Source organism: Paenibacillus sp. RC67, from assembly GCF_030020805.1.
GTDB lineage: Bacteria > Bacillota > Bacilli > Paenibacillales > NBRC-103111 > Paenibacillus_S.
The window spans coordinates 6,340,119-6,397,789 of the sequence record NZ_CP125098.1 but is presented as its reverse complement, the minus strand read 5'-3'; the positions used below and the strand labels follow the sequence as shown (position 1 = coordinate 6,397,789).

At 48.0% G+C, this 57,671-nt stretch carries 51 protein-coding genes, 1 pseudogene and 1 riboswitch (1 of these 53 only partly in view); of the genes and pseudogenes, 47 read left to right on the top strand and 5 right to left on the bottom strand.

Features of this window, described 5'->3' with window-relative positions; translation table 11 throughout:
• Nucleotides 1-536 precede the first annotated feature (536 nt).
• The 6 genes from QMA13_RS28990 to QMA13_RS28965 all read left to right on the top strand — a co-directional run bounded on the left by QMA13_RS28990 (nt 537) and on the right by QMA13_RS28965 (nt 5,665).
• A complete protein-coding gene (locus QMA13_RS28990; RefSeq protein ID WP_282937133.1) occupies nt 537-2,630 on the top strand; it encodes a TerD family protein in 2,094 nt (697 codons plus the stop codon).
• 88 nt (nt 2,631-2,718) lie between these two features.
• Nucleotides 2,719-3,225 carry a hypothetical protein gene (locus tag QMA13_RS28985; RefSeq protein ID WP_282937132.1) on the top strand — a complete coding sequence of 169 codons (507 nt, stop codon included), beginning with the start codon at nt 2,719-2,721 and terminating at the stop codon, nt 3,223-3,225.
• 58 nt (nt 3,226-3,283) lie between these two features.
• Nucleotides 3,284-3,787 carry a hypothetical protein gene (locus QMA13_RS28980; protein WP_282937131.1) on the top strand — a complete coding sequence of 168 codons (504 nt, stop codon included), beginning with the start codon at nt 3,284-3,286 and terminating at the stop codon, nt 3,785-3,787.
• A 644-nt stretch (nt 3,788-4,431) separates the two neighbouring features.
• Nucleotides 4,432-4,611, top strand: a complete 180-nt coding sequence (locus QMA13_RS28975; RefSeq protein ID WP_282937130.1) for a hypothetical protein — start codon at nt 4,432-4,434, stop codon at nt 4,609-4,611.
• A gap of 46 nt (nt 4,612-4,657) precedes the next feature.
• Nucleotides 4,658-5,113: a signal peptidase II gene (lspA, locus tag QMA13_RS28970; protein ID WP_282937129.1), complete on the top strand. Its 456-nt coding sequence runs from the start codon at nt 4,658-4,660 to the stop codon at nt 5,111-5,113.
• Nucleotides 5,114-5,152: 39 nt separating this feature from the next.
• Complete coding sequence (locus QMA13_RS28965) at nt 5,153-5,665, top strand: hypothetical protein (protein ID WP_282937128.1); 513 nt, start codon at nt 5,153-5,155, stop codon at nt 5,663-5,665.
• Nucleotides 5,666-5,694: 29 nt separating this feature from the next.
• Here the strand turns inward: QMA13_RS28965 and QMA13_RS28960 are convergent, their stop codons facing one another.
• Nucleotides 5,695-6,378 carry a helix-turn-helix domain-containing protein gene (locus QMA13_RS28960; RefSeq protein ID WP_282937127.1) on the bottom strand — a complete coding sequence of 228 codons (684 nt, stop codon included), beginning with the start codon at nt 6,376-6,378 and terminating at the stop codon, nt 5,695-5,697.
• 187 nt (nt 6,379-6,565) lie between these two features.
• Nucleotides 6,566-8,266, bottom strand: coding sequence for a methyl-accepting chemotaxis protein (locus QMA13_RS28955; protein ID WP_282937126.1), 1,701 nt, complete (start codon nt 8,264-8,266; stop codon nt 6,566-6,568).
• A gap of 616 nt (nt 8,267-8,882) precedes the next feature.
• Here QMA13_RS28955 and pheS point away from each other — a divergent pair.
• The 4 genes from pheS (at nt 8,883) to QMA13_RS28935 (ending at nt 17,701) form a co-directional block, all read left to right on the top strand.
• The gene (gene pheS, locus QMA13_RS28950; RefSeq protein ID WP_282937125.1) at nt 8,883-9,917 is read left to right on the top strand and encodes a phenylalanine--tRNA ligase subunit alpha; all 1,035 of its coding nucleotides are present in this window, start codon (nt 8,883-8,885) and stop codon (nt 9,915-9,917) included.
• Nucleotides 9,918-9,939: 22 nt separating this feature from the next.
• Nucleotides 9,940-12,387, top strand: a complete 2,448-nt coding sequence (gene pheT / locus QMA13_RS28945) for a phenylalanine--tRNA ligase subunit beta (RefSeq protein WP_282937124.1) — start codon at nt 9,940-9,942, stop codon at nt 12,385-12,387.
• A 274-nt stretch (nt 12,388-12,661) separates the two neighbouring features.
• Nucleotides 12,662-17,134, top strand: coding sequence for a cell division protein ZapA (locus tag QMA13_RS28940; RefSeq protein ID WP_282937123.1), 4,473 nt, complete (start codon nt 12,662-12,664; stop codon nt 17,132-17,134).
• A gap of 21 nt (nt 17,135-17,155) precedes the next feature.
• Nucleotides 17,156-17,701 carry a CvpA family protein gene (locus QMA13_RS28935; protein ID WP_282937122.1) on the top strand — a complete coding sequence of 182 codons (546 nt, stop codon included), beginning with the start codon at nt 17,156-17,158 and terminating at the stop codon, nt 17,699-17,701.
• Between the two features lie 63 nt (nt 17,702-17,764).
• Here the strand turns inward: QMA13_RS28935 and QMA13_RS28930 are convergent, their stop codons facing one another.
• Nucleotides 17,765-18,163: a cupredoxin domain-containing protein gene (locus QMA13_RS28930; protein WP_282937121.1), complete on the bottom strand. Its 399-nt coding sequence runs from the start codon at nt 18,161-18,163 to the stop codon at nt 17,765-17,767.
• Between the two features lie 171 nt (nt 18,164-18,334).
• A complete protein-coding gene (locus QMA13_RS28925; protein ID WP_282937120.1) occupies nt 18,335-18,694 on the bottom strand; it encodes a phage holin family protein in 360 nt (119 codons plus the stop codon).
• Between the two features lie 209 nt (nt 18,695-18,903).
• On the opposite strand from QMA13_RS28925, the gene QMA13_RS28920 reads away from it, so the two are divergent.
• The 37 genes and pseudogenes from QMA13_RS28920 to QMA13_RS28735 all read left to right on the top strand — a co-directional run bounded on the left by QMA13_RS28920 (nt 18,904) and on the right by QMA13_RS28735 (nt 57,361).
• Nucleotides 18,904-21,267: an endonuclease MutS2 gene (locus tag QMA13_RS28920; RefSeq protein WP_282937119.1), complete on the top strand. Its 2,364-nt coding sequence runs from the start codon at nt 18,904-18,906 to the stop codon at nt 21,265-21,267.
• A gap of 133 nt (nt 21,268-21,400) precedes the next feature.
• Nucleotides 21,401-22,078 carry a PspA/IM30 family protein gene (locus tag QMA13_RS28915; protein WP_282937118.1) on the top strand — a complete coding sequence of 226 codons (678 nt, stop codon included), beginning with the start codon at nt 21,401-21,403 and terminating at the stop codon, nt 22,076-22,078.
• A gap of 198 nt (nt 22,079-22,276) precedes the next feature.
• The gene (locus tag QMA13_RS28910; protein ID WP_282937117.1) at nt 22,277-22,696 is read left to right on the top strand and encodes a DUF350 domain-containing protein; all 420 of its coding nucleotides are present in this window, start codon (nt 22,277-22,279) and stop codon (nt 22,694-22,696) included.
• Between the two features lie 142 nt (nt 22,697-22,838).
• Nucleotides 22,839-23,354: a hypothetical protein gene (locus QMA13_RS28905; RefSeq protein ID WP_282937116.1), complete on the top strand. Its 516-nt coding sequence runs from the start codon at nt 22,839-22,841 to the stop codon at nt 23,352-23,354.
• Nucleotides 23,355-23,478: 124 nt separating this feature from the next.
• Nucleotides 23,479-24,801 carry an MFS transporter gene (locus tag QMA13_RS28900; protein WP_282937115.1) on the top strand — a complete coding sequence of 441 codons (1,323 nt, stop codon included), beginning with the start codon at nt 23,479-23,481 and terminating at the stop codon, nt 24,799-24,801.
• 122 nt (nt 24,802-24,923) lie between these two features.
• A complete protein-coding gene (cysK, locus tag QMA13_RS28895; protein WP_282937114.1) occupies nt 24,924-25,853 on the top strand; it encodes a cysteine synthase A in 930 nt (309 codons plus the stop codon).
• A gap of 162 nt (nt 25,854-26,015) precedes the next feature.
• Entirely contained in the window at nt 26,016-26,294 is a 279-nt protein-coding gene (locus tag QMA13_RS28890) for a hypothetical protein (protein ID WP_282937113.1), read from the top strand.
• 272 nt (nt 26,295-26,566) lie between these two features.
• Nucleotides 26,567-27,058, top strand: coding sequence for an Lrp/AsnC family transcriptional regulator (locus tag QMA13_RS28885; RefSeq protein WP_028551104.1), 492 nt, complete (start codon nt 26,567-26,569; stop codon nt 27,056-27,058).
• 13 nt (nt 27,059-27,071) lie between these two features.
• The gene (locus QMA13_RS28880) at nt 27,072-28,262 is read left to right on the top strand and encodes an aminotransferase class I/II-fold pyridoxal phosphate-dependent enzyme (protein ID WP_282943622.1); all 1,191 of its coding nucleotides are present in this window, start codon (nt 27,072-27,074) and stop codon (nt 28,260-28,262) included.
• Nucleotides 28,263-28,387: 125 nt separating this feature from the next.
• The gene (locus QMA13_RS28875; protein ID WP_282937112.1) at nt 28,388-28,654 is read left to right on the top strand and encodes an aspartyl-phosphate phosphatase Spo0E family protein; all 267 of its coding nucleotides are present in this window, start codon (nt 28,388-28,390) and stop codon (nt 28,652-28,654) included.
• Nucleotides 28,655-28,780: 126 nt separating this feature from the next.
• Nucleotides 28,781-29,323, top strand: coding sequence for a hypothetical protein (locus QMA13_RS28870; RefSeq protein WP_282937111.1), 543 nt, complete (start codon nt 28,781-28,783; stop codon nt 29,321-29,323).
• A gap of 44 nt (nt 29,324-29,367) precedes the next feature.
• A riboswitch (cobalamin riboswitch) is annotated at nt 29,368-29,563 on the top strand.
• A gap of 155 nt (nt 29,564-29,718) precedes the next feature.
• A complete protein-coding gene (locus QMA13_RS28865) occupies nt 29,719-30,783 on the top strand; it encodes an ABC transporter substrate-binding protein (protein ID WP_282937110.1) in 1,065 nt (354 codons plus the stop codon).
• Nucleotide 30,784: 1 nt separating this feature from the next.
• Nucleotides 30,785-31,822: a FecCD family ABC transporter permease gene (locus QMA13_RS28860; RefSeq protein ID WP_282937109.1), complete on the top strand. Its 1,038-nt coding sequence runs from the start codon at nt 30,785-30,787 to the stop codon at nt 31,820-31,822.
• A gap of 75 nt (nt 31,823-31,897) precedes the next feature.
• Nucleotides 31,898-32,686, top strand: a complete 789-nt coding sequence (locus tag QMA13_RS28855) for an ABC transporter ATP-binding protein (RefSeq protein WP_481858254.1) — start codon at nt 31,898-31,900, stop codon at nt 32,684-32,686.
• A 46-nt stretch (nt 32,687-32,732) separates the two neighbouring features.
• The gene (cobT, locus tag QMA13_RS28850) at nt 32,733-33,797 is read left to right on the top strand and encodes a nicotinate-nucleotide--dimethylbenzimidazole phosphoribosyltransferase (RefSeq protein WP_282937108.1); all 1,065 of its coding nucleotides are present in this window, start codon (nt 32,733-32,735) and stop codon (nt 33,795-33,797) included.
• A 21-nt stretch (nt 33,798-33,818) separates the two neighbouring features.
• The gene (locus tag QMA13_RS28845; RefSeq protein WP_282937107.1) at nt 33,819-34,439 is read left to right on the top strand and encodes a bifunctional adenosylcobinamide kinase/adenosylcobinamide-phosphate guanylyltransferase; all 621 of its coding nucleotides are present in this window, start codon (nt 33,819-33,821) and stop codon (nt 34,437-34,439) included.
• Between the two features lie 50 nt (nt 34,440-34,489).
• The gene (gene cbiB / locus QMA13_RS28840) at nt 34,490-35,473 is read left to right on the top strand and encodes an adenosylcobinamide-phosphate synthase CbiB (RefSeq protein WP_282937106.1); all 984 of its coding nucleotides are present in this window, start codon (nt 34,490-34,492) and stop codon (nt 35,471-35,473) included.
• Nucleotides 35,446-36,282 (top strand): adenosylcobinamide-GDP ribazoletransferase, encoded by an 837-nt coding sequence (gene cobS, locus QMA13_RS28835; RefSeq protein WP_349254178.1) that lies wholly within the window; start codon nt 35,446-35,448, stop codon nt 36,280-36,282. Before cbiB ends, cobS begins: the two co-directional genes overlap by 28 nt.
• 47 nt (nt 36,283-36,329) lie before the next feature.
• A complete protein-coding gene (locus tag QMA13_RS36470; protein ID WP_349254239.1) occupies nt 36,330-39,113 on the top strand; it encodes a cobyric acid synthase in 2,784 nt (927 codons plus the stop codon).
• A 14-nt stretch (nt 39,114-39,127) separates the two neighbouring features.
• Complete coding sequence (locus QMA13_RS28820; protein ID WP_282937105.1) at nt 39,128-39,694, top strand: cob(I)yrinic acid a,c-diamide adenosyltransferase; 567 nt, start codon at nt 39,128-39,130, stop codon at nt 39,692-39,694.
• Nucleotides 39,691-40,644 carry an RluA family pseudouridine synthase gene (locus QMA13_RS28815; RefSeq protein ID WP_282937104.1) on the top strand — a complete coding sequence of 318 codons (954 nt, stop codon included), beginning with the start codon at nt 39,691-39,693 and terminating at the stop codon, nt 40,642-40,644. The genes QMA13_RS28820 and QMA13_RS28815 overlap by 4 nt, the downstream gene beginning before the upstream one ends.
• Before the next feature lie 164 nt (nt 40,645-40,808).
• Entirely contained in the window at nt 40,809-41,174 is a 366-nt protein-coding gene (locus QMA13_RS28810) for an arsenate reductase family protein (protein ID WP_282937103.1), read from the top strand.
• 27 nt (nt 41,175-41,201) lie between these two features.
• Complete coding sequence (locus QMA13_RS28805; RefSeq protein ID WP_282937102.1) at nt 41,202-42,263, top strand: site-2 protease family protein; 1,062 nt, start codon at nt 41,202-41,204, stop codon at nt 42,261-42,263.
• A gap of 25 nt (nt 42,264-42,288) precedes the next feature.
• Nucleotides 42,289-43,479 (top strand): annotated as a pseudogene (locus QMA13_RS28800) (aminotransferase class I/II-fold pyridoxal phosphate-dependent enzyme).
• A gap of 530 nt (nt 43,480-44,009) precedes the next feature.
• Nucleotides 44,010-44,573, top strand: a complete 564-nt coding sequence (locus QMA13_RS28795) for an RNA polymerase sigma factor (protein ID WP_282937101.1) — start codon at nt 44,010-44,012, stop codon at nt 44,571-44,573.
• Nucleotides 44,570-45,946 (top strand): DUF4179 domain-containing protein, encoded by a 1,377-nt coding sequence (locus QMA13_RS28790; RefSeq protein ID WP_282937100.1) that lies wholly within the window; start codon nt 44,570-44,572, stop codon nt 45,944-45,946. Before QMA13_RS28795 ends, QMA13_RS28790 begins: the two co-directional genes overlap by 4 nt.
• Before the next feature lie 167 nt (nt 45,947-46,113).
• Complete coding sequence (locus QMA13_RS28785; RefSeq protein ID WP_282937099.1) at nt 46,114-47,196, top strand: Gfo/Idh/MocA family protein; 1,083 nt, start codon at nt 46,114-46,116, stop codon at nt 47,194-47,196.
• A 60-nt stretch (nt 47,197-47,256) separates the two neighbouring features.
• Complete coding sequence (locus QMA13_RS28780; protein WP_282937098.1) at nt 47,257-48,270, top strand: Gfo/Idh/MocA family protein; 1,014 nt, start codon at nt 47,257-47,259, stop codon at nt 48,268-48,270.
• 155 nt (nt 48,271-48,425) lie between these two features.
• Nucleotides 48,426-49,364, top strand: a complete 939-nt coding sequence (locus QMA13_RS28775; RefSeq protein WP_282943617.1) for an AraC family transcriptional regulator — start codon at nt 48,426-48,428, stop codon at nt 49,362-49,364.
• A gap of 191 nt (nt 49,365-49,555) precedes the next feature.
• The gene (locus QMA13_RS28770; RefSeq protein ID WP_282937097.1) at nt 49,556-50,443 is read left to right on the top strand and encodes a 5'-3' exonuclease; all 888 of its coding nucleotides are present in this window, start codon (nt 49,556-49,558) and stop codon (nt 50,441-50,443) included.
• Between the two features lie 434 nt (nt 50,444-50,877).
• Nucleotides 50,878-51,639 carry a DeoR/GlpR family DNA-binding transcription regulator gene (locus QMA13_RS28765; RefSeq protein ID WP_282937096.1) on the top strand — a complete coding sequence of 254 codons (762 nt, stop codon included), beginning with the start codon at nt 50,878-50,880 and terminating at the stop codon, nt 51,637-51,639.
• Between the two features lie 85 nt (nt 51,640-51,724).
• Nucleotides 51,725-52,816 (top strand): alcohol dehydrogenase catalytic domain-containing protein, encoded by a 1,092-nt coding sequence (locus QMA13_RS28760; RefSeq protein WP_282937095.1) that lies wholly within the window; start codon nt 51,725-51,727, stop codon nt 52,814-52,816.
• A 209-nt stretch (nt 52,817-53,025) separates the two neighbouring features.
• The gene (locus QMA13_RS28755; protein ID WP_282937094.1) at nt 53,026-53,907 is read left to right on the top strand and encodes a carbohydrate ABC transporter permease; all 882 of its coding nucleotides are present in this window, start codon (nt 53,026-53,028) and stop codon (nt 53,905-53,907) included.
• A 152-nt stretch (nt 53,908-54,059) separates the two neighbouring features.
• Nucleotides 54,060-54,827, top strand: coding sequence for a carbohydrate ABC transporter permease (locus tag QMA13_RS28750; RefSeq protein ID WP_282943616.1), 768 nt, complete (start codon nt 54,060-54,062; stop codon nt 54,825-54,827).
• A gap of 28 nt (nt 54,828-54,855) precedes the next feature.
• Complete coding sequence (locus QMA13_RS28745; protein ID WP_282937093.1) at nt 54,856-56,151, top strand: ABC transporter substrate-binding protein; 1,296 nt, start codon at nt 54,856-54,858, stop codon at nt 56,149-56,151.
• A 32-nt stretch (nt 56,152-56,183) separates the two neighbouring features.
• Nucleotides 56,184-56,945, top strand: coding sequence for a glycerophosphodiester phosphodiesterase family protein (locus QMA13_RS28740; RefSeq protein WP_282937092.1), 762 nt, complete (start codon nt 56,184-56,186; stop codon nt 56,943-56,945).
• A gap of 98 nt (nt 56,946-57,043) precedes the next feature.
• Nucleotides 57,044-57,361 (top strand): cupin domain-containing protein, encoded by a 318-nt coding sequence (locus tag QMA13_RS28735; RefSeq protein ID WP_282937091.1) that lies wholly within the window; start codon nt 57,044-57,046, stop codon nt 57,359-57,361.
• A gap of 96 nt (nt 57,362-57,457) precedes the next feature.
• Here QMA13_RS28735 and QMA13_RS28730 read toward each other — a convergent pair whose 3' ends face one another.
• Nucleotides 57,458-57,671 carry the 3' portion of a DUF3055 domain-containing protein gene (locus tag QMA13_RS28730; protein ID WP_028551132.1) on the bottom strand. It continues 80 nt past the right edge of the window, so only the last 214 of its 294 coding nucleotides appear in the window; its start codon lies beyond the right edge, outside the window; the stop codon is at nt 57,458-57,460.

Sequence of the window (57,671 nt, the reverse complement as noted above, 5' to 3'; positions counted from 1 at the left end):
ATTAGAATTATCAAAGAGGCCGTGCGCTAACACGACCTCCGCACAATAGCCGCTTTTAAGGGCGGTGGCTGTGGTATATGGATCAGTAATAGGAATATGATACCATACAGCTCGTCCAAAAGGACGGCTTTTTATGTTGCCAAGGAGAGTGAAGACATGGCAATTACATATCCCATAATGTTAACACCCACGCAAGCGTCAATAATAGATTAACATCCTCATCGTAATACTTTCACCCTGTTCGCAAGCAATACGTTATGCGATGATAATACTCGAAAGGCCGACAACACGGACTTTCAATTACCTTCAGGCTATTGCGCTCCTTCCTTCTAAATTCTCTGGTGATCTAGGGGCGCAGCTCTCTTGAAGGCAGATCAGGCTATCGCATCTCTTCCTTCTAAAAACTCTGTTAAAGTATAGAGATGCGAATTTCCTGGTTTATTTTACAAAAGGAAAGGAGGCATCCAGGCTATTATATTCCTTCCTTCTACTCTAATTATTCCTGATAGGGATATTCGTTTCCTGGAGTCTTTTATATGAAAAATATCATTTATCTGCGTAGAGCAAGTAAGCTTATGGTAGAGCCGGGTTTTAGCACTAGTCCGCTTCCTGAGAGATACTTGGCCACAGCAATGAAAAATATCGAGTACCTCGGGTTTACTTTCTCAAAGCAGCTCATGGATACGGTACGCACATTATCCATTGAAGAATTCACGAATTTGTATGATCAGCTTGTTGCTGACTTGAAAACACTGATAGGGGCTCATGTTAACTACAGGCCTATGTACCCCGATTTTCCTCGACAAGTGATGCTGGCGAGCGAAGCCGAGCTCTACATCAACGCAATCCTTCATTATATAACCCTTAAATTACCTGAATACGAGGCCATTGACCGTTTCCCTCTATTGGATCAAGTAAATCTGAAAGTCATTGATTTGGGAAGTGAAGAGGATTTCGATCAAATGATTCGACAGCTCATTTCAGCGAAGGTGTCCATCTCAGCTGCAGACAAAGAGGACATCGATTGGGCTATTGCACAATATGAGGATTTGGAAATGATCTTGCCATCAGAAATCCCGCTGAAAGAAAATGTGGGTTTGGTTGTAGGCGCATTAATCAAGCACGATAGGGCGAATGTTAAACTCATTGGAAAATATATTAGAACTGCAACAGATGTACTTCGCTTAGCCGTAGCGCTGTCGGACGGAGATGTCAGCCTCGCTACCCCTACAAAATTCCGAAAGTTCAAACGGTCGGAGAGAAGGCTACTGTTAGGTCTGCTGGAGCAATGTTACCCTATATCGGAAGATATGCTGAGATATAAACATCGGTGGATTCGTCTTGGGGAAATTTTGCATCCTTCAGAATATAAAAACCAGTTCTTCCATTGTAAAGAAGCGTTCGATATTCTTCGAAACAATAAGCCTTTTGAAACTTTTAGAGGAAGACTTGAGTTGGCGCTCCTATATAACAATGTATGGACGGCGGTAGATTTATTGAAAACTCGTCCAGGCGAGTTTGCCAGAAGGCTGGACCATTTGCTTCGAATCTCGGACGATGCCTACCCCATAATTGAGGCTTTCGGTGAGGTAATCGATCAAGTATCCACTGTTGTATTGCTGCAAGTGCAAACCCATTTTAACCATAGAAATGAACCGCAGGAGCTGCGTACGTTTTTTCCAAAAGGTAACGTGGCTAAAGCAGTAGCCATTCAAAACAGACTCGTCAATTTGGCCGCCGATGCTTGTCAGGCTATTGTGGATTTGTGCAGCAGTGCGCTGATAAGACGATTCGCATCTCTGCCCTCATTAGGTAATATTTATATGGATGACCGTTTGCAATCATATAAAGTCCCTTTTTCCCAAAGATCGGCCAGCAAGTCGCTGCGTACGATTGTAAGGGGAAGTAAGCTGCAGATGCCTAAAGGAAATACGATTCGATTCTTCACTTGGTGGAAGGAAGGAGTTATCGACGAGAGGCCTACAGGTCCAGTGGACATTGATCTGTCTGCGGTAATGTACGATGAGAATTGGCGTTATGTCGAGCACATCTCGTACACGAATCTTCGTTCAGATAGATACAAGGCGACTCATAGCGGAGATATTAGGTCGGCTCCTAATGGGGCTTGCGAGTTCATCGACATCCATATTCCTTCTGTTGTAACCTATGGAGGAAGGTATATTGTGGCTTCGCTGAATTCCTTTACGGAGCAGTCTTATTGCGATCTGCCGGAATGCTTTGCCGGTTGGATGATGAGAGCCAATCCGGCTACGGGAGGCATATTCGAACCTTCGACGGTAGTAGATAAAATTGATATTACAGCTGACACGCAAATCGCGATACCTGTTATTATGGATTTGGTGGAGCGTACAGTCATTTGGACGGATCTGGCTCTTACGAAACATCCTAATTATTATAACAATGTGGAAGGTAACCAAAAAGGGATGGTTCTAATGGGAAAAGCGATGACAACCTTAACGAAGCCTAACCTATACGATTTATTCATGCTCCATGCCATAGCAAGAGGCCAGCTTGTAGATAATGCAGCTGAGGCGGATACGATATTTTCGGTAGATAGAGGCATTACACCCTTTGACACCAGTAAGATCATGTCGGAGTTCCTTGTTTAAAGGATAAAAATAGATTTGAATTGGAACAGCGTTTAAGTTGTTCCTTTTTTTCGCTATATTAGAATCTAGATTGGAAAGAGGTGAAGAGATGAATATTGTAAATTCAATAGAACTGGGGACTTTTGTGCAGCGGATTTTGCAAACGAAGGGGAGCGTTTATGAGCATTCTCTGGAATACTACCTAAGGTCTCTTTATAACAATGTATTGCTCCATGAAAACAAAGCTATGACCTACTCATTATTAGGAGAGTTGGTTGAGGAGAGCTTCCAAACCGCTCCTGTAGAGTATCTAGAGCAGTGGAGCAAGTATAACAGACCGCCGTCAGTTGAAGTAACAGCAGATGGTGTTGCTTATGCGAAGGAAGTATTGCTTTTTCAAATTTTTGATTTGAGGGATATGGAGCGGCAAGAGCAGGAGAACCAATACCGGTTCTTAGGCACAACCTCAAGGACCAATCATACTTGGTATAATTTTGACGTTTTTTCATATTTGGAATGCGGAGCTTCCGGGTTGGAAGATCATTTGGGCGATGCTCCACAATGTGATTGGTTCACTTTCGGGAAGTTTTTGGAGCTGGGTCGTTTGTATGAGTAGGAATGGATTGGATAGCCGTTAATGAAACAGGAAACTCCCTAGCAGTTTGTGTCAACATATGGTAAGATTTTATGGCGGAAATGAAGTACAATGGCAGTATCTTTTCTTTTATGAACAGATAGCGTATGATTCATTATCTCTACGAAATTACGGTGATCCCATGCAATCGATTATTACATCCAGCGTTATTGATGAAGCGTTGTTCCGAATCGAATCTTATAAGAAGCTTGCCGCACTGCTGCAATCGACGAAGAATAACGAGGGTATATGCAGCCTGTCCGTCAAAGTCTTAAGCAACTTTTTGGACACGTCGCCTGAAGAGGTTACCAGCTCGTTATTAAAGCTCACCGATTTCGGCATGATCAAAAGCAACCGATCTTTGAATGAATTCAAAGTGCTGCAAACGGATATCGAGCAGTCCCCCTTAGGTATAACGCAATCGCTTCTGCAGCTGTTGATCGATAAGCCGGAATGTTCCTTTCAGCAGCAGGCCAACGAGCTTCATGTATCATTAAAAGAGCTGGAAATCATATACGGTTATTTCGTCTTTATTTTACAATAACAGCCTTATGCGAGCCGAGCCCATAACGTTCAGTTGAAAGTAAGGTATCGACCTGTAACCCGCTGGCTCTGAAGCCGGAGGGTTCTTTACCGATTCTGAACGGTATGAAAAGCCACGGTTTACGCAGGGTCATGCTTGATTGAAAGGCCTCGATAGAGGTTTTCTCCTATAGTGGCTTTAAAGGTTTTTGCTGCAGGGGGTGGTGCCTCCTAAACAAGAAGAAGATTTAAGGATAATGAAACGGAATTTCTACACTATGCAGATACGTGTTTACTGGAGAAAATAGATAATTAGGAAGGATTAGGACAAACGCAGCAGGAGGCGACCCATTGATGCTAGTGGACTGTCTGTAAACTAGACTCCGGTGATCTGAGGATATATCAGGTTGTCTTGAAAAAACTTCCAATACGAGTGAATAGACCCACCACGGCTCCGCCAACAAAGAAATAACTGATTACGACGCTGAATGCAACAAGAAACAAGCTTTTTAACACTTTGGTAAAAATGATAACTCAACTCCAATTCGAATCTATTAAAATGATGTGCAAAAATAAGCACCTTGTCTAAGGTACATGATTATGAAGGAAAGCGCAAGTTTTACAATATATGTAAAATGTAGTTTTGACTAACTAGGAGGCAATGCAATGAAAAATAAATTTGAAATTGACTCGGCATGTTGTATACTCGGTTTGCAGCTGGAGCAAGCGCTGAACTTTTTGGCAGATCACCAAGTGGAAGTTCAAGCCATGGACGGAAAGCACTATACCGATGAAATCGGAATTGAGGAACTGGAGAAGCTGGCGAAAACCCGCCGCGATGAATAACAGCCGGCTTTAATATAAGGGTACGCCTTAAGAAAGAAGGTTGGTCATGCTATTTTATAGTATAGTCATTATTGTTGTCGCCATCGATCAGCTAGCGAAAATATGGATTCGTTCTTCGATAGAGGTAGGAGAGTCGGTTCCTTTTTGGAATTCAGTGCTGCATTTAACCCACTACGAGAACAGCGGTATGGCTCATAGTCTGTTTCAAGGCTATGGAAGGCTTTTCGCGGTTTTTGCGGTTTTATTTATTGCCGGGGTGCTATATTATCGGAAAAAAGGCGATATTAAGGGAAAGCCGATGGATATTAGCATGGGCTTCTTGGTAGGCGGGGCTGCCGGGAACGCGATTGACCGGATTTTATTTGGTAAAGTGACCGATTTTCTTGAATTTACTTCAGGTCATGGAATCCTCAATTTGGCGGATGTTGCTATCAATATCGGCGTTGTTCTATTATTAATAACTGCGGCGATATCCATCATACTGAGAAAAGAAATTTCTTGATTATAGAACCAAGCTAATCTTTGAATAGGAGTGGAAATAATGGATTCGAACGTGCAAGCGATGCTTTCGGAAAATCCCGATGTGGTCTTTGATGAGGTTGTCAAAATTACGATTGATGAGCAGGATATGGATTTTTGGCTGAAGTTCTCTTCGGAATGGGGGGGCGTGCTGTACTATCTGGACGAGAGGAATGCGAGACAGCATGAGCAAGGCCTTATCGGACAAGAGCAGTACGAATTTATTAGAAGAACGTACCGGCTAGGTTTGATCACAACAACCGGACTGTACGATAAGCTGAAGCAAAGCATGGAAGAAGCAGGTGAAGTAGATTACACATTCTCCATGGACTCATTGGAATGTTACTTTATTCCTGCCTATTTAAGAGAGTACTGCAGCTCGAATGAAGCTCTCAAGAGACTGGAAGAAAAGTATGTTCAATCTATGATGCGCGGATTGGAGAGTTACGGGAAACCGGAGGAGAAGCTTGCGTCCATACAGCAGCTGGTCGAGGAATACATTACGAATATGCATAGCTACGCCAAGCAGCAATAAGGAAGACGGGGCCATACAGCCCCTCTTCATCATGTGACCAAACTATTATGAGCGATGCCTAAGAAGTTGTAAGCTTCTGCAATAACCTCGTCATTATTTTCTCCATAAAAATGCTGGGAAATTTGACTCATTCCCGTGCGATTGCCCAAACGGTCGAGTTGATTTTTCATCAGCTTTGAATTGCATAGAACCGCAACCTTTTGACAATGAGGCAGCATCCACTTCTGAAGGTCTTCAAGCTTCTCATTGACATCCGGTGAAAACACAAACGGTTGACCGTTAGCTACCATCCCCCTATTATCTATAAGCAGCTTAATATGGCCCTTGGTCAAGTAAGTACAAGCGATCTTAAGATCAAACGCAGTTTTGTTAACATCCTCCACGCTAATGATTCCTTTGACCTGCCATGAAATAACCTGTTCGTCGAAGTCAATATGATAGACAAACCGTTCGCTTAAGGCTTTATTATCTTCGATTTTAACCAAAGAGGAATGAGTAGAGAAACGTTCGTTGTCAAAAAAATAGCTCATATCGACATCCAACGCATTCATAATAATCGATATGTTTTCCAAAGAAATGTTCCGCTCTCCGCGCTCCACGCCTCCAATGTAAGAACGGTCCATTCCGCAGCGGATCGCCAGCGCTTCTTGTGACATCCCTGTCTTATGTCTCAGCTCCCGCACTCTTTGTCCAAAGTTAGATAAGATTGTCAAACCAGATCCTCCTGACCTTATCAAAAATGGATAATATAAGTACCATTATGCAAGATAAAGGGGATAAAGTCACCAAATTTCGACAAGTTGCTCACATAAAACAAGTGAAGAGCTGTCCCTACGTGCTTGCGCAGATTCATTTGATCTACGCTGCAAGGGTGCTCTTCACTAGATTTGGTGGCAGTTCTTACAATTTAAATGAACGAATATTTTGCTGCAAATCATCCGCTAGCTTGGACAGATGAGAGGCAGAATGGAAGATTTCCTCCGTCGACGCCAACTGCTCCTCTGATGCCTTGGCGGCACTTTGCGTATTTTCGCTTGCGCTTCTTGCAATGTTCGCAGTAGACAGTATAGAAGCCGTAATTTCTTCGGTTGCTGCAGCCATTTGCTCGGATGTTGCGGATACTTCCTGAAGCTCATGGTTAATCGTTTGGATATTTTCAAGGATTTGTCCGAACATGTCACGGGTCGTCGTAGCCACGGAGATCCCATCTATTATTTCATGGTTAACGGATTTCATAGAATCAATAGCAAGCCGTGTCTCGGACTGAATTTCACCGATAAGAGCGGAAATTTCATCTGCGGATGAGCTGGATTGGGCTGCCAGTTTTTTAACTTCGTTAGCGACAACGGCGAACCCTTTTCCTTGCTCACCTGCACGAGCAGCTTCAATGGAAGCATTAAGGGCAAGCAAATTCGTCTGATTGGCGATTTGTGCAATGATCGTAATAATCTCGCCGATTTCTTCGGATCTTTGACCCAGCTTTTGGATAAAATCTGCCGTTGTGCTCGCTGAGCTTTGAATGGATCCCATTTGACGGACAACCTGCTCGACGGACTCGTTTCCTTTTACCGCATGATGGGAGGTCTCAACCGCTTTCTCAGAAACAACAGAAGACGTCTCTGCAATTTTTCCAATCCCTTGAGCCATCTCTTCCATCGCTTTAGCCGTTTCTTCCGTGCTGGCCAGCTGTTCGCCGGACCCGGCGGATACTTCCTGCATAGCGGCAGCAACTTGTCTGGACGTACCCGCAGATTGATCAGCGCTTGCTGCTAGCTCCTCCGACATGGCAGCGACCTGCGAAGAGGTGTTGGCGGTTTCCGTAACCGTAAGTCTCAGGTTGGTTACCATAGAGGTGGCTGCTCCCGCTAAGTCGCCCAGCTCGTCTTTAGTACGGACACTAACGGGTTGAACGGTCAGATCCCCTGCAGCGACCTGTATAATATGTCCAGTCACTTTTCGTAAAATGACAACGATGCGAAGATGGAGGATCCAGAGAACAATAATGCTGACCAGGATACTGGCGCCAACGATGCAGTAGATGAAGATGCTGCCGCCCTTATGCGTGTCTGCGACTTCTTGTGCAGCTGCAACAGCCCCATCATGGTATGTTTTCTTCAGATCATTGAAAATCAGCTGCATATCATCGAACCGTTTTTGTCCCACTCTCAACAGGTCTACGGATGTAGCGATTTGACCGCCGCGACTGGATTCCAGCGTCAGCTTGTTATTATCTTTAAACTCAGTCCAGGAAACCTTAAGCTGGTTAAGCTTTGTCCGTTCATCATCAGTAGTAATGGTTTTTTCATAGATTTCAAGATTGCTATCGAACTTATTGTACAGCTGAGAAATGCTGTTGCTTAGCATATCCATCGTTGGAACATCCTGCTCATCCTTGTGTCTGTAAGTCAAATTCAGGATATGCTCCGCTTCGAAATTCAACTCGTTAATGGCCTCTACACCCGGCATCCAGTTAACGGTAATCGTGTCAACGCGCTCTCGCATGTAATCCATAGTTGCAACCGCGAAATATCCAAGAACAAAAAGAAGCAATAAAACAACTCCGAACCCTACCATTAATTTCTTGCCGACTGTAAAGCGCATGGAATTCACCTCATGTATTAGTCAAAGTAGTAGAAACAGTACTAGATATTTATTCGACAAATAATGGACAAATGTTTATGACTTTTTTCACTTTTCTATATTGAATTTGGGTTACGTATCCGGGAAAATGTAAATATAGGCTTGCGGTGGGAGGCCGACACTTGCATTAGAGGCACAATTTTCATATAATACAGCTAAAGTTTCATACCTAAAATGCGTTGACGGAGAAAAGTAAGCAGTGCCTCTTTACAGGGAGGAGCCGCCGGAGATTGAGAGCGGTTCTACAGAAACAGGCTGCCGAAGTTCCCTCCTGAGCAGTCCTTTGAACCCCCAGCCGCTGCTGAGGCAAGTAGGAGGGAGCCGGCCAAGAACCTCATGTTCGGAACCGTTACATTCAATGAAGTGAGAAGGATACTCCTTATCCCTTCCTGTGCGCTGTACGCTCATGGGTTGGAGTCAAGAAGCCTTCTAACAAGGGTGGTACCACGGCTTATTCGTCCCTTTATCGGGATGAATGGGCCTTTTTTGCGTTGATGTCGGGGGTTATGTGAAGGTAGCGTTGAACACCAGCGCTATACGGTGGCTTTGAGGAAAAAAATATAAGGAGGATGAACACATGAAAGAGCGTTTGGAAGCTCTAAAAGTCGAAGCGCTGCAAGAGCTGGCGCAGGTGACGAACCAACAGCAGCTGGCTGAAATGAAAATTAAATATTTGGGCAAAAAAGGTCCATTGACCGAAATTTTGCGCGGTATGGGCGCTTTGAGCGCAGAGGAACGTCCGGTCATCGGGCAAGTGGCGAACGATGTACGCGGTGCTATTGAAGCTGTCATCGAGAGCAAGCAGGAGGAGTACCAAAAGGCTGAGACGGAAGAGCGTCTTCGTGCTGAAACGATCGACGTTACTTTGCCGGGCAGACCTGCAGCAGTAGGCGCAACACACCCTATCAGCAAAGTCATCCAGCAGATCGAGGATATTTTCATCGGCATGGGCTATACGGTAGCGGAAGGTCCGGAGGTTGAACAGGACTATTACAATTTCGAAGCGTTGAACCTGCCTAAGAATCACCCGGCTCGCGATATGCAGGATTCCTTTTATATTACAGATGAAATTTTGATGCGTACGCAAACTTCCCCTGTGCAGGTCCGAACGATGGAGAAAATGAAAGGCGACGTGCCGGTCAAAATCATTTGCCCGGGTAAAGTGTACCGTCGTGACGACGACGACGCGACTCATTCGCATATGTTCACGCAGATCGAGGGTCTTGTTATCGACCGCAACATCCGCATGAGCGATTTGAAGGGTACTCTGCTGCAGTTCGTGCGCGAGTTGTTCGGACAAAATACGCAGATTCGTTTGCGTCCGAGCTTTTTCCCTTTCACGGAGCCTAGTGTTGAGGTTGACGTAACTTGTGCGATGTGCGGAGGCTCCGGCTGCCGTGTATGTAAACAAACCGGCTGGCTCGAAATTCTTGGAGCGGGTATGGTTCATCCGAATGTGCTGGAAAAAGGCGGCTACGATCCTGAAGAGTACAGCGGCTTTGCCTTCGGTCTCGGGGTAGAACGCGTTGCCATGCTGAAATACGACATTGAAGACATCCGTCATTTTTATACAAACGACCTGCGTTTCTTGAAGCAGTTCGCCCATTTGTAATCGAGAGGAGTGTTAAGAGGACATGAAAGTATCTTACCAATGGTTATCCCAATATGTGGATGTTAGTGGATTTACAGCCGATGAGCTGGCGGAGAAGCTGACCCGAAGCGGTATTGAAGTGGATATTGTAGAAAAGCGCAACAAAGGGGTAGAGAAAGTATTCGTCGGCTTTGTTAAGACGCGCGAGAAGCATCCGGATGCGGATAAATTGAGCGTATGTACGGTAGATGTAGGGCAAGGCGAAGATTTGCAGATCGTATGCGGAGCGAAAAACGTAGACGCAGGTCAAAAAGTTCCTGTAGCTATTGTAGGCGCCAAGCTGCCTGACGGTCTAGTTATCAAACGTGCGAAGCTGCGCGGTGTGGAATCCCAAGGAATGATCTGCTCAGCGAAGGAGCTAGGCCTCAACGATAAGCTGCTTCCAAAAGAAATTCAAGAAGGCATTCTTGTACTGCCTGAAGATACTCAGGTCGGGGAGAGCATTCTTGATGTGCTGGCCATCAACGACGAAGTGCTTGATTTTGATCTGACACCGAACCGCTCTGACTGCCTGAGCATGCTGGGAGCAGCGTATGAAATTGCAGCGATTCTCGGACGTCCGGTTCAGCTTCCGGACGCGGAGCAGGGCTTGCAGAAGAACGGTGCTGCTGGGCAAGCTTCGAATCATATCTCTGTGGAGATAACGTCGAAAGAACAATGCTCGCATTATGCTGCGCGCTATATCGAGAATGTTAAAATCGGACCTTCTCCGCTTTGGATGCAAAATCGTCTGATGGCTGCTGGCGTTCGTCCGATCAACAACATTGTGGACATCACCAACTTTGTTATGCTGGAGTACGGTCAACCGCTGCATGCTTTCGATGCGGATAAATTGGCTAACGGCCATATCGATGTACGTATGGCGAAGTCGGGTGAAAAGATCGTCACTCTGGATGGAGTGGAGCGGGATTTGGAGCCGCATATGCTGCTGATCACGGATGGAACGAAGCCTGTAGCACTTGCGGGTGTAATGGGCGGAGAAAATTCCGAGGTAACAGACGGAACTGTACGCATTTTGCTCGAGTCTGCGAAGTTCGATGGCGGCACCGTTCGCAAAACATCCCGTCAGCTCGGTATGCGTTCGGAAGCTTCCCTTCGTTTTGAAAAGGAAGTGAATCCGGAGGCAGTTATTCCTGCACTTAACCGTGCGGCGTCTCTTATGGCCGAATATGCTGGAGGTAAGGTTGCAGCGGGTATTGTTGAAGCGGTAACGCAGGACAACAAAGCGGTACAAATCGAGCTTAGCGTAAGTCGAATCAATCAATACTTGGGTACCGAATTGTCGGTTGAGCAAGTAAGCGCGATTTTTGACAGACTGCATTTTACGGTTGAAGCACAGGGTGAAACTTTCACGGTTCACGTGCCAAGCCGTCGCGGTGACATTACGCGGGCTGTCGATCTGATCGAGGAAGTGGCTCGTCTATTTGGCTACGATAACATTCCAACGACATTGATGAGCGGAGTTACGACTCCGGGAGCATTGACGAAGGAGCAGGCTATTCGCCGTCTGGTACGCAACGTGCTGACAGGAAGCGGCTTGCATGAAGCCATTACTTATTCCTTCACACATCCTGATCAAATCGCCGAATTCCCTGGAGCCTATCCAGGTGCTAAGCCGATTGCCCTGTCGATGCCAATGAGCGAGGAGCGCAGCACGCTGCGTACGAGCTTGATTCCTCATTTGCTGGATGTAGCAGCTTATAACCGGAACCGCAATACGGATGATGTGAATGTATTTGAGATCGGCAAAGTGTTCGTAACAGACGAAAGCTCATTGACTAAGCTTCCAGAGGAGCCCTTGATGCTATCTGCTCTCATTACAGGGAAGCGTCATGAAACTCACTGGACGGGCAAAGCGGGAGACGTTGATTTTTATGACCTGAAGGGTGTCTTTGAAAGTGTTGTTAGCTATTTGGGGCTGCAAGGCATCGGTTACAAAGCAGCTCAACAGGAAGGCTTCCATCCGGGTCGTACGGCACATATTACACTGCAGACAGCAGAAGGAACTCAAGTTATCGGTACTTTGGGTCAGCTGCATCCTTCCCTTCAACAGAAAAAGGATTTGGCGGACACTTATGTATTGGAGGTGGACTTCTCCGTACTGGCAGATCATGCGAGTGAGAGAATAACACACAAGCTGCTGCCTCGTTATCCGTCTATCGGACGCGATATTGCTGTTGTTGTAGGCAAGGAAGTACAGGTTGGCGATTTGATCGCCAAAGTGCGTGAAGTGGCTGGCAGTCTGCTTGAATCCATTCAAGTGTTCGATATTTATACAGGCGACCGTTTGGGTGCTGATAAGAAGAGTGTTGCGCTTGCTCTTGTGTACCGGACCCCTGAGCGTACATTGACCGATGAGGAAGTTAGCGAGCTTCACGCTAAGGTTGTTGAGGCATTGGAACAAACGTTTGGAGCTGAGCTGAGAAAGTAAGAAGCAGCTGCTCGTAATTTGTCATAAATATACCTGCTACAGCAGGAAAAAAGGTTCCCCGTATCGAAATAAATGGAGATACGAGGAACCTTTTTTTGTATTTCCAAGTGTTTACAAATGTCCTCTGATCAATATGGGAAAAATGAAGCCTCGGCTGCTAAAATAAAGCAGCAAAATGGCTTCCAAAGCCATCAAGAACACCGGATGTCCGGTTCATTCCAAGGCGGGGACTTTATAGACCTCCTCTGTGAAGGTAAGAAGGGAGAGTTTACTTGTGAGCAATGAAGATAAAATCCGAATGACGGTAGATATATTCGGCACCCCTTATAAGCTGGTTGCCAAAACAAGCGCGACGAATATGAAACGTGTTGTTGCGCAGGTGAACGATCAAATGCATAAAATTGCCACGGGATCCCCAAGGCTGGATACACCAAAAATAGCCGTTATGGCGGCGGTACATATAGCGGACGAATATTATAAAATGCAGGATGACTTCGAGCTGACGATAGAGAAGCAAAAGCTGCTTGAAAAGTCGAAGGAAGAGCTCGGTCAGCTTAAGGAGCGCCATGCCGTCCTTCTGCAAGAATTAGAAGTGGAGCGGGAGCGACTTCAGGAGCTGGAGAACGATAGCCGTAAGCTTGAAGACGAACGAACGCAGGCTCAGGCAGAAGCAGCAAAGCTGCAGGATGCGTTAACAAAGTCCGGGCAGGAGCGAGAACGTTTAGAATCCAAGGCTAAAAGCGAGCAAGAACGCAGCCAAGGCTTGGAAAAACAGCTTGAGGAGCAGCACAAAGCGCTCTCAGAGCTGGAAGAGTTAAGCTTAATGCAGGAAGCGGAGCTGGCGGCTCAGATAGAGCAGCTGGAGTCCGAGACAGCCAGACTCCAAACGGAATTGGATCAGCTTGACCAGGAGCGCGAACAGCAGCTGGACGAGCAGCGAAGCTTGAATGCGAAGCTGGAAGAACAGGTGAAGAGCGAGCGTGAGCGCAGCACCAGCTTGGAGCAGCTGAAGCAAGAACGGGAGCAGGAGCTTGAACAGCAGCGGGGTCTGCAAGTGGAGCTGGAGGAGCAGTTGAAGCTTGCACAGGAACGCGGCAGCGGCCTGGAGCAGGAGCTGGTGAAGCAGCGAGAGGCGGCATCCGAGCTGGAAGAGCTGAGTCGGATGCAAGAAGCGGAGCTGACGGAGCAATTAGAGCAGGTGAAAGCGGAAGCGTCGAAGCTGCAATCGGAGCTGGCAGCCCAATCGGAGCAAGCGCAGGTGGAGGTAGCAAAGCTGCAGCAGCGGCTGGAGCAGCAGAAGCGCGAACGGGAGCAAGAGGTAGCGAAACAGCAGAGCTTGCAAACGGTGCTGGAGGAGCGACTGAAGCTAGAGCAGGAACGCGGCAGCGGTCTGGAGCAGGAGCTGGCGAAGCAGCTTGAAGCAGCAGTGGAGCTGGAAGAGCTTAGCCGAATGCAAGAGGCGGAGCTGACAGAGCAGCTGGAGCAAGCGCGAGCTGAAGCAGCAAAGCTGCAATCGGAGCTTTCCGATCAATCGGAGCAAGCGCAGATGGAGGTAGCGAAGCTGCAGCAGCGGCTGGAGCAGCAGAAGCGCGAACGGGAGCAAGAGGTAGCGAAACAGCAGAGCTTGCAAACGGAGCTGGAGGAGCGACTGAAGCTAGAGCAGGAACGCGGCAGCGGTCTGGAGCAGGAGCTGGAGAAGCAGCTTGAAGCAGCAGTGGAGCTGGAAGAGCTGAGCCGGATGCAAGAGGCGGAGCTGACGGAGCAGCTGGAGCAAGCACGAGCCGAAGCAGTGAAACTGCAAACTGAGCTTGTGGCGCAAGCGGAGCAAGCTCAGGTGGAAGTGGCGAGACTGCAGCAGCGGTTGGAGCAGCAGAAGCGTGAGCGTGAACAAGAGGTAGCGAAACAGCAGAGCTTGCAAACCGAGCTGGAGGAGCGACTGAAACAAGAGCAGGAACGCGGCAGCGGTCTGGAGCAAGAGCTGGCGAAGCAGCTTGAAACAGCAGCGGAGCTGGAAGAGCTTAGCCGAATGCAAGAAGCAGAGCTGACGGAGCAGTTGGAGCGAGCACGAGCCGAAGCAGTGAAGCTGCAAACGGAGTTGGCAGTCCAATCGGAACAAGCACAGTCTGAAGCTGCAAGGCTAAGTGAGGAGCTTGCGGCCTTGACAAGCCGTTCGCAATTGGAGCTGGAGCAGCAGAAGCGGGAGCGTGAGCAAGAACAAGAGAAGCAGCGCGGTATGCTAGCGGAGCTGAAGGAACAGCTGAAGCTGGAGCAGGAGCGCAGCGGCAGCTTGCAGCAAGAGCTGGCAAAGCAGAGGGTATCGGCATCGGAGCTGGAAGAGCTGAGCCGGATGCAGGAAGAGGAACTTACGGAACAGCTTGAGCAGGCGCGAGCCGAGACTGTAAAACTGCAATCCGAATTGAACGAGGAGCTGGAGCGAGCACGAGCTGAAGCGACGAAGCTGCAATTGGAGCTGACAGCCCAAGGAGAGCAAGCACAGTCTGAAGCGGCGAGGCTGCATGAGGAGCTTGTGGCACAGGGGAGCCGATCGCAGTCCGAGCTGGAGCAGTCGAAGCGTGAACGAGAGCAAGAATTGGAGCAGCAGCGAGACGTACAAGCGAAGCTGGAAGAGCAGCTGAAGCTAGAGCAGGAACGCAGCGGCAGCTTGCAGCAAGAGCTGGCGAAGCTGAAGATGTCAGCATCGGAGCTGGAAGAGCTGAGTCGGATGCAGGAAGAGGAGCTTACGGAGCAGCTTGAGCACGCGCGAGCTGAAGCAGCGAAGCTGCAATTGGAGCTGGAGGAGAGGCTGGAGCAAGCACGTGCCGAGGCGTCCAGGCAGCAAGCAGAGATGACAGCTCTAACGGAGCATGCTCAGCTCGAATCAGCAAGGCTGCGCGAGGAGCTAGCCGCACAGGCGAACAATCTGCAGTCCGAGCTGGAGCAGCTGAGGAGCGAAAGAGAGCATGAACTAGAGCAGCAGCGCAGCGTGCAGGCGCAGCTGGAAGAGCAGCTGAAGCTGGAGCGGGAACGCAGCGGCGGCTTACAGCAGGAGCTCACCAAGCAGCGTGTGTCGATAGTCGAGCTGGAAGAGCTGAGTCGGATGCAGGAAGCGGAGTTAACCGAACAGCTGGAGCAAATACGCTCTGAAGCAGCAAGACTGCAATCAGAAGAAGCAGCTCTAACGGAGCAGGCACGATCTGAAGTGGCGAAGCTGCATGAGGAGTTATCGGCTCATGTAAGCCGCTCGCAGTCCGAGCTGGAGCAGCTGAAGCGTGAACAGGAGCAGGAATTGGAGCTTCAGCTCGCTTTGCAAGGAGAGCTAGAGGATCGTATGAAGACGGAACTGGAGCGTCAAGCCGTTCTGGAACAGCAGCTTCAAAGTCTTCAAGCACAGCTAGAACAGCAGCAAACAGAGGCAACGGAACTGCAAAGCCAAAGCGATGAGCAATTGCAGCGGTATGAAGAGCTCAGTTTGTTGAACGATCAGCTGAATGAACAAATTCAGCTGCAGCAGAAGGAATACGAGCTGCAGCTCGAGCGGAATCAGGAGCAGCAGAAGCAGGCCCGTGCGGAGCAGTGGCAGGCCAAGGTATTGGCGGATCAGCTGCAGGAGCAGTTGGTGGAAGCATTGGAGCAAAGGCAGCTGCTCCAGGCTCAGCTAAGCGATCAAGCGCAAGAGAGCAGGACGGCGCTTGATCGGTTGGAACAACAGCAGCAGCACAGCGAGGAGTTGATGGCAGAGCTGCAAGCGGAGCGGGAGCAAGCTTCTGAGCTACAGCGCAAGCTGAATAGCCAGCTTGAAGAGACTCAGCTCCAAGTGGAGCTGTACGAGGAACTGCAAGCCTTGCACAGCGCGACTGAGCGCCAGCTGCAGGAGCAGGCGTCTCACAGCGCGGAGGCGCTTCGTGAGAGCGAGCAGCAGAACGCCGCGCTGCGCGAGCAGCTTGCGCAGCGGGAAGCTCAGCTTGCTGAGCATCAGCAGCAATTAGGTTCGATGCAGGAGGAACTGCGCGTGCTCATGACGCAATTCCGCGAACAGCAATCGTATCAGCTGCAGCTGCAAGAAAGTACGAGCCAATGGCAGCGCCGCTGCGAAGACCTGACGGCGCAGACCGATGAACTTCGCAGGTTTGGCGGAGAGCAGCGGGAAGAGCTGCAGCTGCAAGAAGAGCTGTACAAAGAGCTTGAGGACCAGCTTGCTGAGCTGCAATCCCATATGAAGCAGCAGAAGAGCGAGAGCCTGGAGGAGAACCGCCAGCTTGATGCACAGCGAGCTGCCCTCCAAGAACAGCTTCATGGTCAAGCAGAGGCTGCGGCGGCGTTGGAGCTCCAACTTCTTGGCGGCAACGAGCGCTTGACTGAGTTGGAGCAGCTGTACCAACAGCAGATGGAACACAATCAGAGCTTGCTGCAAGCACAGGAGCAGCAGCTGGCTCGAATCGAAGAGCTTGAGCGTCAGTACCAAGGCGAACAGCAGATCCAGAGAGAGCTTACGGCACAGATGGAGCAATCCAGAGTTCAGTTTGCTACGCATCAAGAGGAGCTGCTTATCCAGACGGAGCTCTATAACGAACTTCAGGAACAGTTCAAAGAGCAAGCCGCGCAGAATCGTGCGCTGCAAGAAGAATACAACGATCATCGTGAACGAGCCCAACAGGTTTATACCGAGCTGCAGGAGCTCAAATCCGAGTACGAAAAACTGCAAATCGAGTATAACGAATGGATCGAACTAGTAGTTGAGAATGAATAACGTCTTTAAGCGGGGGTCCCAATGAACGGATTGGATTGGGCTGCGGCTGTGATTACTGTAACGGGTACGGTGTTGGGCTATTACCGAGGCTTGGTCAGCCAAATCGTATCCGTTGCGGGTTTGTTTATTGCTTATCTGGTTGCATTTGCTTTGTACCAGCAAACAGCTCCATTGGTTGCAGGTGTCATTTCCTTGCCGGCAAATGAATCGTTTCAAAAATATGAGAGCCTTATGAAGGAGCTTCATATTGACACCTACATGTATAATGCGATTGCGTTCGCTTTGCTTCTTTTTGGAGTCAAATTTGCCTTAAGCTTGGTAGGACGCATATTGAACTGGATTGCATTGACGCCAGGCCTAAAAACGATAAATCAATGGAGCGGAGCTTTGTTGGGATTTGCTGAAGCGGTGCTGTTGATTGTAATTGCCGTACAAGTCATGACCGTCATTCCTAACGAAACCGTGAGACATTTGTTGGATGGCTCCAAATCCGCGCCTTATATTTACAACGCAATTCCTTCGGTGACGGACAAGCTTCATGAGCTTTGGAACAAAAAAACGGCTTGAAACAAATAAAAAAACCGATTTCTAGTATTTCTAGAGATCGGTTTTTTTGCTATCTGAGGAGTCTTAGGATTCCACGATCAGCTTGGATTTCATATTGATATGGCCGGAACCGCAAGGAACGGTACAAATAATGTCATAGGTACCTTCTTTGTCAGCTTTGAATGTTTTTGTTTTTGTGCTGCCATCCAACTTAACATTCAAACCTTTAATTTCTACGCCGTGCATGCCTTCTTTATTTTCCAATGTGACTGTAATGTCTTGTCCCTTTTTCACTTTATACTCTGCTTGATCGAACTTAAAGTTCGAAGCGACCAGCTTCAAATCGTTAGAAGCCCCGGTGGATGCTGTGCCTGATGCCGCGTTTGAAGCCGGCGCCGGCGCTTTTGCCTCTTCTTTTGTACCGCAAGCCGATAATGCGAATATGAGACAGACAGCTACTGCCAACATGATTAACCTTTTCATCCTTTACCCCTCCATCAAACATTATGGTTTTCACACTGTTCATGATACACGAGCGGTATCCATTTTGCAGTGACAAACCGGTGAATAATGGAAGAAGATTTTGCGACATCATGTACATGAAAAAATCAGCCTTACGGGAACCCGCAGACTGATTTATAAAGAAATTGTGCTCTAGTCACGCCCGCCTGCCCCTTGCTCGAACGGGGTTTTGACCGGGATGAACAAGTCGATGATCCCAATAACCAACGCAGCCAGAATAGCACCTATGAAGCTTGTGGAAACTCCGCTGACAACAAATTGGGCTACCCAAATGATAACGGCACTGGTGATGAAACCAACAATCCCGCGACCGAATGGCGTAATTTTTTTGCCGAAAATGCCTTCGATAACCCATGCTGCAATCGCAATGACCAAAGCCAAGAAAAATGCGCTCCAGAATCCTCCGACCTTAAAAGCAGGGACAATGAAGCTTACAAACATTAGCACCAAAGCAGATACGATAAACCTGACGATATGTCCAAGCAAATGCATCGGCTTATAACCTCCCTCAACATGCGATTTGGCATTACTTCGACTATTAACTCGCTGCACATAGTATTATTGCCTTCATTGATACGTTTATGAGAGCCATATTTTAGGATGATGGATAAAACGGCTATAGTTGAAAATTAGCTTATCCCCAAGCCATCGGATATAATATAATGAATAGGTCTGTAACGGAAAAGAAAGGTAGGATGGAATTGAATAGCAAAATTTTAAAGACCCTGGACTATGCGTCCATTTTAAATAAATGCGCAAATCATGCTGAGACCAGCTTAGGAAAAGAACGCGTAGAGGAGCTTCTACCAAGCGGCGATTTTGAAGAAGTAAAAAGACGTCTTAGAGCTACCGACGAAGCGGTAAACGTCAATCGGTTAAAAGGAAGCGCTCCTTTCGGAGGCATCCGGGATATCAAAAATGCCGTTCATCGGGCGAGAATTGGAGGAGTACTGAGTCCCTCCGAGCTTTTTGATGTTGCTAATACTATTTATGGAGGCCGCAGGCTTAAACGGTTTTTGGCAGATGTTCATGAGGATTATCCGATTCCGTCCTTACTTTTGCTCACGGAACAAATCGAAGAGCTGAAGACAACAGAGGACCGAATCAAGCAATGTATCGACGACAATGCCCAGGTAATGGATTCCGCAAGCCCGGAGCTAGCTCGTATTCGTCAGGAGCTTCGTACGAGCGAGACGCGTGCACGTGATCGTCTGGAACAGATGGTGCGGACCCCTTCCATACAAAAAATGCTGCAGGATAACCTGGTTACAATACGTAACGATCGTTACGTTATTCCAGTCAAGCAGGAGTACCGCGGCCATTTTGGCGGCATGATTCACGACCAATCCGCATCTGGAGCTACCTTATTTATAGAACCGGAAGCTGTAGTCCAATTGAATAACCGTGTACGGGAGTTGAAGCTGAAGGAAGAGACGGAGATTGAAAAAATCCTTCGTATCCTTACCGAGCTGGTAGCGGAATCGGCAGATTTTCTGCTGGGCAATATCGATGCGCTGGCAGAGCTGGATTTCACCTTCGCCAAAGCAGGACTTTCCCACGATATGAAAGCAACGCTGCCGGTGTTGAATGACCGTGGATTTATAAAAATCAAACGCGGCCGGCATCCCCTTATTCCCGTGGATGCGGTGGTCCCGTTGGACATCGAGCTTGGCAACCGATATACGACGATCATTGTGACAGGTCCAAATACGGGTGGGAAAACCGTCTCACTGAAGACGATTGGGCTTCTCTCCCTAATGGCGATGTCAGGGCTGTTCGTTCCTGCAGAGGAAGGCAGCCAGCTGTGCGTCTTTGATGCCATCTATGCTGATATCGGCGATGAGCAGAGCATTGAACAAAGCTTGAGTACGTTCTCAAGCCACATGACGAATATTATTCGAATTCTTCGCGATATGACGCCGAAAAGCCTGGTGCTTCTCGATGAGCTTGGAGCAGGTACCGATCCGGCAGAAGGCTCGGCGCTGGCGATTTCGCTATTAGAGTACATTCACCGAATGGGCTGTCGCATCGTAGCTACTACCCATTACAGCGAACTCAAAGCTTACGCTTTTGATCGCCAGGGAATTATTAACGCCAGTATGGAATTTGACGTCCAGACTCTGAGTCCTACGTACCGATTGCTGGTCGGAGTACCGGGCCGAAGCAATGCATTTGCTATCGCTGAGCGGCTGGGATTAGCCAAATCGATAATCGACCATGCCCGTGGGCAGGTGGGCGAGGAAGACCAACGCGTGGAATCGATGATTGCCACGCTGGAAGAAAATCGTTTGACCGCTGAAGCGGAGCGCCACACGGCTGAACAGCTCCGCCGCGAGGTAGAAAGCCTGCGCACGAAGCTCGAAGGCCAGCAGCAGCGCTTTGAGGAGCAGCGAGATCGATTGTTCGAAAAGGCGGAACGGGAAGCGCAAGAGGCAGTCGCCAAAGCTCGACGTGAGGCGGATGAAATTATCACCGATCTTCGTCGGATGCAGCGTGAAGCGAATGTAGTTAAGGATCATCAACTGAGCGACGCCAAACGCAGATTGGATCAGGCGGTGCCTGAGCTTCGGCAGAAGAAGGCCGCAGCACCGTCCAAGAAAAAGCAGGATAAGCTTGGAGCGGGTGACGAGGTGCTTGTAACGAATCTTCGGCAGAAGGGTCATATCGTCGAAGTGGTGAATGACACTGAGGCGATGGTGCAGCTCGGAATCATGAAGATGAAGGTTCATTTAAGTGATCTGGAGCTGGTTAAGGCAGCTTCCGCCGCGGCCAAAAAACCGCAGCAAGCGGCTGCGAGTCTCAAGCGGACGCGAGACGAAAATGCCAGAATGGAATTGGATTTACGGGGATCCAATCTGGAGGATTCGATCATCGAAGTCGACCGTTTTCTGGATGAATCCTATTTGGCCAATTTTGGTCAAGTCTACATTATTCATGGCAAAGGTACCGGAATTTTACGTACCGGAATTCAGGAATTTTTACGCAAACATAAGCACGTCAAGAGTTTCCGCATCGGCAACTATAATGAAGGCGGTACTGGGGTAACCGTAGCTGAGCTAAAATGACAAATTTTTTTAAAACGAGATGAAACTCTAGGAAGGGTTACCTCGTATGTATAGTGTAAACATCGATGTTGCTGTAAGATAGGAAGTAAGCTACTTAAAATACAAACTAACTATTCATGGGAGGAATTTTAGTATGGGAATCTTTAAAAGACTGCGTGATATGACGATGGCTTCAATTAACGATCTGTTGGATAAAGCCGAAGATCCTGTAAAAATGCTTAATCAGTTTTTGCGCGATATGGAAGAAGATATCAATGAAGCCGAAGTGGCTGTAGCGAAGCAAATCGCCGTTGAGAAGAAGTTCAAGCAGCAATATGAGGAAGCTTTCGAAATGGTGCAAAAGCGTGAAGAGCAAGCATTGAAAGCTCTGGAGCAAGGCAACGAAGACTTGGCTCGCCGCGCCTTGCAGGATAAGAAAGAGCACCAAACTCGTTACGATGAAATGAAAAATCAATACGATATTGCCAAAGGCAATGCCGATCGTTTGCGTAATCAGCTTCAAGAGATGAAAGACGAGTTTAGTAAAATGAAAAACAAAAAAGATTTGCTTGTTGCCCGTGCAGAAGCTGCTAAAGCGCAAAAGCAAATCAACCAAGCTATGTCCGGCTTTGGCACAGACAATGCGGCAAAAGGCTTTGACTGTATGTCGGAGAAAGTATTGCAAATGGAAGCGGAAGCGGAAGCAAGCAGCGAGCTTCGTTCCAAAAATCGCAGCTTGGACGACGAACTGGATCAATTGGGTAAAAGCGATGGCGTTGACGATGAGCTAGCTGCTTTGAGAGCAAAATTGCAAGCGAAGAAGCAATCTTAATCCACCCCGAATTATCGAAATAGTATCGACTAAAAGAGAGACTGCGGCTGCCGGCCACAGTCTCTTCAACCGTTAACGCAGTTCCATATTGAATCCCACACCCGAATATGCTTTTCTTGTCTGGGGAGTACCCCAAAACGTAACGAACAAGCTTGGAGATTCGCTATACTTTTGAGGTTTTAAGGGAGGTGTCGATACTTGAATGATGAGGTGGATGTATTGTTAAATAATCCTTATATAGAGACATTAGCATTTTTCTCTGTAGCTGTCGTAGCGCTCATTGTGTTCCTTGCTATATTTGAATTAGTGACTAAATATAAGGATTGGGAAGAGATCAAGAACGGAAACTTATCGGTAGCCATGGCTACCGGAGGGAAAATATTCGGGATTTGCAACTTGTTCCGTTTTGCAATCTTGAATAACGATTCAGTGCTCCATTCGCTTATTTGGGCCGGTTACGGTTTTGTTTTACTGCTGGTAGCCTATTTTATATTTGAATTTTTGACGCCATACTTTAAAATTGATGAGCAGATACAAAAAGACAACAGGGCGGTTGGATTTTTGTCTATGATCATTTCTATATCCATGTCTTATGTTATCGGTGCAAGTGTAACATAATGAAGGATAGGCTATTACCGGAGGGCATGCAATGAAATATTTATGGGGTAGTTTATTAGCCTTGGCGCTTGTGTTTTTTGTCTGGGGCACTTATTATTTTATTAAACATGGTTAGTAAGTTGTTGAATCGGAGGAATGAACGGTGTCGCAATCGCATGATCAAATATGTCCCTGGTGCCAAACGGAGATTGTGTGGGACCCCGAAATCGGTCCGGAAGAAAGCTGTCCGCACTGCTTTAATGAGCTCGGCGATTACCGCAGCCTTAATTTGAAAGTAGAACAAGAAGAGCAGGATTCGGTTTTGGACGAAGAAGATGTCGAAGATGGTGATGACGATATCAACGACAATGATTTCGAGGATTACGAGGAATTTGATGGTATCGACGATTATGAAGAAGGTGTTCAGCGAGTGCTGGATACGCAAGAGGATACGCCGGAATGTCCCGTCTGCCACAGCTTCATGTTGTTAACAGGAACACGGACGATGGCGTTAGGATTCGTTCCTGTCGTACCTTCCGCATTGAAGGAGCCTTTAGTTAAGGCAGCTCATAGCACCAAAGTATTCGTATGCCCGTCTTGCTTTAAGGTTGAGCAAATATTGTCCGAAGAAGATCGTCTCGCGATGATCGAGCTGTTGAAGCAGCACGGAAGCCAATAAGGCGCTGAGTAAAAAGGAGATTCTCACATAGAGTGGGAATTTCCTTTTTTTGTTTTCCCTCATGTTTTTCATAGAGAGGGGAAGGTTAACAAGGACGTCATAATCCTACATAACAGGTGAGCAGATGCATTCAGGAACCAAACAATTTCCGCACAAATGGGTGCGAAGCAAAGAGCAGCGCAAGGGTTGGCGCTATAGAGGCCGTGGAAATGATACTTCCTCCAACAAAGGAGGGGGCATCCTGTCCGGACAGTCACGACTGCTTCTTGCTGTTCACGGCTTGGTAGCAGCGGCCAATGCTTTGTCAGGAACGTTCGTTAATGTGTACTTGTGGAAGGCTCGTCAAGACTTTGCACTGATCGGGTGGTTCACTCTGATTAATCATGTGGCGATGGCTCTGACTTTCTGGCTTGCAGGCAAATGGGTCAAAGAGCATAACAAGATGAACTGTCTGCGTGCAGGAGTTGCTGTTTCTGCCTTGTTTTATACGATGGTACTGTGGTTTGGAACCGGGGCTGTCAACTACTATCTGCTCTTGGGAGTTATTCTGGGTATGGCTTCTGGGCTGTTCTGGCTGGCTTTCAACGTCGTTTATTTCGAGGTGACGGACCCGGACAACAGGGATCGGTTTAATGGCTGGGCGGGACTGCTGGGCTCGGGAGCAGGAATGATCGCTCCGTGGATATCAGGGTTTCTAATCATTTATTTGAAGCAAACGAATGGATATAGAGTTATTTTTACCATATCACTTGCCATTTTTGTTGTTGGTGTCGTGTTTAGCTTCTTTTTGAAAAAAAGAAAGTCTGAAGGACATTATGAATGGCTGCTTACGCTGCGCTGCTTAAGACAAAAAGAGACGATGTGGCGAACGGTGTCACTTAGTTTGATCGCTCAAGGAGCGCGTGAAGGCGTGTTCGGATTTATGATCGGACTTCTCGTTTTTGTTCATACAGGCAATGAGATGAAGCTCGGGAATTTTGCGCTTATTACGTCTGCGGTATCTTTAGTCAGCTTTATGATTACGGGACGGCTGTTGAAACCGAAACACAGGAAAAAAGCGATGCTGATAGGCGCTGTCATGATGGTGCTCGTCATATTGCCGTTCTTTTGGAAGGTCAATTTCATGACGCTGCTCATTTTCGGAATCGGTGTCGGAATCTTTTTTCCGCTCTACTCGATTCCCATGACCTCCTCTGTATTTGATCTTATAGGCAAACATGCGGATAGCATTCAACACAGGGAAGAGTACATTGTGATGCGAGAGCTGGCCTTGAATGCGGGACGGATTACCGGCACGGCCGTGTTTATTCTCGTAGTTGCGTTGACGTCATCTCCTTCGGCGATGAATTGGCTGCTGCTCGGAATTGGGAGCACGCCGCTTGCCGCGTGTTTTTTCATGCGTAAAGTGCCGATGGATAAGCAGGCGAAGGTGGTTGACGGAGCTTGAATTAACTAGAACAGGTCTGGTCGAAGGACCAGGGCTGTTGACAAAATAAGGAGTGCCGTTACAATTAGGACGAAGGTGTAGAGCATAGAGCGACGAGTCCTGTGCGGAAAGGAGTGGCTAAGATGAGCAAAAACAATCGAATGGTAAACAGCGTTACAGAACTTATTGGGGATACACCGGCGGTGCGCCTTAACAGGCTGGTAGGTGAAAATGACGCCGAAGTGTACGTAAAGCTGGAGTATTTCAATCCGAGCGGCAGCGTCAAGGACCGCGCGGCAATGAACTTAATAGCGCAAGCGGAAAAAGACGGAATTTTGAAGCCGGGCGCCACGATTATCGAGCCGACTAGCGGTAATACCGGAATCGGGCTTGCAATGAACGCTGCAGCTAAGGGCTACAAGGCCATTCTGGTTATGCCGGATAATATGACGAAAGAGCGCATTAATATATTAAAAGCCTACGGAGCTGAGGTGGAGCTAACTCCTGCAGATCAGAGAATGCCGGGGGCTATTCGCCGCGCATTGGAGCTCAGAGATGAGATTCCGGGCAGCTTCATCCCACAGCAATTCGAAAATCCGGCAAATCCGGATATTCATAGAACAACTACGGCGTTGGAAATTGTTGAGCAGATGGATGGTAAGCTGGATGCTTTCGTTGCCTCTTCAGGTACTGGAGGCACGATTACAGGTACGGGTGAAGTGCTGCGCGAGAAAATACCAGGCATTCAAATTTATGTCGTTGAGCCTAAGGGATCTCCGGTATTGTCCGGTGGCAAACCAGGCCCTCATAAATTGGTAGGGACAAGCCCAGGCTTCGTTCCTGCGATCCTTAACACGGATGTGTACGATGAAATCGTTCAGGTTGCCGATGATGATGCTCTAAGAACAACCCGTGAGCTTGGAAGCAAGGAAGGGATTCTCGTTGGACCATCCGCTGGCGCTTCGGTATGGACTGCGCTGCAAATTGCCAAAAAGCTAGGTAAAGGCAAACGCGTGTTGTGCATCGCTCCGGATACGGGAGAACGCTATTTGAGCATGGGGATTTTTTCTTAATAGGCAAGAAGGGACAAGCACCTCAATAGAGGTGCTTTTTCTCATTTGTGTGCGGGCTTTAGCACTGCTGAAATGAAGAAAAAATTCTTTAGACTAGTTGAATAAAAATACATATAGATGTATAATTATAAATAAGAACATTACGGTAGGAAGGTGATTTAGTTGATTATTGCATTGGAAAATGAACCTCCTGCACAAGGACAGTTCGAGCAATTGCTGGCATCTGTAGAGGCTCATGAAAGCGATGCGGAACTTCTGTATAAAACGTACTGCCAAAGCCCTTATGTAATCGCCGCATACGATAAAGGCCGTTTGGTTGGCATCGGAAGAGTGACGACAGGGACGGAAGCGCCGAACGGAATGCAAATTACGGTGCTTGAGGATTATCGCTGCCACGAAATCGAAGCAAACATACGTAGACTGTTATCCATTCACCGTTAATCATAGGTTATAACCACAGCTTATAATCTCTTATATAGGAATACCTAGCCTGAGGATATTATGTTCCTTTGGGCTTTTTTGCGTTTGGAGCAGGTTTCGACAGCTTGAATTAGCCGAGCAGGATGAATTTTATTTTGCAAAAATCCTGTTGTTGGGTGTAATATGGAGTAATAATTATATATCCAAGACATGTAAGCGGGAGACAAGTTTTGCTGACGGCATAACTCGATTGAAGCTTATGAACGCACAACTCTTAGGAGGGTTAACCACCGATGGAACAGTTTAAAATGCGAATTATTGAGCTGCTTAAGGAAGACGCTAGAAGAACTCCAGCGTTAATAGCGACTATGCTGGGGGCACCGGAGGCGGAAGTGGCGGAAGCGATTCAACAATTGGAGCAATCGCATGTCATTATTAAATACGCGCCGATTGTAAACTGGGCGAAGGTGGACAACGAGAAGGTTACCGCATTGATTGAAGTCCAGATCACACCAGAACGTGGCAGAGGATTCGATGCGATTGCCGAGCGCATTTATTTGTATCCAGAAGTCAAATCTGTGTATTTGATGTCTGGCGCCTACGATTTGCTGGTCGAGATTGAAGGGAAAACGTTGAAGGAAGTTGCTTCTTTCGTTTCCAACAAGCTGTCGCCGGTAGACCGCGTGCTATCAACCAAAACACATTTCATACTTAAAAAATACAAGCAGGACGGCATCACGTTTGAAGACCATGAAGATGATCGCCGTATGTTAATCTCCCCGTGAAGGATGATGAATGATGATCAAACAACATGAACCTTCTACAAAGTCGATGTCGGGTTATTTGGCTCCCTTGGTAAGAGAAATTCCACCGTCAGGGATCCGCAAGTTTTTTGATCTGGTTAGCGCTAGCAAGGATATTATTTCCCTTGGCGTTGGGGAGCCTGATTTCTGTACGCCTTGGCATGTGCGTGAAGCTTGTGTCTATTCGCTGGAGCGCGGCAATACGAAGTATACGCCTAATGCGGGGATGCCGGAGCTTAGAGAAGCTATCGCCGAGTATTTGTACGACTCGTTTCATGTACCGTATGAGCCGTCTGACGAAATCTTAGTTACGGTAGGCGGAAGCGAAGCGATCGATTTGGCGCTGCGTGCTCTGATCGTTCCGGGAGATGAAGTGCTCGTTCCTGAGCCTTGCTATATTTCGTATTCTCCGATTACGACGATCGGCGGAGGGATTCCTGTCGGTATCGAAACGTTCGCAAAGGACAACTTCAAGCTGACTCCTGAGGCATTGAAGGCGAGTATTACGCCTAAGTCTAAAGTACTGATTCTTTGCTATCCGAGCAATCCGACGGGCGGCATTATGACATACGAAGATTGGCTTCCAATTGCAAAAATTGTTGAGGAAAACGATCTTATCGTCATTTCGGATGAAATTTATGCAGAATTAACCTACGAGCAAAAGCATGTTAGCTTTGCCTCGCTTCCTGGAATGCGGGATCGCACGATTCTTGTCAGCGGCTTCTCCAAGGCGTTCGCCATGACTGGTTGGAGAATGGGGTATGCTTGCGGGCACCGGGATTTAATATCTGCTATGCTCAAAATTCACCAATATACAGTGATGTGCGCTCCAGCCATGGGGCAGGTTGCCGCGCTAGAAGCTTTGAAAAACGGCATGGAAGAAAAAGACCGGATGGTAGAGTCTTATAACCAGCGCCGCCGGCTTGTGGTACAGGGCTTTAGGGATATCGGATTGGAGTGCCATGAGCCGCAAGGCGCATTTTATGCATTCCCTTCGATTGCTTCTACAGGCCTAAGCTCGGAAGAGTTTGCCCAACGTTTGCTCCATGAAGCGAAGGTTGCTGCGGTACCTGGTTATGTGTTTGGACGAGGCGGAGAAGGCTTTGTACGCTGTTCTTACGCGACTTCCGTCAACCAATTGCTTGAGGCAATTGATCGAATTGGAAATTTTATACGTAAATTATAGTTTCGACAAAAGTAGTCATTTCCATCTCCGACAAAAACTGTTATCTTTAATAGTATAGAAGTTTCATATCGTTATTTGTTTATGGGACTTCCGTATCTGAAGATATGGCTAAGGGGGGATGAAGAGTGGCTTTTCCGGAATATCAGCTTAGGCAATACCCGCAAATCAGTTGGATTCGCGAGAATAACCAGCAAGCCAAGTGGTTTTTTGGGAAAAAGAAGCAGTCATCTTCTGACGTATCTTTGGAAGAAGAGATTTATAGGTTGCGTCAGGAACTGGAACGCCTAGTTCAGAGTGAGGAATGCTTGACTTCACCGGATGTCGTGAGGATCAGCATGATCCTGGATAAAAAGATAAATGAATATATGAACCGCAATAAGAGGGACCGTTAACGGTTCCTTTTTTATTGTGTTGAGAAGGAGAACCGGCTGTCTCTTTTTTTGAAAGAAACTAGACTTTTATGATATGATGGGGGTTAATTAGCAATCCAAGAAAGCGCATCGATAAGGAGAGGGAACATGAGAGGGAAATTCATGCTCATCATCATGCTGCTGCTGGTGCTTGCCGGTTGCGGCGGGGGACCGAAGGCAGACGTGTTGATTTTTATGACGGGCTCCAACGGAATTCCGAATGAAGTCGGAGATAAGCTTCAGGCTGCTCTGCAATCCAAGCTTGGCGAAGCTCCAACCGTGAAGATTCAGACGACACCGATGTTTTCGATGGATAAGTTGGTCGTTGAGATTGCAGCGGGGGATAACAGCATTATTATTGTACCGACAGAACAGTTTAAAACGATAGGCCAGCAAGGCGGGTACATCAGTCTGGACGATGTGGCGAAGCAGGAGGATTTTCCGGGCGGTGTGCTGGAGCTGCCGGTAGATACGAAGGAAAAGAATGTTGAGCCTAAGAAAGAGAAGCATTTGTACGGAATCCCTTTGGAACAAACGAAATGGTTCACAGAGCTTAAGCTCAATGGCAAAGATTTGGTAGCCTTTGTTCCGGCAAATGCCAAAAAACCGGATAAAGCCATGCAGGTGATGAAGATCATCGCGCAAAAATAAATCAGAGCCGTTGTCCTGCAGATGGATACGTCTGACCCTAATTTCATAGAGTTGCTCGAAAAGGTGCCTGTCTGCTTTTAAGCCGAGAGGTTAAAAGGGAAGCCGGTTCGATCCCGGCGCGGTCCCGCCACTGTATTTGGAGAAGGGCCTCATATGCCACTGTTCTGAACAAGAATGGGAAGGCGAGGCTGCTGCTGCAGCTCCATAAGTCAGGAAACCTGCCTTGTCGGGAAGAGACCGAGCCTTTCGAGGAAAAAGGAGTGTCGTTTGCAACGTTGGTGTTGGGGTAACAACAGCGTTTGCAATCGTATGCCCTCTGCTTCCTAATTGTAGCGATCAGGAGCAGAGGTTTTTTGCCGTGTACGCCTAAAAGATGAATGAACACGATCAAGAACATGAAATGGAATAAAAAGGGAAGTGGGTTTTTGACTATGTGGAGTGAAACGAAACGAAGCGGGAAGAAGAAATGGCTGGCCGCTTTGCTAGGTCTTGCGTTGGTTTTCAGTGCGGCAGGTTGTGCGCCTAAGGAGACGAAACCTTCCGGAACAGGAGATTTGATAGATCCGCCAAAAGCGAGCAGCGGCAATCAGACAAGCTCGCCTGCAGCGGGCGCGAAAGCTACCGTTTATCCGTTAAAAATGAAGGATGCTACAGGCAAGGAGTTCACCTTTGAGAAAGCGCCGACCAAAATTGTATCGGTATCTCCAAGTGAGACGGAAACACTGTTCGCACTTGGTTTGGGAGATAAGGTTGTCGGTGTATCGGATTTTTGCGATTATCCGGAGGAAGCTAAGAAGAAGCCGAAGATGGGCAGCATTGTGAAGCCGAACGAGGAAGCACTGATTGCTGCTAATGCGGATGTCGTGCTGTCAGGCGTGTCCTTAAAAGTCGCTGCCGTAGAGCAGCTAAGAGGCTTGAATGTGAATGTCTTTAAGGTTGAACCCAAAACGATCGATGATGTAATGAACAATATTTTAAAGTTCGGGCAAATTTTTGACAAGCAGGAGCAGGCGGAGAAGGTAGTTGCCTCCATGAAAGCAGAACGCCAGAAGGTTACGGATGCTGTTAAGGACTTGAAGCCGGAGCAAAAGAAAAAAGTGCTTATGGAGTTTTCTCCAGGCTGGACGGTCGGTAAGGGCGAATTCCTGGACGAGCTGATTACTTTAGCGGGTGGAATTAACATTTCTTCCGATATGACCGGTTATGCGAAGCTGAATGAAGAAAAGGTTATTGCAGATAACCCGCAAGTTATTCTGTATCCTAAAAATTTGATCGATGAAAACTCCAAGAAGTCAATGGATCAAATCATTAGAGAACGAAGTAGTTGGGCGAATGTGGATGCGATTAAAAATAACAAGCTTGCCGGAGTGGATAAAGATTGGATCAGTCGTCCGGGACCGCGGATTACGGCAGGGTTAGTCGATGTCGCTAAAGGTATTTATCCGGAACTGGTGAAGTAATATGAAGCGGAAGCTATTGGCGTGGGGAGGAGCGGGCATACTGCTCCTTCTTCTTTCCGTGACGATTAGTTTGTCGATCGGAACGGTTCACGTGCCTCTCTGGCATGTTTGGGGGATACTGGCGCATCACCTTCCTGGAATTGGCGGTTCGGTTCCGGTGGAATGGCAGCCGGCATCGGAGCAAATTATTTGGCGTGTCAGGCTGCCTCGTGTATTGCTAGGGGTATTGGTCGGCGCGTCGCTTGGTATAGCGGGAGCGGCTTTCCAGGGGGTTCTTCGCAATCCTTTAGCAGATCCATATACTCTTGGGGTATCGTCCGGCGCATCGGTCGGCGCCGCCTTCTTGATTTTGTTCGGGCTGCAATTTGCCCTGCTGGGCTCGGGAACGGTGCCGGTTGTAGCTTTTATTACTGGAGCGTTATCCTTGGTAACAGTCATCCTGTTGGCAAGATCGGGTGGCAAGATGAGAATGGAAGCCCTTATTTTATCCGGTGTCGTTATGCAGGCTTTTCTGGGGGCTTTCGTATCGTTCATGGTTGCGATGTCTAAGCAAGTTATTAATGAAATTGTATTTTGGCTCATGGGAAGCTTGGCGCTTCGGGGATGGATGTACTCGCTTGTGCTGCTTCCTTATTTGGCCATTGGGGTGATGATCCTCCTCGGCTACGGAAGGGCCATGAATTTGTTTGCACTTGGCGAGCAGCAGGCAGCCTATTTGGGAGTACGCGTGGAGAGGACGAAGCTTGTCGTACTGACGGCAGCGACCCTTGTTACCGCTGCAGCCGTATCGGTTTCCGGCGTTGTCGGCTTTGTTGGTCTTATTGTGCCTCATTTGCTTAGACTGATCGTAGGGCCGGATTATCGGCTGCTGCTGCCGCTTTCACTTATCGGTGGGGCTGTCTATGTGCTGTGGGCGGATACGCTGGCGCGCACGCTCCTAAGTCCGACGGAAATTCCGCTGGGCGTTGTTACGGCATTCATGGGGGCACCGTTTTTTGCCTATTTATTAAAAAGAAATAAGCGATTATCCGGTGAATAGTAGTCAGTGATGAGGCTGTAAAGTGAAGGGAGGCGGCATGAGTTGAGTATAAATGGAGCGGCTGCGGTTGAAAGCATCATCACTGTGGAAGATGCAGGAATAACGTATTCATCGAGGAAGGTGCTGGATAAGGTCAGCTTTTCGGTGGGGGCAGGTGAATGCTTCGGCATTATTGGTCCGAACGGCAGCGGCAAGTCGACGCTGCTGAAGCTGATCTCCGGTGTAGAGAAGCCTTCAACAGGTCGTGTGCTCCTGCATGGTAAGGATGCGCATGCACATCCGCGCAAGCCGCTTGCCAGATGGGCTGCCGTGCTTCAACAGGATGCGCTGCCTCCGCTTGGCTTTACAGTGCGTGAGGTTATTGCTATGGGACGTTACCCGTTTCAAAATTGGCTCGGTGATGAAGCCGGCGCTGTTGACTCGGAGCGGCTCATTGATGACATTGTCGCACGGCTGGAGCTTCGTCAGCTGCAGCACCGCAGCATGGACGCTTTGAGCGGTGGAGAACGGCAGCGTGTGGCACTCGGGAAAGTGATGGCGCAGCAGCCGAAGCTGCTGCTGCTCGACGAGCCGACAACCTATTTGGATATCGGCTACCAGGTTCAGATGATGGATTGGATTCGTTCTTGGCAGCAGGATTCCGGTCTCACCGTTGTTGCGGTATTACATGAATTGAATTTGGCCGCTCAATATTGCGGAAGGCTGCTGCTGCTGCAAGAGGGACGCATAGTGGGACTCGGCAGGCCGGAGGAGGTTCTCCGAAGCGAGCTGCTGGAGGATGTATATCGTACACAACCGATAGTGCTTAAACATCCGGTTACGGGGGTTCCACAAATTCTTTTGCAGAGCGGGGACAGACCATAACGCTTATTGGAGCGTTGGAATCATATACTTGGAGGGGACATGAGCGATGTACAACAGAGAACTATTGAATCAAGCGGTTTTGGAGATCACACCTCTGGACCAGGCGGCGATAGAGGCAGCAGGACACCATTTGGACCAACTGACTAAGCCTCCTGGCAGCCTGGGCAAGCTGGAGGAAGTGGCGCGCCAGCTTGCAGGGATTAGCGGCGAAGTATTGCCGGAGCTGGGCAAAAAGGCCGTCATTGTGATGGCGGGAGATCACGGTGTATGCGAGGAAGGTGTAAGTGCGTTTCCGGCAGAGGTAACGCCGCAAATGGTACTTAATTTCCTGAGTGGAGGGGCTGCGGTAAACGTGCTGTCACGGCATACAGGAGCGGACGTCATCTGTGTTGATATTGGGGTTAATGCGGATTTGGAGCATCCTCAGCTGTATTCCCGTAAAGTCCGTAAAGGTACTCGTAATATGGCGAAGGAAGCTGCTATGACCGAAGAAGAGGCTATTCAGGCTATTTTTACCGGTATGGATTTGGTCAAAGAGCTGGCAAGCCAAGGCTATACCTTATTCGCAACCGGTGAGATGGGAATTGGTAATACGACGGCAAGCTCCGCTTTATTAGCTGTTTTAAGTGGTATCGACGTTGGTGTGACTGTAGGAAGAGGCACAGGAATCGATGACCAAAAGCTGCTTCACAAGCAGGCGGTTATTGAACGGGCAATTGCTGTCAATCAACCGAATCCTAATGATCCCATTGATGTGCTTGCCAAGGTAGGCGGTTTGGAGATTGCAGGATTAACGGGCGTTATTCTGGGAGCGGCGATGCAGCGCAAACCGGTTGTGATCGATGGCTTCATCTCATCGGCGGCAGCTTTGGTGGCAAGCCGAATCGCGCCGCTCAGTGCTTCATATATGCTGGCTTCGCATTTATCTCAAGAGCTGGGGCATGCGCGATTGCTGGAAGCAATCGGCCTTTCGCCGATGCTGCGCATGGATATGAGACTTGGCGAAGGGACGGGCGCTGTCCTGGCATTCCCGCTTATTGAAGCAGCGGTGAAGATTATGAAGGAAATGGCCTCCTTTGCGTCAGCAGGCATATCTACATCGAATAACTGATCGAGAGGGGCTAATCGTGCGATGCTGGTATTGGTAACAGGCGGAGCCCGAAGCGGCAAGAGCTCATTCGCCGAAGCTTACGCTTCGCGACTTGCGAATCAGGGCGTTTACATCGCAACGGCGCAAGCTTATGATGAAGAGATGAAAGAACGGATCGGGCTGCATCGGAAGCAGAGGGACGAAGCAGGATATCCATGGACAACGATTGAGGAGTCTTACAATCTGGACCAGCTGTTGAATCGTTGGAGAGTGGGTGGCAAACACACTGCGCAATGCCAGACGGATGAGGATCGGTCATGTCCGACAGATGTTACGGGCTCTGTTATCTTAGTCGATTGTCTTACGCTGTGGCTGTCCAACTGGCTGCTTCGCTACGAACAGGAAACGAATGCCGAACAATTAGTGAAGCAGAAGATAGATGAATGCGTCGAGGCCTGCCGCCGTTTTGCAGAACAAGGGCATCATCTGGTGCTGGTTACTAATGAGGTTGGCTACGGTCTGGTGCCGGAATATAAGCTGGGCCGGCAGTTTCGCGATTTATCAGGAGTGATGAATCAACGACTGGCTCGTGAGGCGGAGCAGGTTTTCCTTGTCACTGCAGGTATTCCGATGGAGCTTAAGAGCCAGCAATTCAAATGGTGAATTTTATACATATGAGGAATTTGGCAAGTACAAACGGGCGGTGGATTTAGTTGTTGTTTTATTCTTGGCGAGAGACAGCGATCATGCTGGTTGCCGCGATTATCATCGACTGGTTGTTCGGGGATCCTCGATGGCCGACGCATCCTGTCATCCGAATAGGGCAATGGATACATTGGCTTGAATTAAAGCTGCATCCAGAGTCCAGCAGTCGAGCTTCGAGACGTGAACGATGGAGAGGTGTGCTTCTAACCGTATCGACATTAACAGTTTCTTTTGCCATTATGTGGTTTATGCTTTGGGCTGCACGACAAATTCATCCGTGGTTAGGTTATGCGGTGAATACATGGTTCATCTCAACGACGGTTGCGATCAAGGGGCTTAAAGACGCTGCAATGAAGGTTTACGTTCCTTTGGTAGAAGGACGTATGGATGAAGCCCGAACCTACACCGGCTATATTGTCGGAAGAAACACGTCAGAGCTGGATGAACCCGAGCTTACGAGGGCAACGGTAGAAACTGTAGCGGAAAATACGGTGGATGCGGTAGTCTCTCCATTGGTTTATGCCTTCCTTGGCGCAGCACCTCTGGCTTTACTGTATCGAGCCGCTAATACATTGGATTCCATGGTCGGCTACAAAAATGACAAATACAGGTATTTCGGTTGGGCCTCAGCTCGATGGGATGATGTGATGAACTGGGTTCCCGCACGGTTGACGGGTATACTTTTGGTACTGATTGCTGCCGTGAATAGGGGCTGCTCCGCCCTACGGGCAGCTCAAGCGATTCGGCGGTTTGCCCGGCTTCATCCAAGCCCTAACAGCGGCATTCCGGAATCGGCTGTCGCTGGAGCTCTAGGCATCGAGCTTGGCGGTGTGAACGTATATCATGGACGGGTAAGCGAGCGCGCTCGAATGGGCTGGCCGCTTCGTGAACGCCGGAAGGAAGACATCTTGTACACAGTCCGACTTCTGTACGGCGTTAGTATTTTGATTGCAGGAGGGCTGTTGTGCGCATACTGCTGGGCTTTGTTGTAAAAGGGTTAGCGGCGTGTGCCGCAGCCTTTCAGTTTTTAACACGGTTGCCCGTGCCGGTTACATTAGAATATAACGATGCGTTGTTTCGACGCAGCGTCATCTTTTATCCATTGGTAGGGGCTGTGCTTGGACTGCTGCTCGGTGTTGCAGGTTGGCTGCTGCAAGGCTGGCTGGCGCCAGGTGTTACAGCGGCTCTATTGCTGGCTTTATGGGTAGCTATGACAGGAGGCCTGCATCTGGATGGGCTAATGGATACTGCAGACGGTATATTCAGCTACCGTTCCCGTGAGAAGATGCTGGAGATTATGAAGGACAGCCGCGTCGGCGCCATGGGAGTTATTGCCTGTGTTCTGCTTCTGCTGTGCAAATGGACACTGCTGCAGCAGTGGCTGCCGCTCTCTTGGGGAGGGTCTTTGCTTGCGCTGCCTCTTGCGGCTCTGTGGAGCCGTTGGTATATGGTGGTTGCGATCGCATTCTGGCCGTATGCTAGGCAGGACCAAACGGGAAGCAATCGCTTGGGTGCCTTCTTTCGCGGTCTGAGCGCAAAACATCTTATTCTTCATACAGGATTGGCTTTACTGCTGTCCTGCATACTGATCAGACTGATGGGGGAGCCTCTCTTATCCGCACACGGCATCCTGATTTTAGTTTCAGCAGCAGTGGGCTGCACGATTGTTGGTGTATCCATTTCCGTGTTCATCAGCCGCAAGCTGGGGGGGCTTACCGGAGACACTTATGGTGCTATGAATGAAATATTGGAGACGTTTCTCTTATTATTTCTTTATATTATCATTCATTCATGGAGTTAATCAGTTATCTTATATAAACGTAACGCTTGAGAGAGAGGGGAAATACGATGCTGGAACGATACGGTCATGGGGGCGACTTATGGACGGCCGCAGAGGCATTCGGTATAGGCAAGGATGAATTTCTTGACTTTAGCTCGAATATGAATCCATTAGGACCGCCTGCTGCAGTTGAAACCATATTGAGAGAGCATTGGCGGGACGTGGCGGCTTATCCCGACCCGGCTGTACGTGAGCTGCGCAGGAAGCTGGCACATCACTATAATGTACCTATGGAGTCGATTCTCGTAGGGAACGGTGCGGCAGAGCTTATTGATCTCGCTGTTCGCGTTCGTCAACCCCATGTAACAGCGTTGGCACGACCATCTTTTTCTGAATATGAGGAAGCGGTGGATAAAACGAAGGGCCGCATTCATGAGCTGCTGCTGAGGGAAGAAAACGAATTTGTAATGCAGCTTAGCGATGCAGAGAAGGGCATTGCGGCGTCAGATATGCTCTTCTTCGGATCACCGAACAATCCCACAGGCCGATTGCTGCCACAGGACGTTCGTGAGCTTCTTGCAAGGGCTAATAAACCCGTCATACTGGATGAAGCGTTCATCGATTTTTGTCCGGATGAGGATAAGCTTACGATGCTGCGACAAGCAGCGGCTTCACCCCATTTGATGGTGATTCGCTCCATGACGAAATTTTATTCGATTCCCGGTCTTAGGCTTGGCTTTATTGTTGCTCATCCTGATGCGATTGCGCAAATGCGCAACCAGCAGGTGCATTGGAGCGTCAATACGATGGCTCAACTGATCGGTGCTGCTGTATTGGATGATAAAGATTACGAGCAGCGGACACATGCATGGCTTGCAGAAGAGCGTCCGTGGCTTATAGGCAAACTGAAGTCACTGGGCCTTATCGTTACTCCAAGCGATACGAACTACATTATGTTTTCGCTCCGTGCTCTAGGTCTAACGGTGAAAAAATTACAGTCAGAAATGGGGCGGCGCGGTATTTTGATCCGGGACGCTTCGCTTTTTCCAGGTCTTGACGAGACTTACGTCAGGGTTGCCATTCGGCTGCGCGAGCACAACGAACGTTTAGTATCCGGACTGCAAAACGCTATTCAAGTCTTGCTTGAACACTCCAAGGATACCAGTCAAGTTTTGATGCCCGGATTGGTCTCCCCGTCAAAAGGGCTCGCTGATGAGCATGCACCCCTTCCAGACGACTCAATGACAGCTCCTTTGGCCGCAACACTGATGGTTCAAGGAACATCCTCCGATGCTGGGAAAAGTCTGATTACAACGGCATTATGCCGAATATTGCTGCAGGACGGCTTGCGCGTAGTGCCTTTTAAATCACAAAATATGTCGCTCAACTCCTACGTTACGCCGGATGGGAAAGAAATAGGGAGAGCGCAGGGCATGCAGGCGGATGCCTGCCGAATCCCGGCGACTACGGATATGAATCCGATACTGCTTAAGCCGAAAAAGGATATGGTCTCTCAAGTCGTAGTTCATGGAAAGCCTTATCGCGATTTGGATGCAAGGACTTACCGGGAGAAATATTTGAGTGAGGCCGAGTTGATCGTCAAGGAATCGCTGCATAGGCTGAGGGAATCATTCGATGCCGTTGTTATAGAGGGGGCCGGAAGCCCTGCGGAAGTGAACTTGAAAGATAGAGATATTGTTAACATGCGTCTGGCCGGCTGGGCGGAGGCTCCCGTCATACTGGTAGCGGATATCGACAGAGGCGGCGTATTCGCTTCGATTGTAGGTACCATGGACATCTTCACGCAAGAGGAAAGGGACCGCATTCGCGGCTTTATTATTAACAAGTTTCGCGGTGATGTCACGCTCCTGTATCCTGGGCTGGAGTGGCTAGAGAAACGGACTGGAAAACCGGTGCTGGGCGTCATTCCCTATTTGCCCGATTTGGAGCTGGAGGACGAGGATTCTGCCTCGCTCGACCGCAAGCTGGCGACCGGTATTTTAGCCAAAGGTGGCTTCGGTGTGTCCAACATGAAGGACGAAATGGAGATCGCGGGAGCCGATATGGAGCTTCTCGATATTGCGGTTATCCGACTGCCGCGTTTATCCAACTTCACGGATATCGATCCGCTGTTGTACGAGACCGATGTAAGACTTCGTTTCGTGAGCTCGCCTGAAGAACTGGGTCATCCGGATGCGGTCATTTTACCGGGCAGTAAAAATACGGTTGATGATTTGCTCTTTTTAAAGGAAAAGGGCTTGGAACGGGGACTGCTGCGTCATGTGGAGCAAGGTGGTGCAGTGGTTGGCATTTGTGCAGGTTATCAGATGATGGGCAGCAAGCTGCTCGATCCTGAACTCGTTGAATCAGATCGTCTGGAGATAGCCGGACTCGGCTTACTCCCTACGGAAACGGTGTTTACCCCGGACAAACGAACGGTTCGTGCGGAAGGAATGACCCTTTCTCACGAAGGAATTCGCTTAAGCAGCAGTGAGCTGCCTATTAACGGCTATGAAATTCACATGGGTCGGACACGGTTTTTGCAGCCTGTGAAGCATCCGTTTCAAATCAAGGAAGCAGGTGTGGGCGGAAACTACCATGAAGAAGGTGTCGTAACATCGGATGGCAAGCTGTGGGGAACGTACGTACATGGCATTTTACATAATGACGATTTTCGGCGCGAATGGCTGAATTCGATTCGGGCTGAGAAGGGCTGGCAGCCGAGACTTGCTGAGCTTCGTTTTCAAGAACGAAGAGAGGCGGCGTTCGACCGATTGGCGGATCATGTGAGAAGCCACTTGGATATGGAGCGGGTCTATGAGATGATAGATTATAAACCTAACAATGCCTAAGGAGGCGAAAATCGATGAGAATTTATACGCGAACCGGCGATGCCGGGCAAACAGGGGTTATCGGCGGACGGGTCGACAAGGATGATGTACGTGTTGAGGCTTATGGTACGGTGGATGAGCTGAACTGTTTTGTTGGGCAAGCGATGGGTTTCTTGGACGAAGAGAAATGCGCTGATTTGTTGGCGGATCTGCTGGAAGTACAGCACGAGCTGTTCGATTGCGGATCTGACTTGGCTCTCCTGAAGCAGGAGCTCCGTCCTTATAAAGTAACGTCTGAGATGGTAGATCGTTTGGAAGCTTGGATCGATAAATACGATGCGGAGACACCGGACATCAAGAAATTTATTTTACCTGGAGGCGTTCAGGCTTCTTCTGCACTTCACGTGTGTCGGACGATATGCCGTCGAGCGGAGCGTAGAGTGGTTACTTTGGCGAGGACACAGCCGATCAACGAGCAGGTTCGACGTTATTTGAACCGATTGTCGGATTTCTTTTTCACAGTAGCCCGATTGGCTAATGCCCGCAGTGGAGTCAGTGATGTTGAGTATGCTCGCAGTGCCGAGGTGTTCCGTCGTAAATGAAGCCGTATTATGAACCATTAGTGTACCATGTATCGTCTGAGGAGGAAGGCTTTATACTGAAGACGATATTGCAAAATCGGATGCACTTGTCACGTAAGCTGCTGTCCCGTTTGAAGCTGACGGAACAGGGGATTACAGTGAACGGTGAGCGTCAATACATCAGTGTTCGCGTTCACGAAGGTGATGTGATTGAGGTTCGGATGCTGCAGGAGGAATCTGAGGATATTTTGCCGCAGGATCTGCCTATCTCGATTTTGTATGAGGATGAACATCTGCTTGTTTTGAACAAGGCGGCGGGGATGATTGTACATCCTACGCACGGACATTACGTGAACACGCTCGCGAACGGCGTTGTGTACTACTGGCAGCAGAAGGGACAGAGCTTTCGCTTCCGGCCGATCCACAGGCTCGATCAGGAGACGTCAGGGACGCTCGCTGTTGCCAAAAATCCGTTCGTCCACCAGCAGGTGTCTGAGCAGATGCAGGCACATCAAGTGAAGAAGGAATATATTGCTTTAGTCTATGGCGTCATGGAAGAAGAAGAAGGTACGGTTAATGAGCCGATCGACCGCGATCCCGAACAGCCCCATATCCGGATCGTGACAGAAACGGGCTACCCTGCCGTTACCCATTATAAAGTGGAGCGCCGCTTTAAAGAGGCCACTATGGTCAGGCTGCGGCTTGAAACCGGAAGGACACATCAAATCCGTGTTCATATGAAGCATCTTGGCCACCCTCTTTTAGGAGACAAGATGTATAAGCTTAGCGAGGTGAAAGAGGCAGAAGAAGCCGCTAGTGAACCTTCCCAAGTGTATGGGCTGGATCGACATGCACTGCATGCGTGCATGCTCGGCTTCATTCATCCCTCGACGAAGCAGTGGATTGAATTTCATGCGCCGATTCCTGAAGATATGGAGCAGTGCATCCGCTTGCTGCATGATCTCACCTAAGAAAGATTCTGCGGAAACCGCAGAGTCTTTTTTTCGTAAAGTATATGGATGGTGCCCTACACGAGGGATAATCCTATACTTCATGCTTCGACTTGACTTTATAGCTGCTTTCGCCGAAAATTTAATGAAAACCAATGATTTTCCAAAAGGAGTTTTTGACTATCATGAGTAAATCCGTAGTTGTATACCAATACCCTCAATGCGGCACTTGCCGAAATGCTTTAAAATCACTGAAGCAAAAAGGCTTGGACGTACAAGCCGTGCACATATTCGATAATCCCCCTAATCGGGAAGAGCTTAAGAAAATGATTGACGACAGCGGGCTGGACATTAAGAAATGGTTTAATACTTCCGGTGAAGTCTACAAAGAACTGCAGTTGAAAGACAAGCTTCCGCAAATGACCGAGGAGCAAAAGATTGATCTTCTCGCTTCTAACGGAAGGCTGATCAAACGCCCTATAGTGACGGATGGCTCTACCGTGACGGTAGGCTACAAAGAAGAGCATTACGAAGAGGTTTGGGGCCGCTAAAGCGGTACGCGAAGGAGCGTGACAGGTTTGCAGCAAAACAATAAGAAGAAAAATCCGTTCTGGGTGATCGGCACGGCTGTTGTTTTTCTGTTGGCAAAAGGAAAATGGCTGTTGTCGCTCTTAAAGTTCGGGAAATTCGGCGGCGTATTTTTTTCTATGCTGCTCTCCATCGGCGGTTATGCGATCATATTTCCATGGAGATTCTCCATAGGGCTTGTCCTGCTTATTCTAATCCACGAGCTTGGACATGTCATTGCAGCCAAACAGAAGGGATTACCGGTTAGTGCACCGGTATTTATTCCTTTTCTAGGGGCGTTGATTACGATGAAGCGTCACCCTAGAGATGCGGTCACTGAAGCTTATTTGGCTTTCGGGGGTCCTATTCTAGGTTCTGTGGGTGCTCTGGTGGCGTTCGGCCTCGCGTACTTGCTTAATAACCAACTGCTCTACAGCTTGGCGCTGGCAGGTTTTCTGATTAATTTATTTAACCTTATACCGATCCATCCTCTAGATGGAGGGCGAATTGCGACGGCAGTATCCAGATGGCTATGGCTGGTGGGATTAGTAGGCGGTCTTGTTTTGATTATTTATAACTTCAGTATTATTCTTCTTATCATTTGGGTTATGTTCGCGTATGATTTGTATAAGAAATATGTCAAGAATCGCAAGCACGGCGAGCAGCGTATGGTCAGCGCAAGCTTTCTTATTGCCGCAGAGCCTCTGATCGAGCAGGGATACATTATTCCGGGCGAAGAGCATAAACGAGAGCTTCCTTTTGTTACTTATTCCGATTTGGAAGGACAGCAGTTTGTCCGAGTCATGTGGGAGGGCTTGAATTTTCAGGGGACGATTCCGCTGATGCAGCAAGGCATTATTAAGAGGACCCATGTAACACGGCTTGAACGGCTGCAAAAGGAAGAAGGATTGCATTTGATGGTTCATTGTCAAGTTGATTATGAACCGTTTGAAAATGATCGCTATTATGATGTGCCGAACGCAGCGCGCTGGAAATACGGAATTACGTATTTGGCTCTTGCCGCCTTCTTGTTCGCTATGATGTCGGTTGTTCATAAAGTCGGTAACATATAATTGAAGCAAAGAGGTTGTTGATCGAATGAAACAATTCCAATCGAAGCGGTTATCCCATCTGGGATCCGCTATTTTTTCTGAAATGGCGCAGTGGAAGGAAGAGGTTCGCAGTCGTGGCGTTGACGTTATTGACTTGGGTATCGGCAGTCCGGATCGTCCTCCCTCCGAGCGGGTGATCAAGGCAATGGAGGAAGCTGTGCGTAAGCCAGAGGTGTACGGCTATCCGACTTCCGAGGGCAGTCCGGCTTTTCGGCAGGCGGTGGCCCGTTGGTATCAGCATCGCTTTCAGGTAGCACTCGATCCGGAGAAGGAAATTGTCGCTCTGATGGGTTCTCAAGATGGGTTATCCCACTTGGCGATGGCGGTTGCAGATCCCGGAGATGTTGCTATGGTGCCCGATCCAGGGTATCCGATTTATTCAGCAAGCTTGGTTCTAGCAGGAGTGGAGCCGTATTTTCTGCCGCTAAGGGAAGAGAACGGATTTTTGCCTAAGCTCGATGATATTCCAGAGGAAATCGCTCGTAGAGCCAAATTTATCCTACTGAACTACCCAAGTAATCCATTATCAGCGGTTGCGACACGCCCGTTTTTTGAAGAGCTTATTGCTTTTGGAAAAAAATATGATTTGCTGGTCGTCCATGATCTGGCTTATTCAGAAATGGCGTTTGACGGGTTCAGGCCCATGAGCATTTTGGAAATTGAAGGCGCTAAAGAAATTGCAGTAGAGTTCCACTCTTTGTCCAAAAGCTTCAATATGGCAGGCTGCAGAATTGCGTTTATGGTGGGACAGCCGGATGCAGTACGAGCACTGCGCATTTTGAAATCCAATATCGATTACGGTGTGTTTCTGGCTGTACAGGAAGCGGGTATAGCTGCACTAGAAGAAGATATGGAGCATAGCTAGACGGTTGCTGGTCTGTACGAGCGCAGGCGTGACATAGTTATCGACGGCCTTGCTGCGGCTGGTTGGGTCATTCCTCGACCCCGAGCAACCATGTTCATTTGGGCACGCATTCCTGCAGGCTGGACCTCTCGACAAATTTCCCGGGAAATTCTATATCATGTCGGCGTTGTCGTAATACCGGGTGATGCATTCGGTATGGAGGGCGAAGGGTATGTACGTATCGCGCTTGTTCAGGAAGAGGATCGATTGCGTGAGGCAGTGAGTAGAATAGAACGATTTTTACAGACGGTGAGGCCTCCACAGCAGGTTTAGCCTATAACAAAGGAAATTAGAAAATGCTTTATAACATGGATCCTTGCAGGGTTAACAACGAAAAAAGACTCATCGGAAACGGATGAGCTGACTACGTTGACCAGCAGGGATTTTTTGTGTTAAAGAAAGCAAGAACTGTAAGGATGTGATTTGATGGATCCGGAAAATCTTGAAAGAACTTCATCCGTTTATCATAGGAAGTATGTAATTGGGCGGTGAAATGGTTGTAGATATAAGGTTTTGAATATGAACCGAATAGATTACCGGAATAGCAATGAAAAAAGTAGAAGGAATCACAGAGTAGAACAGGAAGGGAAATGGGTGTGGGGTGGAAAAGCGATAGAGTTCGCCTTGAAATCTTATTCCAATCTCTAAAAATGAATTCAAGGAACAAGATTTCAACAGCGATTGGAACCCCACACCCATTCCCCTATGCGCATACGTTTGGGTTTGTAATAGTTTTTACAAGTGATCTTAAGTTTTTTTTCGCAAACTAATCGAACTATTTCCGTCTCCAAGGCGTATTTACTTTGAATACAGGAACGGAGGATCGTTCATTGATGGATTATTCGATCTCTGAAGAGCAGTCGAGGGCTATATTTGAAGAACATGCCCCTTACGTATACGGAATTGCCCTAATGATTACCAAGTCGGCTATGCTGGCCGATGATATCACTCAGGAGACCTTTTTACGCGCATATCATAAATTTCATTTATATGACCAGAACAAGCCCTTACGCCCATGGCTGTACCGGATCACGATTAATCTGGTACGAAGCACGCTTCGCAAGCAGCGTTGGCTAACCTTCTTTGGTCAAATACCTGTTGAGGCAAACGGTGATTCAGTCGAAGACATTGTCTTGAAAAACGAAAGCGAGCAGGAATTGTGGCAGATGGTCAATCGATTATCTCCCAAACGAAGAGAAGTACTTATTCTGGTTTATTATGTCGGGCTGCCTCTTCATGAGGCTGCCGCCTTACTCGACGTTCGACTGGGTACATGCAAATCACGGCTGCATGCGGCTCTTCAACAGCTTAGACAAAGCGATGCGGAGGATTACCATCTTACATCAATAAAGGAGGCACTTAAATGACATTGCATCACGATGCAGCGGAGAAGCCGGAGCAATCATCCATGGAACCGTCCAAAGCCGTTCAAAGCCGAATTCGTCAGTTGTCTCCCTCCTTTACTTTTGAAGAGCTGTGGATGAAGCATACGGAGGACACGGGAGAAAAGAGAAGCATAGCTCCACGAGCAATAAAGCTGCCCACAAGATGGATATGGGTAAGCAACGCGGTGCTGCTGTGCGCTATATTGCTGGGAGGGCTCGGTTGGTACTCTCCTTCTGTCGGTGCCGCATTGAAGAAGATTTTCTTTATTGACCTGTTTTACCAAAAGACGGGGGGATTGTTCGATAACGGGCTGTATCAGATTGAAAAACAAAATTTGGGGACTCCGGCTAACATCTCGGTAACGGACAAAAATATTCAATTGACTGTGGCCGAGGTGTTCTACGACGGCGTTCAGCTAGTGATCAATTATCAGGTGGACTATCTGAAAAAGAACAAGATAACGGAAGAGGACGCCTCCTTTTACTATGAATATCACTTTGAAGGCGTTCATTCCACCATGATGGGGACTCATGAATTCAGTATTACAGGCGACCATACCTTCGTCGGGACGACGGTGTTCAATATCGAGCCTGTGCCGGATCATACAAAGCTTAATATAAAAATTCCTATGATCGGTACTACATTTGGTAATTGGGATGTTACCGTTCCTATTACAATAGATAAAGCTTTGCCATTGACGAAAATAGTTCAACCTCAACTGGAAGGTACCTCTGGCGGTCATAAGTTTGTAGTTGGTCAGCTCACCTTAACCCCAGTAAGTACACAAATTGTAGTTAAGACAGAAGACTCGGCCGAGCTGGTTTATTGGCTGGAGGATGACCTGGAAACACCGTTTGCCTCTGGAGGAGGGATGGGAGGAGAAGGGGAGCAACGCGTGAATTTCGGCCCCCCTTCGGAGATTAATCCACATCCGACGTATGTTACCCTGCTGGTTGGTGATAGGAGTGGAGCTCAGGCGGATATGTTTACACAATGGGAAGAATATGCGGATGTTTCTGAAGGATTGCCTGTGACTTTAAAAGGAAACGACGGAGGGAATGTCACGATTACCAATATTCAATTGTTAGAGGATTCTACGGTTATTTACTATGAGGCCAGCAATGCTTCGAATCAAATTCCTTTTTTAATGTTTGAAAATTCTTTAGGGGAGCGCTATTCTGCTACGAAGCAAGCTGTACGACTTTCTAAGGATTCGTTCTCGTACAAACAGGAATATCCCAAAATTCCAACTTTAACGGGTATGAAATTGTTGTTGGTTGTAAATGAAATCTCCCAAGAGCTTGAGAAGCCAGTTAAAATCAAAATTCCAATTGATTGGGAGACAAGGCAGTGAGATATACAAGCATTGTGGAAGCTCTTCCACGATGCATTTTTTATTTTGATCTTAGCAAGAGGATGTCGTCTTTTTGCACTTTTACTTGTCATTTATTTGAAATTTAAACGATTTTACAAACGTGCTAAGATAAAGCCAAGTCATTATTTCAAAGGAGAGATTATCTTATGTCTGAGAAGCTAAAAGTAGCAATTATAGGCTGTGGAGGCATTGCCACGGGAAAGCATTTGCCGAGCTTAGCCAAGCTGGAACAGGTGGAGCTTGTCGCTTTTTGTGACATTGTTGTGGAAAAAGCCGAGCAGGCTGCCAAGAAGTATGGTGTCGCCGAAGCAAAGGTTTATGAAGATTATCAGGAGCTGTTGCAGGATAAAAGTATTCAAGTGGTCCATGTATGTACGCCTAACGATTCGCATGCCAACATATCGATCGCTGCACTGGAATCGGGCAAGCATGTTATGTGTGAGAAGCCAATGGCCAAGACGGCAGCGGATGCAAGACGGATGGTTGAGGCTGCTGAACGTACAGGGTATAAGCTGACTATAGGCTATAACAACCGCTTCCGCTCGGATAGTTTATTTTTGAAGCAATTATGCGTTGCCGGAGAGCTTGGAGATATTTATTATGCCAAGGCCCATGCCATTCGTAGACGCGCAGTTCCGACGTGGGGCGTGTTCCTGGATGGCGAAAAACAAGGAGGAGGACCGCTGATCGATATAGGTACGCATGCACTCGATTTAACACTTTGGCTAATGAACAACTATGAACCTAAGGCTGTACTTGGCACGACATTTCATAAGCTTTCGCAAAAAGAAAACGCTGCCAATGCGTGGGGCCCATGGGACCCAAAAAAGTTCACTGTCGAGGATTCCGCCTTCGGCATGATTACGATGAAGAACGGAGCGACGATCGTACTGGAGTCGAGCTGGGCGCTGAACACGTTGGATGTGAAGGAAGCGAAGAGTACACTGTGCGGCACAGAAGGCGGCGCAGATATGGAAGACGGATTGCGTATTAACGGCGAGAAGCACAGCCGCTTGTTTAAGAATCTGATTCAGCTGGATTCAGGCGGCGTCGATTTCTATGACGGGAAAAAAGAAAGCATGCAGGACACCGAAATTCGGTTGTGGATCGATGCGGTGCTGAATGATAAAGAACCGATCGTGACTCCGAAGCAGGCATGCGTAGTATCGGAAATTCTTGAAGCGATTTACAAATCCGCCGAAACAGGCGAAGCGGTTTATTTCGATTAATGTCTTTATAGAGTTCATACGAGAAATGCGATATGATTTTACCATATGGAGGTACATAGGATGATCAGAGTAGCAATGTTAAGCTTCTGGCATGTGCATGCCAATGACTATGCACGTCAAGCGACCGAGCATCCCGGCACGGAAATCGTTGCCGCATGGGATGAGCTTCCCGAAAGGGGGCGCAAGCAGGCGGAAGAGCGCGGTGTGCGATTTTATGAGGATTTGAACGAGCTGCTCGCTCAAAAAGATATCGACGGAGTCGTTATCGACACTCCGACCCATATACACCGAGATGTTATGGTTGCAGCTGCTCAGGCAGGCAAGCATATTTTCACGGAAAAGGTCGTTGCGACCACGCTGAAGGAGTGCAATGAAATATTGGCCGCAGTTCAAGAGGCCGGTGTGAAGCTGACGGTGTCGCTGCCTCGCTTGAATGCAGATTATACTCTTGCGGTTCAGAGCATTTTGCGCGAAGGCTCTTTAGGAGACATTACGCTGGTACGTACCCGCTTGTCCCATAACGGAGCAATTCCGTCTGAACGCGATCCACATGGTTGGCTGCCTGCTCATTTCTTCAATAAGGAGCAGTGTGGTGGCGGAGCGATGATCGATCTGGGCTGCCATCCGATGTACTTGGCCCGGTTGTTCTTGGGTTTGCCAGAGAGTATTTCTGCCAACTACGGCTATGTGACCGGCAAAGACGTAGAGGATAATGCGGTGAGTGTATTGAGATATACGAACGGAGCTTTGGCGATTGTCGAGGCAGGTTTTGTAAACCGGTTCTCTCCGTTTGTCATCGAGGTGCATGGTACGGAAGGCAGCTTGCTGTACTCGACTCATGACAATAAGCTGCTTGTCCGCAGCTCAAAGCTTGGGGAAGAAAAGGAGTGGCGGGTGCAGCAGCTTCCGGACAATCTTCCTTCCGCGTTCGACCAATGGGTAAGCCATATCGAGAATGGCACGAACGCAGACGAAAATATTCAACTCGCTTTAGATTTAACCCGGTTAATGGAAGCGTCCAACCTATCGGCGAGCACAGGAGAGGCCTTTAAGCTCAGCGATTTGGCGCAATAGAAAGTTATATATAAATTCAGTAATGGGAAGGGCTTGTTCAGTTCTTACGGGAGTAAGAAAGAACGGGCTTTTCCCGCCTATGCTATTTTGCGGAGGTGAAAGTGAATTTGGAATGCTCGACAAGAGTAACCTCTAAACCTTATGCTTTCGAGCAGATGCTGGAGCAGCCGACTGCACTGGATCGTCTTGATCTCGAATTTCGTTGGGGAAACTACGGTATCCGCATGCTGAGATTTCATCATACGAGCTTTCCACCGGGACGTACCGTTAGCTTTCACAAGCATTCCGATTATGAATTTCACTATATTCCGCGTGGAAAAGGCAAAGTCATTCTAGGAGAGGTCCCCTTTGCGCTGCAGGAAGGGATGCTGTATTTGACCGGTCCGAACGTGCTGCACTATCAGGAGGCTGACGCGCAGGAAGCCATGGATGAGCTTTGCCTGCATATCGATATCGTGAAGCTGGAAGAAGCAATCGGAGCTGCTGATGGCAGTATGGAAGCGAAGGATTGGGGCGCGAAATGGGAAATTGCCGAGGCGGAGGCTTGCATTCAACAGCTTCAATCGCTTCCTGTAAGGCCAGCGGTCGACCAGTATAGGGCGATGGACTGCTTTCTGACCGCATACCGGGCGTGGCATGAGAATCAACCTGGGCTGTTTACGGTGCTGAAGCAGGCGATCATTCAAATTCTGCTTCGTACGGCGCGTTCCTATGCTTCCGTTCCCCAACCGGACTTGCCTTCCCGAGACATGAAGCATTATCGGTACCAGCTTGCGGTTCAGTTCATCAATGACAATTATATGGAGCCTTTAACCCTGGAGATTGTCGCCGAGCGGGTCCAAATCAGTTCGAGGCAGCTTCAGCGCATTTTCCGCGAGCATACCGGAGCAACGTTCAGCGAATATATTGAGCAGGTGCGGCTGGCCCACATTTGCAGCGAGCTCAGCTTAAGCTCGGAGACGATCGATCAGATCGCTTTTCGCAGTGGCTTTTCAAGCTCCAATTATTTGCATTACGTGTTCAAAAAGAAATTCGGCATGACGCCGATGCAGTATAGACAGCAGCACCATGTTATTTCTCCTGCTCTGTCCTAAAGAAGAACAATGAGCTCCCAAAATGTGTCCGAACTTGAATTTAGAGACCGTAGCCCTATTATTTAGGATCTAAGGTCTTTTTTTGCATGTTAATAAGCTCAGCTAAAACTTCTTGTTTAGGCAAATTAGACCAACTCGCCCCGCTAATCCCAGTCCCATGGTATAATAGATGCAAAATGGCTTTGGGAGAGATGATTTTGAATCAACATGAAGAACAACTGCAATCCGTATTACTAGTCGATGGCATGGCGTTATTGTTCCGTGCTTTTTATGCGACTTCGTATAGCGGCTACATAATGAAGACGAGCACTGGAACGCCGACGAATGCCGTGTTTGGCTTCGTTAAATATTTTTGGGACGCCATACAGACCTTTAAACCGACTCATGTCGTCTGCTGCTGGGATATGGGCGGCAAAACGTTCCGTACGGAGAAGTTTTCCGATTACAAAGCTAATCGTGTGGAGTGTCCTCAAGAATTAATTCCGCAGTTCGATCTTGTCAAAGACGTTGTCACGAGCTTCGGTGTGCCGAACGTCGGTTTAAACGGTTATGAGGCGGACGATTGCATTGGAACTTTAGCCGGTACATACAGCTTGGAGAATGATGTATATATTTTGACGGGTGATCACGACATGCTGCAGCTGCTGCAGGAACGGGTGAAGGTCATAATTATGAAGAAGGGCCAAGGCAATTATGCTGTATACAGCCCGGAGACGTTGATGGAAGAAAAGCAGCTGACACCTCAGCAATTTATTGATCTGAAAGGCTTGATGGGAGATACCGCCGACAATTACCCTGGGGTGAAAGGGATTGGAGAGAAAACAGCTTTAAAGCTGCTGCAGGAGCACGGCTCTGTTGAAGGCATTATTGAGAACTTGACACTCCTTCCTAAAGGAGTTCGGACGAAAATTGAAGCGGAGCTTGAAATGCTGCATTTATCCAGAGATTTGGCGCGGATTCGTACCGATGTTCCTGTAGCATGCGAGCTGGCTGCTGCCAGCTGGGAAGTGGATCGTGAACAGGTCATAGCCAAGTTTGAAGAGCTGGAGTTCAAAGGACTGTCCAAGTTATTAGGTTAATGGTACATAGTAAACTTCAATTTATTTAGCACTTATACAGGCCTCTTAATCCTCCAACTGATTCATATGGAGGAAAGAGGTTTTTTTATTTTGACGTGCCGGATAGGTATCGAATGTAAATGCGCAGTAAATTGCTTTATTTATTCAGGAATGTATTTAAATGTTTTGTTAATTTTAATGAAAAAATATGAAAATGAGCATAAATGAGCTTCGCTATATGCTTGTTTAGAGAAGACGATCAAAGTGAAATTATCATCGAAAATTTAATTTTGCTTATATTTTAAGGATTACTCGTTAATTAAGTCTAAGGGAGTAGTATTTTTCTATTGACAAATAGCTTTTTGACAATGTAATCTAAAGCTACACAAATGAACATATATGAACATTAAAATGCACGTCGGTGTTTGTTTTCTTGGTGTGAAGGGGGTAACGTATTGCTGGCTGCCGAGAGGAAATGGAGAATAGTTGAATATGTGAGGCTGTATCAAGCGGCTTCGGTTGCGGCTTTAGCTCAGGAATTTGGCGTGCATGAGGCGACCATTCGAAGGGATCTGGCGGAGGTCGAGCAGGAGGGTTTATTGAAGCGGACTCATGGTGGAGTCATTGTGGAGAGGCTGACTAACAATGAGCCATCGTTTAATGAGAGAACGAATGTACAGCTCGAGCAGAAGATGCGTATCGGCAAAATGGCTGCAAGTCTTGTTGAAGATGGCGATCATATCATTATCGATTCCGGTACGACAACACTGCATATCGCCAAGAACCTGATCCATCACACCAATATAACCGTCGTTACCAACGATATGAACGTAGCAGCTGAACTAAGGGACGCACCGGGAGTCAAGGTGACCGTTACTGGTGGAGAGCTATACCCGTCGAGCTACATGCTCAACGGCATGTTCACCGACCATGTTCTTCGCTCGCTGCACGTATCGAAAGCATTTCTCGGGACACCTGCGATTCACCCCAAGCATGGCTTAATGCATCCAGAAGCTCAGCTCGTGTTGGCCAAACAAGGAATGATCGCAGCTGCGCAGGAAGTTATTGTTGTAGCGGACGGCACCAAGGTAGGCAAAATCTCGCTGCACACCGTTACACCGAACAGTTCTATTCATACTTTGATTACCGGTAAAGAAGTATCCGACTATGATATTAAACCGTTCCGGGATGCCGGAATCAATGTCATGACAGTGTAACTCCAGGTGAACCTTTCTTGACTGGCTTCGACCGGTCAGAAATTCATAATATACAGGATTCATTCTAACGGAGGTGTTACGGTAAGTGGCAACAGCAGCTGCGAAAGTAAATTCGCGCACATTACGATTGACTCAGCCTTATACCGTTCAAGAGCTGCTCGTCGAACGAGGAGTAAGGGAGGGGTTTGTCGTCGTCGAACCGACGATTGCAAGCATTTGTCATGCTGATCTTCGCTACTTCGGAGGACACAGAAAGCCTGAGGTTTTGGCGAGAAAATTACCCATGGCGTTGCTTCATGAAGGAATAGGTACTGTCGTTGGAAGCCATTCGCAGCAGTTTACGCAAGGGCAGAGAGTGGTTATCGTTCCTTATGTTCCGGGCTATCTTCTTCGCGGTCTACAACCTGAACAATGCTGTCCGGCATGCAGAGGGGAGATTGAAGATAACTATTGCTCCAACGGTCAGTTTCTTGGAAGTGGTACGGATGGGATTGCACAGAGCAGATTAGTGATGCCGGAGCCATGTTTAATTCCTATTCCGGACAACGTCTCGGACGATATTGCTGTATTGACGGAGTTGTGCAGCGTTTCGTACCGGGCGCTCAGGGGCGTCATACCTTTTTTGGATAAGGCGAGGGTTGCCGTATTCGGAGATGGACCGGTGGGCTATTTAACGGCAGCAATGCTGCATCACGCCTTTCAGATCCATCGCGATCGTCTGACTGTATTTGGAGCCATACAAGAGAAGCTGGACGAATTTTCATTTGCTGAAACGAGAATGGTGCAGAGCTATGATTTTGCTGCCGGTGACAAGGTAGATATTGTAGTGGAGTGCACGGGAGGTCGTTTTAGCGAAAGTGCTATTAATCAAGGGATCAGCATTCTGAAGCCGGGAGGTCATCTCATTGCGATGGGTGTTAGTGAGGACCTTGTTCCAATCAATACTCGTGACATTTTGGAAAAAGGCATTACAATCCATGGGAGCAGCAGAAGCTCCGACAAAGATTTCCGGGAAGTGCTCCATGTGATGGAGCAGGAGGCTTGCCAAGCAACGTTAAGACGGTTAGTGCCGGATCAATTCACCGTAGTGAGCAAAGCAGACGACCTAGCTGGCGCAATGGAATCTGCTCTGGCTCACAGGGACTGGAAAAAAACATATCTCGACTTTCACTGGTGACACAGTGGAAGTCGTGTAAAAATTGTACTACAGATGCGTTATGAAGTAAACCGAGCACCTTGCTAAACAGGCAGTATGCTGTGTTTTGAAAGCGCAATCATTAAGGTTTCGTAAATGCTGTGAAAATCCATCAAGGGAGGGATGAGGTTGGCAACGATGGGAGGTAGGGTTCATCATTTCGATGCTTCAAGCAGAAGGAGGTCGACGGCATGAATAGCAAAAAACTATGGGAGTCCGCAGTCCGTCCTTATGTCATGGTTGCACCTGCGATGATAGGTATCATCTTGTTTGTCCTTTACCCGGTATTGTACTTGGTCAAGTTGAGTTTCTATAAGTACAACCTGCTCAACAAGGACAAAAGCAAGTTCGTGGGACTCGACAACTTTATTGAGATTTTCTCTCGCGAGGATTTCTATCGTGCTCTGTGGACTACCGTTATTTATACGGTGGGAGTCGTTGCGCTAACTATGTCCTTGTCCTTGCTTATTGCCGTATGCCTGAAGAGAAAGTCACGTATGAACGAAATTGTGCAGGCCGGTATTTTTACCCCCCACATCATTTCTATTGTATCGGTGGCTCTTGTATGGATGTGGCTTATGGAGCCGAGTCACGGCGTGCTTAATTTTATTTTAAAATCAGTCGGGCTGCCGTCCATGCCTTGGCTGCAGAGCTCCAGCACCTCGTTATTTTCTGTCATCATTGTCTCCGTGTGGCAAAATATTGGTTACTACACACTGATCATTGTCGCCGCCCTTCATGGGGTCAATCCTCAAATTTATGAGGCGGCAGAACTGGATCATGCCAGCAAGGCTCGTGTATTTTTTAAAATTACGCTACCGCTTATATCGCCGCAGCTGTTTTTTATACTAGTCATCATGACGATCGGCTCTTTTAAGGTGTTTGACACTGTAAAAATTATGACCGGAGGCGGCCCGAACGGTTCGACGACGACACTTGTTTATTACATATATGAGTTCCGGTCTAACAGTATAGGGTACGCGTCGGCGACGGGGGTAGTATTGATGGCGATCATTGCCGTTCTGACCTTCATCTACTTTAAAGTACTGTCCAAGAAGGTGCATTATCAATAAAAGCTTTCCATGTTCAAGAGACAAGGAGGTTTGAAAAAGTGCTTGCACACGAAAAAACGGTAGAAGCAGCGCAAGCGTATAGTATTCGTTCGACGATAACCGTCAAATCTGTGAGACGGTCTCTAAGCTTCTTACTGAAGCTGATCGTGCTTATGATGTTCATCTTCCCATTTTTATGGATGATATCAACTGCCCTGCAGACGCTTGAGGAGACACTGACGTTCCCTCCGACCTGGGTGCCGTCCGTTCCTCAGTGGATCAATTTTGTAAAGGCGATGAGTGCGGGGCCGTTCGCAACCTATGCAAAGAACTCGGTTATTATTACGCTATCCATCATCGTTTTGCAATCGGCGGTCATGATTCCGGCGGCTTACGCTTTTGCCAAGTATAAATTCAAAGGGAATGCACTTATGTTCGGAATGGTTCTGCTGGCATTTATGATTCCGGGTCAAGTTACGTTCATTCCTGTCTATTTGATGCTGGCCGACGCTGGACTCATTAAGTCGCTGCTTCCTCAAATCATCCCGTTCATGTCGAACGCCTTCGGCATCTTCTTGCTCCGGCAATATTTTATGCAGATTCCTCATGAGCTTATTGAAGCGGCACGATTGGATAACGCCAGCGAGCTCAGAATTATGGGTTCTATTATGATTCCGATGTCGATGCCGGCTCTCGCCACGATTGCTCTGTTTAGCTTCGTCAGCCATTGGAACGATTATTTCTGGCCTCTGGTTATGACGGATTCAGCCTCTGTTCGTCCTCTTACTATGGGGATAGCCATGCTAAGAGAAACGGAAGGCATTAGCAATTGGCATATTATTATGGCCGGCAACGTGGTTTTGGTCGTACCCATCCTTATCGTGTATTCATTTGCTTCCAAGCAAATTGTCAAAGCTTTCGTCCACTCTGGCATCAAATAAAATCATTAGAAGAAGGGGATATATTCCGATGAAAAAGAGGTTTTCAACAATCGTAATGGCAATGGCAATGACTACCGGTCTGCTTACCGGATGTTCGGGAAACCAAGCGGAGCAAGCTTCCACGAATCCTTCCACAACGACTCCGCAAGGTAAAGTTACCGTTCAGTTCTGGCATTCTCTTGGTGGGAAGAACGGTGATTACATCAACGAGTTGATCAAACGATTTAACGATACCCATGACAAGATCGAAGTGGTAGGTACGTTTCAAGGCTCCTATGACGAGACGGTAACGAAGCTTCAGCAGGCTGTTGCTGCCAAAACAGGACCGGACGTTACGATGCTCGAGCGCGCTTATGTTCAAATGTTTGCGGATGCGGACGTATTGGAGGACATGACGCCTTACATGAAGAAATCGCAATTATCTGTCGATGATTTCCCGCAAGGACTTATGGGCCATTCCACTTTTAATAAAAAGCTCGTGTCATTGCCGTTCAATCGTTCTACTCCGATTCTGCATGTTAACAAGACGATGCTGGATGAGAAGGGGCTTGCCATCCCCAAAACTTGGGACGATCTGAAGAAGGTGGCGAATGCGCTGGTCATTAAAGAAAATGGGGAATACAAGCGTTACGGGGTCAGTATGCCTTATGACACGTGGTACCCAATAGCGATGATCTCTCAGGCCAAAGGTAAATTTTATAACGATGCAGGCACTTCGATCGACTTTACCAATGGGGAAGGGGTCAAAACGTTCAAGTTTCTAAAAGAGCTGCAAAGCTCAGGAGCACTGTACTATCCTCCAGCCCAAGATTCCGGGAATATTGTCAATCAAATGTTCACAAGCGGGAAAATCGGCATGATGTATCAGTCTACAGGAGTGATAGGCAGCTTGAAGGACAATGTCAAATTCGACTATGTGACGGCTTATATGCCAATGGATCAAGTGTATGCCACTCCGACCGGCGGGGCAAACCTTGCGTTGATGTCCGCTTCCGCTAATAAAAATGCCGCTTGGGAATTTATGAATTGGGCGATGGCGGACCCTAAGGGTGGCCTGCAGTTTATTCTGGATTCCGGATACTTGCCGTTCACGAAAAAAATGGTAGAGTCGCCGCAAATGAAAGCATTGTGGGAGAAGGAGCCTAACCGCAAGGTAGCTTATGATCAACTGCAGTACGCAGTGGATACGAATAAGCATGTTGCTTGGCCTCAAGATATGCAGGAGTTTTTTAAAGCGATTCAAGCCATTATGTATGACAACAAAGATATCGAGAGTACACTCGACACGTTCAAGAAGGAAACCGAACGCATACTCAAGAAATAAAGCATACCAAGAGGAAAGGGAGGGAATGAAGCATGATATCTCGCCTTCAAAATAATCAATCGATCATTATCGCAGGTCATAGAGGCTGGAAGTCGGATTATCCGGAAAATACGCTGCTTTCTTTTCAAAGGGCAATTGAGCTGGGAGTTGATATGCTGGAGTTTGATCTGCGATTCTCCAAAGACAAGGTCGTGATGGTCATTCATGACGCTACTGTGGATCGAACGACTAACGGTTCCGGGAAAGTGAGCGATTTTACATCGGCGGAGCTGAAGCAATTGGATGCTGGAGGTTGGTTCGGTAAGACGTATGAAGGGCTTAAAATTCCTACTTTTGATGAATTATGTGAGTTGATGAGATCCTATCCGGACGTTCTCCTCAATGTAGAGATCAAGCCAAGTCCAGATGCGAAGGAAGTGGTCGATGCGGCCATTGCCATTCTTCGGCGGTATGAATATCTCCCGAGATGCGTGTTTACTTGCTTCGACGCCGAGGTGCTTGGTTACATTCACGATAAATATGAGCTGAAGACACAGGGCTTTCCCGGGGAGCTTATGTCCAACTATGTACCAGGAGCTGAGGGTACCTTGTCCAAAATATGGGCGGTTGGCATCAGCATGAAGCTGCTTACTCCGCAGCGGGTCCAGGAATATGAGCAACAGGGGATTCTCCCTTGGTGCTATTGTCCTGATACGGAGCAGCAGGTGCTGTACGCGATCGGCACAGGCTCCTTGCTAATGACTGTGAACAACCCACAGCCGGCATTGAAAATCCGCCAGCAACTGGGGCGTTAGGATAGCCAAAGCTTACGCTAATGAGGTATACTAGAATTCGTTAGCAAACGTTACCAATAACTGAATTAGCGTCTAAAATGCAGAGGAGGCACTAACGGATGAGCAATATCGGAGTATGGGAAAATGCGGAGCCGGGCGTTAAACGTAAAATTTTCGCGCCAGGTCAGACAATTATGATGATGGAAGTCCACTTTGAGCAAGATGCGGAGGGGTATCAGCACAGCCACCCTCATGAACAGCTGTCCTACTGCCTCAAAGGAAAGCTGGAGTTCACCATTGATGGTGAGGTTCACGTGATTTCTCAAGGAGAGACAATCTTTATTCCTAGCGGTGCCAAGCATGGCTGCAAGGCACTTGAGCCAAGCGCATTGCTCGATTCGTTCACCCCTGTACGCGAGGATCTGGTGAAGCGTTAATCCGTAATTTTGCTAGTTTACTAGAAATATAAAACTCAAAAAGACCGTCTGTACCTGCCATCAAGCAGCTGCAAACGGTCTTTTTATTTGGCCCAACTAAATGTCGGTGAAATTAATGACTCCAACGACTTGAGACAGGAAGTTGGTCAGCTCTACAGCTTCCTCTTCCGTAATTTTGTATACATGCTCCAGGTAGCCTTCTTCCTCCAAATCGTCGGGTCCAATGACCGCAGTTCGTCCGGATTGCAAGTCGGTTACGAGCTTTTTACCGAAGAAACGGTTCGTATTTGTAATGGCCAAATCAAAGCGG

What these genes read in the sequence shown, in the direction of transcription:
- QMA13_RS28990 (WP_282937133.1), top strand. Translation starts at nt 537, where the DNA reads ATGAAAAATATCATTTATCTGCGTAGAGCAAGTAAGCTTATGGTAGAG.
- QMA13_RS28985 (WP_282937132.1), top strand. Translation starts at nt 2,719, where the DNA reads ATGAATATTGTAAATTCAATAGAACTGGGGACTTTTGTGCAGCGGATT.
- QMA13_RS28980 (WP_282937131.1), top strand. Translation starts at nt 3,284, where the DNA reads ATGGTAAGATTTTATGGCGGAAATGAAGTACAATGGCAGTATCTTTTC.
- QMA13_RS28975 (WP_282937130.1), top strand. Translation starts at nt 4,432, where the DNA reads ATGAAAAATAAATTTGAAATTGACTCGGCATGTTGTATACTCGGTTTG.
- lspA (WP_282937129.1), top strand. Translation starts at nt 4,658, where the DNA reads ATGCTATTTTATAGTATAGTCATTATTGTTGTCGCCATCGATCAGCTA.
- QMA13_RS28965 (WP_282937128.1), top strand. Translation starts at nt 5,153, where the DNA reads ATGGATTCGAACGTGCAAGCGATGCTTTCGGAAAATCCCGATGTGGTC.
- QMA13_RS28955 (WP_282937126.1), bottom strand. Translation starts at nt 8,266, where the DNA reads ATGCGCTTTACAGTCGGCAAGAAATTAATGGTAGGGTTCGGAGTTGTT.
- pheS (WP_282937125.1), top strand. Translation starts at nt 8,883, where the DNA reads ATGAAAGAGCGTTTGGAAGCTCTAAAAGTCGAAGCGCTGCAAGAGCTG.
- pheT (WP_282937124.1), top strand. Translation starts at nt 9,940, where the DNA reads ATGAAAGTATCTTACCAATGGTTATCCCAATATGTGGATGTTAGTGGA.
- QMA13_RS28935 (WP_282937122.1), top strand. Translation starts at nt 17,156, where the DNA reads ATGAACGGATTGGATTGGGCTGCGGCTGTGATTACTGTAACGGGTACG.
- QMA13_RS28930 (WP_282937121.1), bottom strand. Translation starts at nt 18,163, where the DNA reads ATGAAAAGGTTAATCATGTTGGCAGTAGCTGTCTGTCTCATATTCGCA.
- QMA13_RS28925 (WP_282937120.1), bottom strand. Translation starts at nt 18,694, where the DNA reads ATGCATTTGCTTGGACATATCGTCAGGTTTATCGTATCTGCTTTGGTG.
- QMA13_RS28915 (WP_282937118.1), top strand. Translation starts at nt 21,401, where the DNA reads ATGGGAATCTTTAAAAGACTGCGTGATATGACGATGGCTTCAATTAAC.
- QMA13_RS28900 (WP_282937115.1), top strand. Translation starts at nt 23,479, where the DNA reads ATGCATTCAGGAACCAAACAATTTCCGCACAAATGGGTGCGAAGCAAA.
- cysK (WP_282937114.1), top strand. Translation starts at nt 24,924, where the DNA reads ATGAGCAAAAACAATCGAATGGTAAACAGCGTTACAGAACTTATTGGG.
- QMA13_RS28885 (WP_028551104.1), top strand. Translation starts at nt 26,567, where the DNA reads ATGGAACAGTTTAAAATGCGAATTATTGAGCTGCTTAAGGAAGACGCT.
- QMA13_RS28880 (WP_282943622.1), top strand. Translation starts at nt 27,072, where the DNA reads ATGATCAAACAACATGAACCTTCTACAAAGTCGATGTCGGGTTATTTG.
- QMA13_RS28870 (WP_282937111.1), top strand. Translation starts at nt 28,781, where the DNA reads ATGAGAGGGAAATTCATGCTCATCATCATGCTGCTGCTGGTGCTTGCC.
- QMA13_RS28865 (WP_282937110.1), top strand. Translation starts at nt 29,719, where the DNA reads ATGAAATGGAATAAAAAGGGAAGTGGGTTTTTGACTATGTGGAGTGAA.
- QMA13_RS28860 (WP_282937109.1), top strand. Translation starts at nt 30,785, where the DNA reads ATGAAGCGGAAGCTATTGGCGTGGGGAGGAGCGGGCATACTGCTCCTT.
- cobT (WP_282937108.1), top strand. Translation starts at nt 32,733, where the DNA reads ATGTACAACAGAGAACTATTGAATCAAGCGGTTTTGGAGATCACACCT.
- QMA13_RS28845 (WP_282937107.1), top strand. Translation starts at nt 33,819, where the DNA reads ATGCTGGTATTGGTAACAGGCGGAGCCCGAAGCGGCAAGAGCTCATTC.
- QMA13_RS36470 (WP_349254239.1), top strand. Translation starts at nt 36,330, where the DNA reads ATGCTGGAACGATACGGTCATGGGGGCGACTTATGGACGGCCGCAGAG.
- QMA13_RS28820 (WP_282937105.1), top strand. Translation starts at nt 39,128, where the DNA reads ATGAGAATTTATACGCGAACCGGCGATGCCGGGCAAACAGGGGTTATC.
- QMA13_RS28815 (WP_282937104.1), top strand. Translation starts at nt 39,691, where the DNA reads ATGAAGCCGTATTATGAACCATTAGTGTACCATGTATCGTCTGAGGAG.
- QMA13_RS28810 (WP_282937103.1), top strand. Translation starts at nt 40,809, where the DNA reads ATGAGTAAATCCGTAGTTGTATACCAATACCCTCAATGCGGCACTTGC.
- QMA13_RS28790 (WP_282937100.1), top strand. Translation starts at nt 44,570, where the DNA reads ATGACATTGCATCACGATGCAGCGGAGAAGCCGGAGCAATCATCCATG.
- QMA13_RS28785 (WP_282937099.1), top strand. Translation starts at nt 46,114, where the DNA reads ATGTCTGAGAAGCTAAAAGTAGCAATTATAGGCTGTGGAGGCATTGCC.
- QMA13_RS28780 (WP_282937098.1), top strand. Translation starts at nt 47,257, where the DNA reads ATGATCAGAGTAGCAATGTTAAGCTTCTGGCATGTGCATGCCAATGAC.
- QMA13_RS28775 (WP_282943617.1), top strand. Translation starts at nt 48,426, where the DNA reads ATGCTGGAGCAGCCGACTGCACTGGATCGTCTTGATCTCGAATTTCGT.
- QMA13_RS28770 (WP_282937097.1), top strand. Translation starts at nt 49,556, where the DNA reads ATGATTTTGAATCAACATGAAGAACAACTGCAATCCGTATTACTAGTC.
- QMA13_RS28755 (WP_282937094.1), top strand. Translation starts at nt 53,026, where the DNA reads ATGAATAGCAAAAAACTATGGGAGTCCGCAGTCCGTCCTTATGTCATG.
- QMA13_RS28750 (WP_282943616.1), top strand. Translation starts at nt 54,060, where the DNA reads ATGATGTTCATCTTCCCATTTTTATGGATGATATCAACTGCCCTGCAG.
- QMA13_RS28745 (WP_282937093.1), top strand. Translation starts at nt 54,856, where the DNA reads ATGAAAAAGAGGTTTTCAACAATCGTAATGGCAATGGCAATGACTACC.
- QMA13_RS28740 (WP_282937092.1), top strand. Translation starts at nt 56,184, where the DNA reads ATGATATCTCGCCTTCAAAATAATCAATCGATCATTATCGCAGGTCAT.
- QMA13_RS28735 (WP_282937091.1), top strand. Translation starts at nt 57,044, where the DNA reads ATGAGCAATATCGGAGTATGGGAAAATGCGGAGCCGGGCGTTAAACGT.